Raw genomic sequence first — 55,287 nt, forward strand, 5'->3', positions numbered from 1 at the left:
TCGGCCGAAATGCGGGCGATCTGGTCGCCGGAGCAGAAGATCATCGCCGAACGCCGGCTCTGGCTGGCCGTGCTCGCCGCGCAGCGTGATCTCGGGGTCGAGTTCGGTGGCGACGACCCGGCCGCGGTGCTGGACGCGTACACGAAGGTGGTGGAGCAGGTCGACCTGGCGTCGATCGCGGAGCGGGAGAAGATCACCCGGCACGACGTCAAGGCGCGGATCGAGGAGTTCAGCGATCTTGCCGGCTACGAGCACATCCACAAGGGGATGACCAGCCGCGACCTGACCGAGAACGTCGAACAGTTGCAGCAGGTCGATTCGCTGCGGCTGGTCCGGGACCGGATCGTCGCCGTGCTGGTCCGGTTGAGCCGGCTCGCGGTCGAGTACGGCGAGCTGGCCATGGCCGGCCGGTCGCACAACGTCGCCGCCCAGATCACCACGCTGGGCAAGCGGTTCGCCACCGCCGCCGACGAGTTGATCATCGCCTACCGGCGGATCGAGGAGTTGATCAACCGCTATCCGCTGCGCGGGATCAAGGGCCCGGTCGGCACCGGCCAGGACATGCTCGACCTGCTCGGCGGAGATGCCGACAAGCTGGCCCAGCTGGAGCAGCGGGTGGCCGACCACCTGGGCTTCGCCTCGGTGTTGATCAGCACCGGCCAGGTCTATCCGCGGTCGCTGGACTACGAGGTGGTCACCGCGCTGGCCCAGGCCGCCGCGGCGCCGTCCAACGTCGCGACCAGCATCAGGCTGATGGCCGGGCACGAGCTGGTCACCGAGGGCTTCCGTCCCGGCCAGGTCGGCTCCAGCGCGATGCCGCACAAGATGAACACCCGCTCCTGCGAGCGGGTGAACGGGCTGTCGGTGATCATCCGCGGCTACGTTTCCATGATCGGCGAGCTGGCCGGTGATCAGTGGAACGAGGGCGACGTGTCCTGCTCGGTGGTCCGCCGGGTCGCCCTGCCCGACGCCTTCTTCGCCCTGGACGGCCTGTTCGAGACCTTCCTCACCGTGTTGGACGACTTCGGCGCCTACCCGGCGGTGATCGACGCCGAGCTGCGCCGCTACTTGCCGTACCTGACCACGACCAAGATCTTGATGGCTGCCGTGCAACGCGGCGTCGGCCGGGAGGTCGCCCATGAGGCGATCAAGGAACACGCCGTCGCCGTCGCCCTGGACCAGCGCCAGTCCGGCCGTCCCGACAACGACCTCTACGACCGGTTGGCCGCCGACCCCCGGCTCGGCCTGACCCGGGCCGACCTCGACGCCGTGGCTTCGAATCCCCTCGAGCTGGCCGGCATCGCCCCCCACCAGGTCCAAGCCCTGGCGGCGCAGATCGAGCGGATCGCCGGCAGCCACCCCACGGCCGCCGCGTACGCCCCCGGCCCGACCATCTGACCTGATCAGATCCGCGACGACACGTAACCAGCCGTAAAACGATCATCGCGGGCCACAGCTGCCTGCGCAGCTGTGACCCGCGACGGATCATGCTTCGTGATCAGCCGGTTCGCCCGCGCCGGCGACGGCCGGCCGTCAGGGCGGCACTACCCGCCGCCACCAGCAGACCTGCCGCACCGAGCAGCCCGATCATGCCGGCGTTGGCGCCGGTGTCGGGCAGCTTGTCGCCGTCGTTGGAATCCGCCGGCGGCTGAGTCGGCTCGCCGGCCGGAGTCTCCGAGTTGGAGGGTTCCTCGGTCGGCTCGCCCGACGGGGACTCGGACGGTTCGTCGGTCGGCTCGTCGGACGGAGTTTCCGAGGGAGTCGGCTTGTCCGACGGGGGTTCGGTCGGCTCGTCGGACGGGGTCTCCGAGGGAGTGGGTTCCTCGGTCGGCTCGTCCGTCGGGGGCTGGCTCGGCTCGTCGGTCGGCGGCTCGCTGGGCTCGTCGGTCGGCGGCTGGGTCGGCCCACAGTCCACGTCGTCGGCGACCACCTGGATGCCCTTGCTGACGAGGTCCTGCGGCGGGCTGCCCTTACTGGCGTGAATGAGGTCGAACGGCACCCGGCCGCACTCCTCCTTGCCGTCGTCGACGGAGTGCTTGTTCGCCAGCGACACGATGCCGGGACCCTCGACCCAGGCGCCGTCGACGTTCACCGGCGCGTACGGCTTCTCGGCGAGGTTCTCCTCGCCGAGGAAGGTCAGCGTGGTGAAGGCGGCATCGTTGTTGTGCGCGATCACGAACGCCGAGAGCTCGTCGGAATACTGCCAGTCGGCCGAGAAGGCGTTCGCCACCATGTAGCTGCGCGAGTTCTGCTGCGTGTGCGGCTGCCACGCCGAGCCGGTGAAGACCTCGGTGCCGGTGGCGAAGGTCGGATCGGCCGAACGCCACGCGAACTGGCCGGCGCCGTTGGGCAGCGTGCCCGCTCCGGTCGTGTCGGTGAAGATCAAATAGAACAGGCCGTCCTTGATGATCACACTCGGCTGACCGGCACCGTAGTCATTGCCCCGGTCGACCTGATGCGATGCGGTGATGATCGGGGTCGCGGTCATCCGCTCCCACGACAGCCCGTCGCTGCTGCGAGCCACGCCGATCGAGGTCTCGCCGTCGTTCACCGCGGCGCCGTAATACAGGTAGTAGGTGCCGTCGTCGGCCTTGACCACCGACGGGTCACACGTGTGCTGTCCGTCGAAGCTGCCGTCGCCGCGCCCCTCGAAGACGATGGTCGGGGCCCCGCCACCCGGACCGGTGAACGGCCCGGCCGCGCTGCTGGACTCGGCGTACAGGATGTCGTCGCCCGCGACGTCGCCGTCGGGGTCCTGAGCGCAGTACCACATGCGGTACACGCCGTTCTCGACGATGATCGTCGGCGCGTACTCGTACGCGGCGTCGCCGCCGGTCAGCGCGCCGCCGGGAGCCCGGTAGTTGTCGGTGGTCAACGTCTCTTCAGCTGAAGCGGTCGGCGCCAGTGCGACGGCCATTGCCACACCGCAGGCGAGCCAGCCGGCGATGCGCCCGGCTCGTCTACGGGTGGGCTGCTTTTCGCGATGCATCGATTGATTCCCCAAGGATCGGTTGTCTGGTCGGGCGGAAAGCACGCCTCCCGCCAGCAGGGGATGCTAACAGCACCAGGGGCACCGGCCCCGAGTTGTCAGAACTGAGTTGTGCCATAGGGCAACCCAGTTCTGACAACTCGGTGAGGTTGTCCACAACCGAGGGCGAGTGAGTTTGGTTGTCCACAGATTTTCTTGGTGGGCGTACGAATGGGTGAGCGGGTCGCAGAGTTTCTGGCATGTTCGCCAGAGTCTCCTCACCCGAGGTTGCTGATCTTGCGACCCGGCAGGTCGGAGTCGCCACCCGGCAGCAGCTCCGGGTGGCCGGTTGCAGCCAGACGCTGATCCGATCACAGGTCGCCGCGCATCGCTGGACCGAGTGGGGATCGCACGTCGTGATCTTGCACAACTTCCAGCCGAGTCGGCATCAGTTGATGTGGGCCGCCGTCCTCGACGCCGGTTGGCCGGCCGCTCTGGCCAGCCACACGTCCCTGGAGCTGGCCGGGTTCCGGCCCTTTGCGGTGGAGGCGATCCCGGTCCATCTGATCGTTCCGCGGGGAGCGAAGGTGCAGCCGAATCCGCACGTGGTGATCCACGAGTCGCGGCGGGTGCGGCCGGAGTTCCACGTGGTCGGTCAGGGCCCGCCGAGGACGCCGATCGCCCGGTCCGCGGTCGATGCCGCGTCCTGGCAACCGTGGCCGAGATTCGCCTGCACGTTGCTGGCGGCCGTGGCCCAACAACGATTGTGTACGGCCGACGATCTCGACCGGGCCCTGCGCCAGGTCGGCCGGGTCCGGCACAAGCGACACCTGCGCGACACCGTGCTCGAGATCAGCGCCGGCTCGGCGGCGATCAGCGAGATCGACCTGGTGAAGGCCTGTGCCCGGCACGGGATCGTCCGTCCGCATCAGCAGGTCCGGCGCAACGATGTGGACGGGAAGCCGCGTTACCTCGACGCGTCCTGGCGCCTCCCGGACGGCCGGACCGTTGTCCTCGAAGTCGACGGGCGGCACCACCTGGACATCGCCCAATGGCAGGACGACGTCCGCCGGGAGCGGGCGGTCGTCATCGGCGGAGCTCAGGTGCTCCGGGCCACCGCGATCGAACTCCGCACCGACCAAGAACGCGTCATCGCCGACCTCCGCGCCATCGGAGTGCCGAGTTGTCAGAACTGAGTTGTGTCATAGGGCTTCTCAGTTCTGACAAGTCGGCTGGGGGCGACACGCCGGGGGGCGGTGGGGACACTCCACTAGGCGTTGACCGGTGGGGTGGGCGTGCATAAAGTCCCGCGATTGTGCGTACCTTCTTCGAGCTCGCCCGGGCAGAGTTCAGGAGGTTCAGCAGTTACCGGCTGGCGGTGGTCGCGGGAGTGTTCACCAACTCGGTGTTCGGGTTCATCCGGGCCAGCGTGCTGCTCGGGGCGGTGGACAGCGCGGGCGGGAATCTCGCCGGTTACACGCGGGAGCAGGCGTCGAGCTATGTCTGGCTGGGTCAGGCGCTGCTCGCGTCGGTCGCGATCTGGGGCTGGACGGAGATCGCCGACCGGGTGAAGAACGGCGAGATCGCGGTCGATCTGGCGCGACCGGTGGATCTCTACTTCTCCTGGTGGGCCAGGGATCTGGGCCGGGCGGCGTTCACGCTGCCGGCCCGTGGGCTGCCGCCGTTCCTGGTCGGGGCGCTGCTGATGGGGGTGGTGCTGCCGACCGCACCGTCCTCCTACCTGCTCGGCGTGATCAGCCTGGTGCTGGCCGTGTCGATCAGCTTCACGCTGCGCTTCTTGATCAATCTGGCCGCCTTCTGGGTGATCGACATCCGCGGCCTGATCGGGATGTCGGTGGTGATCAGCAGCTTCTTCTGCGGCCTGTTCGTCCCGGTCCACCTGTTCCCGGACTGGCTGCGGACGATCGCGTACGCGACCCCGTTCCCCGCCCTGCTGCAGTACCCGATCGACGTCTTCTCCGCTCGGGCCACCGGGCTGGCGGCGCTGCAGGCGGTCGGGGTGCAGGCGGCCTGGCTGGTCGCGCTGGTCGCCGTGTCCCGCCTCGTGCTGCACCGGGCCTCGCAGAAACTGGTGGTGCAGGGTGGCTGAGCTGAGTCTGCTGATGTCCTACCGGACCGTGCTCGCATCGCGGATCCGCGCCCAGGCCTCGTACCGGCTGAGCTTCACGGTCGAGACCTTCAATTCGATCTTGATCGGGATCGTCGAGTTCGCCGAGATCTACGTCCTGCTGGCCAACGTGCCGCAGCTCGGCGGGCTGTCCCTGGCCCAGGCGGCCCTGGTGTTTGCCCTGGCCAACCTCGGATTCGCGATCGCCGACATGATCTTCGGGCAGCTCGACTCGATCCCGCAGTATCTCCGGATGGGGCGACTGGAGTCGTTCCTGACCCGGCCGATGCCGCTGATGGCCCAGATGATCACCGCCGACATCCAGCTGCGCCGGCTCGGCCGAGCCTTGGTCGGTCTGGTGATCTTGGTCATCGCCTGGTCCTTCCTCGGCCTGCCGATGACGCCGGGCACGCTCTGGTTGTTGATCTTGACGCCGATCACCGGAGCGGCGATCTACGGCGCCATGTTTGCGCTGGCCGGCGGGATCCAGTTCTTCGTCATCGACGGGGCCGAGTTCACCAACGCCTTCGTCTACGGGGGTGGCTACGCCGGCCAGATCCCGGGCAGCGTGCTGCTGCTGCCGATCCGGGTGCTGTTCACGTTCGTCATTCCGGCGACCGTGACCGCCTACCTGCCGGCGTTGTTGATCATGGGATTGCCCGGCCCGGCGCTGCTGCCCAGCTGGCTCGGCTGGTTCGCGCCGCTGTTCGCGATCTGGGCCTGGTGCCTGGCGGCGTTGACCTGGCGCGCGGGCGTACGAAGGTTCACCGGAGCAGGAGGGTAGGCACTATGGCCGAACCGATCATCGAGTTCACCGACCTGCGCCGGACGTTCGTGGTCCGGACCAAGGCCGGGCTGTTGCGCCGCGCCAAGCGTGAGGTGCACGCGGTCGACGGGATCAGCGTCACCATCGCGCCGGGCGAGGCGGTCGGCTACATCGGCGCCAACGGTGCCGGCAAGTCGACCACGATCAAGATGATCACCGGCATCCTGGTGCCTTCCTCCGGCGAGGTCCGGACCTGCGGCATGGAGCCGGTGGCCAACCGGCGCCGGCTGGCGCGCGAGATCGGGGTCGTGTTCGGCCAGCGCAGCCAACTCTGGTGGGATCTGCCGTTGCGGGAGTCGTTCCGGATCCTGGCCGCGATCCACCGGATCAAGCCCGCGGACGCGCAGCCGCGGATCGACGAACTGATCGCCGACCTGGCCCTGGACGAACTGCTGGACACCCCGGTCCGGCAACTGTCATTGGGCGAACGGATGCGGGGCGAGGTCGCCGCCGCGCTGGTGCACCGACCGCGGTTGCTGGTCCTGGACGAGCCGTCGATCGGCCTGGACATGATCAGCAAGGAGCGGCTGCGGAACTTCCTGTACGCCGAGCGGGAGCGGCAGGGCACCACGCTGCTGCTGACGACGCACGACATGGGCGACATCGAGCGGCTCTGCGATCGCGTGCTGGTGGTGGATCACGGCCGGCTGGCGTACGACGGAACGTTGGCCGGGCTGACCGAACGGGTGGCGTTGCAGCGGGTGCTGGTGGTTGACCTGCCGGCGGCGCACGAGCCGTTGCGGCTGGCCAGCGCGGAAAACGTGGGGGTCGAACTCGAGGGACAGCGGCAGCGGCTCGCGTTCTCCCCGGAACAGACCACGGCGGCGCGGGTGCTGGCCGAGGTGTCGGCCCAGGTCGACGTGGTCGACCTCACCCTGGAGGAGCCGGCGATCGAGGAGATCGTCCGGACGCTCTACCACGGCCAGGTGCGGTCCTGATCGGACCGCACCTCGTGTGGGTGGGCTCAGGCGAAGGCCAGGTCGGGCTCGCCGACCCGCAGCCAGGTCCAGATGGTGGTGCCGGTCGCGACGGCCAGCCGGCGGGCGGTCTGCAGGTTGATCGACCGGACGCCGGCCAGGATGTCCTGCAGCAACTCGAGCGTGATCCCCGATCGGGCGGCGAACCCGGCGACCCCCCAGCCGCGAGCCTGGATTTCCTGGGCCAGATAGTCGGCCGCGGTGGGTGGGGGAAGAACTGTCTCCTTCATTCCGTGTCTCCTTAGTCTGCTGGCCGTAACTCTGCACCTGAGGTCTGACAGAACCGGCCGTTATCGAGGCAACGTCTCGATGACCTGGCCGGGTTCCGGGTGGTGACCCGGTTCACAGTCGGGACGAGCCCTCCTCGGGGATCAACAGCCAACCGCCGATGTAGATCAGGATCTGCGGGCCGGGCAGCAGCATCGACAGCACGAAGATGATCCGGACGACGTTGGCGGAGATGCCGAACCGTCGACCGATCGCCGAGCACACGCCGGCGATCATCCGGTCGTTCCGGGGACGGGCGAGGGTGCTCATGGTGTCCTCCTGGGACTGAGTCGGTGAAGTTCTCTTGTGGTGAACCGTAGGACCCACTCTGCCCCATCAGAACGATCCGAAACCGTGTCTTGCAGGCATCCTCCGGGAGCCACTCAGGGACCCGATGGGTGACACCCCGAGAATCGGTGCGCGACCGTCGATCGTCCTCCGATTTGGACACGTACCAGGGGTTCTGGGCGGTACGCGGTCGAGCGCTGTAGGTTACTCCCAAGGCCCGGCGACTCACACGAACCCGTGGCCGATTTTGGGCGGCGTCGGGGGTCAGCTGCGCATGTACCTTCTCCGGATGAGGTAGGCGAACGTGGTACATCCGCGCCGTGGATTCGATGGCGACGCGGTTGACCCTGCGCAGACGACGGCACCGGTGCCGACGATGGAAACCGGTGCTGCGTCGCGGGGGCAGCCGCGCCGGGCTGGGGCCGCACGAGCGGCGCCCGGCTCTGATGCCGCGCCCGCCCCCACCGCTTACGGTCGCCACGACCCGTCCTTCCCCGACGATCAGCCCTCCGGGCGGCGGTCACAGCCCGCACCGACGCGTTCGGCCGTGACCCCCGAGTACGGCGACCCTGGCCGGATCGAACCACCGCGGTCCCGTCGCTCCGCCGACGGTCCGACCCGATCCTTCGAGACCCCGCCTCGATCCGCCGCCCCTTCCCACTCGGCGGCCCCTTCCCGATCAGCCGGCCCGACCAGGTCGTTCGATCCGCCGGCGCGCCCGGCCGAGTCGCCGAACCGCTGGGTGGAGGCGCCCGCGCGGCCGTCCCCGTCCTCGTCGCCGACCCGGTCCGCGGCGGAGCCCGATCGCACCGACCGGCCCGCGGCTCGACGGTCGCCGGCGCCGACCCGGTCAGCCGCCGAACCCACCCAGCCGGTACGACCTCCGTCCCGCTCGGCCGTCGACCCCACCCGGCCCGCCGCGTACGACAGTGGATCCTCGGCGTCCCGGGATTCCGACGGGACCCCCGGCCGGCGTTCGGCCGCCACCAACAGCTGGGGGCCGCCACCGATCTGGTCCGATCCCTCGTCCGCGCGGTCCGGATCCACCCCGGGACGCTCGGATCGCTCGCTCGGGCGAGCGGAACCGGCTCCTGACCACTCCGTCGCTCGATCGGACGACGGCCCGGCCCGGCCCGGTCGTGCCGCCCGGCCCGCCGAGCCGCGGCCGAGCCGCTCGGCCGAATCCGCCGGCCCGCCCTACCAGGGCCGCTCGGCCGAATCCGCCGGCCCGCCCTACCAGGGCCGCTCGGCCGAATCCGCCGGCCAGCTCTACTCGGGCCGCTCGACGGGCGGAGCGTCGGCCCGGTCGGCCGGCACCCCGGCCCGGTCCTACGACCCGCCGGCGCGCTCCGAGCCCTCTTACCCGCCAGCCGAGCCGTCGGCCCGTGACCTGGACCGGCCGTCCCGCGCGGCCCGGTCCCGGTCCTACGATCCGCCGGCGCCGGATCCGGGGCCCCGGTCGGCTCCGGCCGAGCCCACGTCGCGGATCGATCGCCCGGCTCCGGTGCCGGAGCCGCGATCCCGGGCCTATGAGGAATCGCCGCGGTCGGCCGAGCCGCCGGCTCGATCCGATGACTCCTGGTCCCGACTGGGTGGGTCGTCGCGATCGCGCTCGGCCGAGCCGCGATCGCGGGCCTACGAGTCACCGTCGCGTTCGGCCGGGTCGGCCCGGTCCGCGCGGTCGTACGAGACGCCGTCCCGGACCGCCGAACCGGTCCGTCCCACCGAGCCGTCCTGGTCGGACGAGGCTCCGTTCCGGTCCTCCGAGTCACCGTCGCGTTCGGCGGGATCGGCCCGGTCTGCGCGGTCGTACGAGACCCCGTCCCGGACCGCCGAGCCGTCCCGTTCGGACCAAGCTCAGTTCCGGTCCGCCGAGTCGTCGTCGCGGTCCATCGAGCCGCAGTCCTTCGAATCCCGCTCGTCCGAGCCGGGGGCGCGGGGCCAGGAGCCGTCCCGATCGGCCGAGCGACCCAGTCGGCCGGCCGAGCCGTCGTCGCGTTCGTACGACTCGCGATCCCTTGGCTCACCGTCCCGCCCGGCCGATCCGCCGCACCGGTCGCGCGAATCATCGAGCCGTTCGGCGAGCTCGTTCGACGACTCCACCCAGACCTTCGCCGCGCTGGACGACACGACCCGCACCTTCAGCGCGGCGTCCGGCACCTCGGTCGGTTCGCCCGGCGTCTTCGACGATTCGACCCGGACGTTCGCCGCGTACGACGAGCCGACCAGCACCTTCGACGCCGTGCCGCGGTCCGGCGAGTCACCGACCGGCCTGGCCGATCGGGGCCGCACCCGGCCGAACGAGCCGGCCACCCGGCCGGTCGACCACCGCACCCGCCGGGTCGAGCCAACGATGCACACGGCCCAGACCCCGCCCCGCCCCGAGTCGGTACGGGCTCGGGCCGCGACCGACCCGGCCCGCTCGGCAACCAGCGCCGGACCCGCCGCCCGACCGCGCACCGCGGCCCGCACCGGCACGACCGAAGGCCTGTTCCCGTCCGAGGACCGGATCCCCGCCGCCGACCTGCTCCCGTCCGAAGAGCTGTTCCGCTCGGCCCCGCGGTCGAGCGAGCCTCGGTCCGCCGACCGCGGTCGGTCCGAGTCCCGGCAGTCGGAGCCGGCTGAGCTGCCGCGTTCCGCCGATTCCGCGTCCCGCGCCGGCCGGCCGGCCCCGACGTTCGACCGGACCTTCGGCGCCCTGATCGCCGAGCCGGAGGCCGGTGCGGCCGAGCTGCCGGTCAGCCGCCCCGCGGTGGCCCGGTCGGCGGGCACCGCCCGGCCGCCCGCCTCGCGCCGGCCCGGTGACGAGGCGCCGGCCCGTCCCGATCGTCGGCCCACACCGCAGCGATCCGGCGCGAGGTCGGAGGCCTTGTTCCCGGCCGAGCCGGCGCTGCCATCGGAGTCGCTGTTCGACGCCGAGGCGATGTTCGCGCCGGAGTCCCGGGCGGCCGCCGCGCCGGAGCCGACGATCCGCACGCCGCGGCCGCCGCTCGATCCCCGGATCGGATCGGTCCGGTCCCACCCGGACGCGCGGCACCAGCCGGAGCCGGACCTCCCGGAAGAGCCCGAATACCAGCCTGAGCCGGAGGCCGAGTCGGAGCCGCGACCGGAGGCTCGGGTCTACAAGGATCCGCTGCACCGCCTCGAGTCCCGGTCCGCCGCTCCCGAAGCCCGTTCCAACCTCCGGACCCGGCCCGGCCAGTCCGCCGGCGGACGTACGCCCGGAGCCGGCAAGGCCGCCGAGGAGCCGGACCGGAAGCGGGACGGTTCGCTCCAGGTCGACGCCAACCTGCTGCCGACGATCGAGGTCGAGCCGATCAAGATCAACGGCCTGAGCAAGCAGTTCGACGACAACTGGGCCGTCCGCGACCTGAGTTTCACCGTGGCGCCGGGCCGGGTCACCGGTTTGCTCGGGCCGACTGGCGCGGGGAAGACGACCACGCTGCGGATGCTGGTCGGGCTGACCCGGCCGACCAGCGGCACGGCGACGTTCGGTGATCACGGCTATGCCGCGCTGCGGCACCCGCAGCGGATGGTCGGCACCGTCCTCGGCCGCAACTTCCATCCCCGGCACAGTGGCCGTGATCATCTCCGAGTCGCCGCGGCGACCGCCGGCGTGAGCGATGATCAGGTCGACGATCTGCTCTATCTGGTCGGCCTCTCCGACGCGGCCAACCGCCCCGCTGACTCGTACTCGCTCGGCATGCAACAGCGCCTCGCGATTGCCGGCGCGCTGCTCGGCGAGCCCGAGTATCTGATCTTGGACGAGCCCGCGATCGGCCTCGATCCGGACGGGATCCGCTGGCTGCGCGGCTTCCTGCGGTCGTTCGCCGCGACCGGCCGCGCGGTGCTGATCTCGTCCCATCTGCTGAACGACGCGCAGCGGATCGTCGACGACGTCGTGGTGATCCGGGACGGCCGGTTGATCAACCAGATCAACATGGCCGATCTGGCCGGCAGCCAGGGCACCACCCGGCTCCGGGTCGATGACGTCAGCGCCGCCCGGGCCGCGTTGGCCGATGTCGCCGAGACGCTCGTCTGCGGTGACGAGGAGGGCCGCTACCTGCGCGTCCTCAGCCAGGACGTGGCCGAGATCGGTTTCCGGCTGTACCGGTCCGATGTCATCGTCTACGAACTGGTCCGGGAGGAGCTCAACCTGGAGCAGCTGTTCTTCAGCGCTCTCGAAGGCGCTGCATGATCGGTGTTCTCCGGGCGGAACTGATCAAGGTTCGCGCCGACCGCCCGTCCCGGGTGCTGTTGATCCTCGGCTTCGTCCTGGGAATCGGTTCCGCGGTGCTCACCGGCGTGCTCGCGATCAGGCCCGAGCTGGCCGCCGGCCAACCGGCTACCGTGCTCGGCCGGGACGCGAGCGCGGTGATCGGGATCTACAACGGGGCCATCCCGATGACCCGGATCCTGGCGCTGGTCGCCGGTGCGTTGGCGATGAGCCGTGAATACAGTCACAAGACCCTGGCCCTGACCTATCTGTCCACACCCAACCGCTACAGCGTGATCGGCGCCAAGGCCGGTGCGCAGGCCCTGATCGGCCTGATCATCGGGCTGGTCAGCGTGCTGATCGGCTTCGTCGTCGCGACCGTGTTCATCATCGTCACGTCGGGCTCGTTCTTCCTCGACCAGGCCGGCACCTGGGGCGCGCTGCTGCTCGGCGTGCTGTCGATCGCGGTCTGGTCCCTGATCGGCTGCGCGGCCGGGGTGCTGATCCGCGACGTCGTGATCACGCTGGCGATCACCCTCGGCTTCTGCTTCCTGGTCGACCCGACCGTGGCCGTGATCTTCGCCGACCAGGGCTGGACCCTGGCGCAGAACCTGCTGCCCAGCGGCGCCACGGCCGCCATGGTGCAGAGTCACAGCGTGCTGATGCTGGCCAGCGCCAATCCGTTCCCGCCGGGGCTGGCCGCGCTGGTGCTGATCGGCTGGTGCCTGATTCCCGGCGTCATCGGCACCGCGCTCACGATCAGCCGCGATGTCGAGTGAGCGCTCGGCTGCCGATAGGATTCCCGCATGGCGCGCGTAGTGGTAGATGTGATGCCGAAGCCGGAAATCCTTGACCCGCAGGGCAAAGCCGTCACCGGCGCGCTCGGCCGGCTCGGTTTCTCCGGCATCTCGGTACGGCAGGGCAAGCGGTTCGAGCTCGAGATCGAGGGTGACGCGACCCCCGACCGGCTGGCCGAGGTGGAGCGAGCGGCCGAGACGCTGCTGGCCAACACCGTGATCGAGACCTTCGAGGTCCGGATCGACGCGGCACCCGAAGAGTCCGCCGCTCCGGCCGACAGCGACGGCGAGGCCGGCGCCTGATGCCACCCCGGATCGGCGTCGTCACCTTCCCCGGGTCGCTCGACGATCACGACGCGCTGCGCGCGATCGAGCTCAACGGCGGCCAGTCCGTGCCGCTCTGGCACGGCAGCGACTCCCTGACCGGCGTGGACGCGGTCATCCTGCCCGGCGGCTTCTCCTACGGCGACTACCTGCGCTGCGGCGCGATCGCCCGGTTCGCCCCGATCATGGCCGAGGTGATCCGGTCCGCGGAGGCCGGAATGCCGGTCCTCGGCATCTGCAACGGCTTCCAGATCCTCTGCGAGGCGCACCTGCTGCCCGGCGCGCTGGTCCGCAACGACGTGCGGACCTTCGTCTGCCGCGACCAGCGGCTCCGGGTCGAGTCCACCGACACCACCTGGACGTCGGACTTCCGGATCGGCCAGGAGATCACCATCGTGCTCAAGAACGGCGAGGGCGGGTACGTCGCCGACCAGCCGACCCTGGACATGCTGGAGTCGGAGGGCCGGGTCGTCTTCCGCTATCTGGACGGCAACCCGAACGGTTCCTACCGCGACATCGCCGGCATCTGCAACGAGCGCGGCAACGTCGTCGGCCTGATGCCGCACCCCGAGCACAACGTCGAGGAGTTGACCGGCCCGTCCACCGACGGCCGCGCCTTCTTCGGCAGCGTGCTCAACTTCCTCGCCGCCCGGGCCTGACCGGCCCCCCAATCCCAGAGATCGGTAGTTTCTTCCTGTGGCCGACACCGTCGAGAACGCGAGTAAGACCCCGGACCAGGCACTGCCCTGGGCCGACCTGGGCCTGAAGGCCGACGAGTACGAGCGGATCGTGGCGATCCTGGAGCGCCGGCCCACCGCGGCCGAGCTCGCCATGTATTCGGTGATGTGGTCCGAGCACTGCTCGTACAAGTCGTCCAAGGTGCATCTGCGCCGGTTCGGCGAGCTGACCCAGGAGACGCCGGTCGGCAAGATGCTGGCCGGGATCGGCGAGAACGCGGGCGTGATCGACGTCGGCCAGGGCTATGCGGTCACGTTCAAGATCGAATCGCACAACCATCCGAGCTACGTGGAGCCGTTCCAGGGGGCGGCCACCGGGGTCGGCGGCATCGTCCGCGACATCCTGGCCATGGGCGCGCGACCGGTCGGCGTGATGGACTCGCTCCGGTTCGGTCCGCTGGACGCGCCGGACACCGCCCGGGTGCTGCCCGGCGTGGTCGCCGGTGTCGGCCAGTACGGCAACTGCCTCGGCCTGCCCAACATCGGCGGCGAGGTCGGCTTCGACACCACCTACCTCGGCAACCCGCTGGTGAACGCGCTCTGCGTCGGCGTGCTGCGGCACGAGGACCTGCATCTGGCCAAGGCGACCGGCACCGGCAACAAGGTGATCTTGTACGGCGCGGCGACGGGGGGCGACGGGATCGGCGGGGTCAGCGTGCTGGCCAGCGAGACCTTCGACTCCGACGGCCCGGCCAAGCGGCCGAGTGTCCAGGTCGGCGACCCGTTCATGGAGAAGCTGCTGATCGAGTGCACGCTGGAGGTGTTCGCGGCCGAGATCGTCAGCGGCATCCAGGATCTCGGCGGCGCCGGGCTGTCCTGCGCGACCTCCGAGCTGGCCAGCGCCGGCGACGGCGGGATGCATGTTGATCTTGATCTGGTCCCGCTGCGCGACTCGACGCTCAGCCCGGAAGAGATCCTGATGAGCGAGTCGCAGGAACGGATGATGGCCGTCGTCGAGCCGGGCAACGTCGACAAGTTCCTGGAGATCTGCCAGAAGTGGGACGTCCAGGCCACGGTGATCGGCGAGGTGACCGACTCCGACCGGTTGGTGATCAACTGGCACGGCGAGACCATCGTCGACGTGCCGCCGCGGACCGTCGCGCACGAGGGTCCCGTGTACGAGCGGCCGCTGGCCCGGCCGGCCTGGCAGGACGAGGTGCAGGCCCGGACGGTTGATGATCTTGTCCGGCCGCAGACCGGCGCCGAGCTGGCCGACACCCTGCTCCGGCTGCTCGGCTCTGATCAACTCTGCGACCGGTCCTGGGTGACCGATCAGTACGACCGCTACGTCCGCGGCAACTCGGTGCTGGCCCAGCCGGACGATGCCGGCATGATCAGGATCGACGAGCAGACCGGCCTCGGGGTGGCCCTGGCCACCGACTGCAACGGCCGGTTCTGTTACCTGGATCCCTACCGTGGCGCGCAACTGGCGCTGGCCGAGGCGTACCGGAACGTCGCGGTGAGTGGCGCCAAGCCGGTCGCGGTGAGTGACTGCCTGAACTTCGGTTCGCCGGAGGAGCCGGCGGTGATGTGGCAGTTCTCCGAGGCGATCCGCGGCCTGGTCGACGCCTGCGCCGTCCTCGGCACCCCGGTCACCGGCGGCAACGTGAGCTTCTACAACCAGACCGGCGAGACCGCGATCCTGCCGACACCGGTGATCGGCGTGCTCGGCGTGATCGACGACGTGGCGCGGCGGACGCCGTCCGGCTTCCAGCAGGCCGGCGACATGATCTTCCTGCTCGGCCGGACCGCCGACGAGCTGGCCGGCTCGGCCTGGGCCGGGGTCGTTCATGATCATCTCGGCGGGCTGCCGCCGGCGCTGGATCTCGAGCACGAGCAGCGACTGGCCGAGTTGTTGATCAGTGGGGCGCGGAAGGGCATCCTGGCCAGTGCCCACGACCTGTCCGACGGCGGCCTCGGCCAGGCCATGGTCGAGGCCATGCTGCGCCGCGACCTCGGCGCCCAGATCGTGCTCCCTGCCGGCCTCGCTCCGTTCGTCTCCCTGTTCTCCGAGACGACCGGCCGGGTGCTGATCTCGGTCCGGCCGGAGACCCGGGCCGAGTTCCTCGGCCTATGCGCGACGCACGGGATCTCCCGGACCGAGCTGGGCGTGGTGACCGAGCAGCGGGACTTCGCCGTCTCCGGCCAGTTCACCCTGCCGCTGGACCGGATCCGGGAGACCTGGGCCGGCTCCATCCCGGCCGCCCTCGGCGTCAGCTGACGGGCTCAGAGCTATCCGACCAGGGCGAACGGCCACGGCCCGGGCCATCTGGGTGTGACGCGTGGCAGTGATCAGAGCCAGGGCGCGGGCGGCGGGGATTCAGCTCCCTCGAACAAGTACTGGTACGCGGCCTGGAGGTAGGCGTACAGGGCGTCCTCGTCGTCGAAGTCCAGATCGTTGATCAGCCCCCATCCGCGCAGCGTCAACGATCGCGTGTCGAGTAGCTCGCGGAAATGATCACGCAACGTCGCGTATGCCTCGTCGCCGCGCCAGGGGAGGTCCCGGCGAGTGTTTTCCATATCAACCGCCCCATCGGAGGATAGGGCGACGCTGAGGAGGGACTCGAGGTCACGATCCATGACTACCTCACGTGTTTCGGCTGCGATCGGTTCCGTGGCCTTCGTTCTTCAGCTCACCGATCGCCTCCGAGATGACTTCCGGGTCGGCCTTGTTGTCCTTGCTGCTGGACGCCTCGTGATCTTGCACGACTCCTTCGGACGGTCGGCCGGGCAGCCGGCGCGGATGCTCGGCTAGGTCCGGCTCAACGAGGTGGCTCTGCTCGGCGGCACTCGCTTCGAAGTCTTGATCACTCTTCGCAAACGGGTTGTCCTCCGGCCGGTCGGCGGCATCCGACGGGGGAGTCTTCCGCTCCGGATCTTCGTCCTCCGGCGGCCCGGTCCGGTCCACCGCCATCAGCGGGCCCTCCGATCGAGGAAGTGTCGGGCCGGCCAGTCGGTCACGAGAAGATCGTCGAGGAGCACCGCCAGTCGGGCCGACCAGAACGGGCTGTCCGCCTCGCATCCGACCGCCAGTTCCAGCCGGGAGGGCGTATCCGCACCATGAAGGATCAACCGGACATCGACAATATCCATGGCACTTGTGACGCACCATCGGTGCCATTCGCCCGATTCGCAGCCGGACTTGTTGTCGTTCACCCAGCCGTTGATCGCGGCATTCACGTGCTCGGCCAGCGGGTCAGGGCTCAACCGAGTGGCGAACGCGATCGCCCGCGACGCGACAGCGCGGTCGACGGCGTGCGAGATCGTACACTCGCGATGCCGTGGCCCGAACAGCGCGAGCCCGTCGAGCAGCTCGGACTTCAGGACCGGCATCGGTTCGCCGATCAGATGGGCGACAACGCTCAGCTCGGCCCAGACGACGAGCAGCGGCTCACGTTCCAATTCCCGCTCCGCATGACGGATCTGGCGTAGGGTGCACGGCTCGGCCCGACACGCCGCTCCGCAGGTCGCACTGCGCGGCGAGACCAGCGGCGCCGCCGAGGTCAGTGTCGCGGCCAGCGCGGCTGCATCCGCTGTGTTCTCCCGCACCAGGCCAGGCTAATGCGCGACCTCGGTGCCGGGGCCGCTCGACTGCTGCCGGCCGGGCTCAATTCGGGTCGGTCAGCGACGCCGGATCGATCCGACGAAGGCCGAGGATCCCGTCGAAGGCGCTGTCCGGCGACACGATGACATCGATGCCGTGGACCAGCGCCGTTGCGGCATGGACCGCATCTCGTCCCCGAATGGTGGGGACATGCTCGATCAGGTGCAGTGCGGCGTCGAGGATCGGGACATCGAAGGCCAGCACGGTGCACAGACTGGCAACATCTCGCCCATCGGCGGCCGCGGCGGAACGATCACCGGTCCGTCGCAGCCGGTGATGGACCAGTTCCTGGATCATCTCGACGCTGGCGAAGGCCATGAATCTGCCCGTCGCCGCCCAGCGAAGCACGCTCAGACAACGCTGCTTCCAGCTGCTGTCGTCACCGAGGGCGTAGGTCGGAACAGCACTGTCGATCAGGGCTCGACCTTCGATCACGGGAGATCCTTCAGATACTCGCGCTCGAAGCTCTCCTTCTCCTCGTCCCAGTCGATCGGGCCCTGGTTGGGATGGGCCTCGGCCCTGGCCAACAGTCGCGCCAACGCCTCCTCTTTGGAGCGCTGACCCCGCCGCAACCGCTCGTCGACCGCCTCGCGGACGACCGCCGCGACGCTCTGTTTGCTAGCCCGGGCCTCATCCTCGAGTGCTGCGTATTGGGCTGGATCGAACAGGATCTGGACCCGTCGCTGCAACGTAGCCATGCACATACTGTAGCATGCACATGTTCAGCCGGTCAGGAATCGAGAAGCGTGGGCGGCGGGTCCGGATCTAGCGTGATGATCATGAACTCCATCGATTCTGTGATCATCGAGACGCCCGATCCCGACGCCTCGAGCCGCTTCTTTTCCGCCGCCTTCGGCGTCGCCGGTCTGCTCCGGGTCCGGGAATCGGAGGCGGCGACCAGCGGCTTCCGCGGGTTCACGCTGTCCCTCGTCGTGGCCCAGCCCTCCACCGTCGACAGCCTGGTGGCCGCCGCCCTCGCCGCCGGCGCCACCGAGGTGAAACCGGTCAGCAAGTCGCTCTGGGGGTACGGCGGCGTCGTCCAGGCCCCCGACGGAACGATCTGCACGATCGCCAGCGGCTCGAAGAAGGACACCGGCCCGGCCACGTTGCAGATCGACGACTGGGTGCTCCAGTTGGGCGTCGACGACGTCGGTGCGAGCAAGCGGTTCTACGTCGACCGCGGTTTCACCGTGGCGAACGGCTTCGGCGGCACCTACGTCCAGTTCGACGGGGCCGAGGGGTCGGTCAAGCTCGCGCTCTACAAGCGGCGCGGCCTGGCCAAGACCACCGGTGTCTCCCCGGACGGCTCGGGATCGCACCGCCTCGCCGTCGTCAGCGACGCCGGCCCCTTCACCGACCCCGACGGCTACACCTGGGAATAGCCGGTTGGGTTCAGCGGCGGAGGGTGTCGAGGAAGTCGGCGATCCGCTCGATCGCCTCGGTCAGCACCTCGACATCGGGCAGGGTGACCAGCCGGAAGTGGTCCGGCTCGGGCCAGTTGAAGCCGCTGCCGTGGGTGACCAGCAGTTGCTTGGCCCGCAGCAGGTCGAGCACGAACTTCTCGTCGTCGTCGATGCCGAACAGCTCGGTGTCCAGCTTGGGGAAGCAATAGAGCGCGCCGCGCGGCTCGACGCAGCTGACCCCGTCGATCTCGTTCAGCAACCGCCAGGCGAGCTTGCTCTGCTCGTAGAACCGGCCGCCCGGCTCGATGAACTCGTTGATCGACTGGTAGCCGCCGAGCGCGGTCTGGATCGCGTGCTGGGCCGGCACGTTGGGGCACATCCGCATGTTGGCCAGCAGGGTCAGACCCTCGACGAAGTCGGCGGCCAGGTGCCGCGGCCCGGAGATCATCACCCAGCCGGCCCGGTAGCCGCAGACCCGATAGGCCTTGGACAGCCCGGAGAAGGTCAGACAGAGCACGTCGTCGGCGGCGAAGGCGGCGCTGTGGTGATGGACCGCGTCGTCGAAGACGATCTTCTCGTAGATCTCGTCGGAGAAGATCACCAGGTCGTGCCGCCGGGCGATGTCGACCAGGCCACGCACCGTCGCATCGGAGTAGACCGCACCGGTCGGGTTGTTCGGGTTGATGATCACGATCGCGTGCGTGTTGTCGGTGATCTTGGACTCGATGTCGGCCAGATCCGGATCCCAGCCGTTGTCCTCGTCGCTGCGATAGTGCACCGGGGTGCCGCCGGCCAGCGTCACCGCGCCGGTCCACAGCGGGTAGTCCGGCGCCGGGACCAGGATCTCGTTGCCGTCGTCGACGAACGCCTGCAGCACCATCGTGATCAACTCCGACACCCCGTTGCCGATGAAGACATCACCGACCTTGGTCTCGGTCAGCCCCCGGGACTGGTAGTACTGCGCGACCGCGGTCCGCGCCGAATAGAGGCCCCGGGAGTCGCCGTACCCCTGCGAGGTCGGCAGATGATGCATCATGTCGGCGACGATCGCCTCCGGCGCGTCGAACCCGAACAGGGCCAGGTTGCCGATGTTGAGCTTGAGGATCCGGTGCCCCTCGGCTTCGAGCCGCTCCGCCTCGGCCAGGATCGGGCCGCGGACGTCGTACCGGACCCCGCGCAGTTTGCGGCTCTGGATGATCGGGCGCATGACGCGATTCTCCCATTTCGTAGGGTGTCGGACATGACAGTACGTGCAGCGGTCGAACGGGTGATGCCCGGAGTCCTGGATGATCTCAAGCGGCTGGTCGCCGTCGAATCGGTCAGTGCCGACCCGGGCCGCGCGGACCAGGTCCAGCGCAGTGCCGAACTCGTGGCTGAGCTGGCCCGCGACGCCGGGGCGGCGTCGGTGCGGATCGCCACCGAGGCAAGCCAGCCGGCGGTGATCGCTTCCTGGCCGGCGCCGCCCGGAGCCCCGACGGTCTGCCTGTACGCGCACCACGACGTGCAGCCCGAGGGCGATCCGGCGCTGTGGGACTCGGCCCCGTTCGAGGCGACCGAGCGCGACGGCCGGTTGTACGGTCGCGGCACCGCCGACGACAAGGGCGGGCTGGCCGTGCACCTGGCCGCGCTGCGGGCCTTCGACGGGAAGCCGCCGGTGGGAGTGAAGCTGTTCATCGAGGGCGAAGAGGAGATCGGCTCGCGTGGCCTTCCGGCGCTGCTGCAGGCCCATCGCGACGATCTTGCCTCCGACATCTTCGTGATCGCCGACTCGGCCAACTGGGAAGTCGGGCAGCCGGCGTTCACCACCACCCTGCGCGGCCTGGCCGACTGCTACGTCGAGGTCCGTACCCTCGATCATGCGATCCATTCCGGCTCCTTCGGCGGCGTCGCGCCGGACGCGCTGACCGCCCTCTGCCGACTGGTTGCCACGCTGCATGATGATCAAGGAGACGTCATGGTGGCCGGTCTTGCGAGCAGCGAGGGCCCGGATCTGGAATATCCCGAAGATCGTTTCCGGTCCGAGTCCAGCATGCTCGACGGTGTACGTCAGCTGGGCACCGGATCGATCGTGCAGCGGCTGTGGACCAAGCCGGCGATATCGGTGATCGCGCTCGACGCCACCCCGGTCGCCAAGGCCTCCAACACCCTGCATGCGGTCGCCCGAGCCAAGATCAGCATGCGGCTCGCACCCGGCGACGACGCGCCCACCGCGCTCGAGGCGCTGACCAAGCACCTCGTCGCCAACGCCCCGTGGGGCGCCCAGGTGACAGTCACCGCGGGCGATGTCGGCCAGCCGTCGACGATCCCGTTCACCGGCCCGTACGCCGACGCCGCCCGGTCCGCGATGGCCGAGGCCTGGGGCGTCGAGCCGGTGCAGGTCGGCCAGGGCGGCTCGATCCCGATGGTGGCCGAGTTCGCCCAGGCGTTCGAGGGCGCGACGATCTTCGTCACCGCCGTGGGCGACCCCGACACCCGCGCCCACGGCGCCAACGAATCCCTGCACCTGGGCGACTTCCGCGCCGCCTGCCTCGCCGAAGCCCAGTTCCTGGCCAACCTGGCGACCCCCTGAACAAACCGCCGACCCGTCACATCCGCGGCCGTTTTTGCGGCGTGTCGAAGCGGATGTGACGGGTCGGCGGAGTCGGCCGAGGGTCAGCGGAGGGCGGGCCAGTCGGAGCGCTGCTGGTCCGCCGAGGCGGGAGCGGCCTCGGCGGGCGGCTGGTGGTCATCGACCATGGTGGTCTCGTCGAACGGGTCCTGACCGCCGAGGACCTTGTACACCTGGCCCATGTCGATGGTCCGGGTCCAGGTGCCGACGAGGAGGGTGGCGACCGAGTTGCCGGCGAAGTTGGTCAGGGCTCGGGCCTCGGACATGAAGCGGTCGATGCCGACGATCAGGCCGACGCCGTCGACCAGCTCCGGGCGGTGCGAGTTGAGCCCGCCGGCCAGGGTGGCCAGGCCGGCGCCGGTGACGCCGGCCGCGCCCTTGGAGGCGATCATCATGAACACCAGCAGCGAGATCTGTTCCGGCAGGCTGAGCGGGTCACCCATGGCCGAGGCGATGAACAGCGAGGCCATGGTCAGATAGATCGCCGTACCGTCGAGGTTGAAGGAGTAGCCGGTCGGCACCACGACGCCGACCGTCGACCGGTTCACGCCGAGGTGCTCCATCTTGGCGATCAACCGCGGCAGGGCCGACTCCGACGACGAGGTGGAGACGATCAGCAGGAACTCGCGGCCGAGATACTTCAGCACCCGGAAGATGTTCAGTCCGGTGAAGATCTTCAGCAGCAGCCCGAGCACCCCGAAGACGAACACGATGCAGGTGGCGTAGAAGCCGACCATGATCACGGCCATGCTCTTCAGGGCGTCCACGCCGGTGGCGCCGACCACGGCGGCGATTGCCCCGAAAGCGCCGATCGGGGCGGCCCACATGATCATCGCCAGCACCCGGAAGACCAGCTTCTGCAGGTGACCGATGCCGCGCAGGATCGGTTCGCCGGACTTGCCCATCGCCTGCAGCGCGAAGCCGACCAGCAGCGCTACCAACAGCGTCTGCAGCACGGTCTCCGTGGTCAGTGCGGAAAACAGGGTGTCCGGGATGATGTTGAGGATGAATTCGGTCGTCGACTCCTGACCGCCCTCGGCCTGCTGTTTGCCCTGGCCGGCGAGCTCGTCGGTCAGCCGCAGCCCTTCGCCGGGATGCAGCACGTTGCCGACCAGCAGCCCGATCGCCAGCGCCACGGTGGACATGCCGATGAAATAGATCAAGGCGATGCTGCCGACGCGGCCGACCTGTGCCGCGCTGCGGACCGAGCCGATGCCCAGCACCAGGGTGCAGAAGATCACCGGAGTGATCATCATCCGGATCAGGTCGACGAACCCGGTGCCGAGCGGCTTCAGGGCCTTGCCGACGTCCGGAGCGACCAGCCCGACGATGATGCCGAGCACCACGGCAAGGATCACGGCGAGATAGAGGAAGTGGGTACGGTCTCGCTTGCGGGGTGGCGGAGCGGTGGGGGTTTCGGCACCGGTGGACGACATGGTGACTCCTCGGGACGACGCTGTTCTCGAATCCGGACGCTCCAACGGTGGGGCAGCCTGAGCGGGACCGGCGGGTTTCGTACATAGAGTTCTTCCAACCCGAGTGCGATGGAGGACGGCGGTGGAGCGACACGGTGTGGCCCGGCGGCGCGGCCTGACCGTCGCCGGGCAGGTGATGGTGTTGCAGTTGCTGGCCGCCCTCGCCGTGATCGCGCTCGCGGCGGGTTTCGGGTACGTCGACGCCCGCGGCGACGTGGAACGGTCGGCGGGCGAACGGGCCCTGGCGATCGCGCGCAGCGTCGCCGACTCCCCGGAGATCGTCCGAGTGATCGGCACGGCCGACCCGTCGGCCCGGCTGCAGCCGTACGCGGAACGGGTCCGGCAGGACACCGAGACCGACTTCGTGGTGATCATGACGCCGGCCGGGATCCGTTACACCCATCCGAATCCGGACAACATCGGTGAACGGTTCATCGGCACCATCGAGCCGGCGCGGCAGGGCCGATCGCACGTCGAGCAATATGCCGGCACGCTCGGACCGTCGATGCGCGCCGTGGTCCCGGTGACCGACGACGGCACCGTGGTGGCGCTGGTCTCGGTCGGCATCACCATCGCCCGGTTGGATGCCGCGGTGTTGCGCACGCTGCCGGCGCTGGGGCTCGCGATCGGCCTCGCCCTGGTGATCGGGGTGATCGGCGCGGCGGCGATCGGCCGCCGGCTGCGACGGCAGACCCGCGGGCTCGGGCCGGCCGAGCTGAGCCGGATGTACGGGTACTACGACGCCGTGCTGCACTCGATCCGTGAGGGCCTGGTGTTGCTGGACGGGCGGGGCCGGGTGCAGCTGGTCAACGACGAGGCGATCAGGCTGTTCGGCCTGCCGCCGGACCCGACCGGTCGCTCGATCGAGACGCTCGGCCTGCCGGAGACCTTGACCCGGTCGTTGCGCGGCGACGATCCGGTCCGGGACGAGGTGCAGCTGGTGGCCGACCGGCTGCTGGTGCTCAACCGCCGGCCGACCACCATCGACGGGCGGGCGCTGGGCTTCGTGGTCACGGTTCGTGATCACACCGAGCTGCAGGCGATCGCCACCGAGCTGGACGCCGTCCGCGGGATGGCCGACTCGCTCCGGGCGCAGAGCCACGAGGCGGCCAACCGGCTGCACACGGTGGTCTCCCTGATCGAGATGGGCCGGGCCGACGAGGCGGTCGAGTTTGCCACCGCGGAGCTGGAGTTGGTGCAACGGCTGACCGACCGGGTGGTCGCAGCAGTCGACGACCCGGTCGTCGCCGCCCTGCTGCTGGGCAAGACCGAGCAGGCCTCGGAACGCGGCGTCGAGTTGGTGATCAACTCCGCCGACGTGGTCGGTGATCACCGGTTCCAGTCCCGGGATCTGATCACCATGATCGGCAACCTGATCGACAACGCGGTCGACGCCGCGGCCGGCCGGGTCGACGGGCTGCGCCAGGTCGCGGTGGAGATCGCGCTGCAGGACGATTCGCTGCGGATCGTCGTCGGCGACAGCGGGCCCGGGCTGAGCGCCGCGGCCCGGTTGCACGCCTTCGACCGCGGCTGGTCAAGCAAGTCGGGCGGCAGTCACGGCCGGGGGATCGGGCTGGCCCTGGTGGTGCAGACCGTGCGCCGCCTCGGCGGCCGGCTGGACGTGCAGCGCAGCGATCTCGGCGGCGCCGAGTTCGTGATCATGGTCGATCCGGCGGCGGGCCGGCGATGAGCTTCCGGGTGCTGGTGGTCGAGGACGAGCCCATCGCCGCCGAGGCCAACGCGGAATATCTGCGCCGGCTGGCCGGATTCGAGGTGGCGGCGGTGGCCCACTCCGGCCTGGAGGCGGTGCGGGCGCTGAACGAAGATCAGGAGGTCGACCTGATCCTGCTCGACATGAACCTGCCCGACACCCACGGGCTCGACCTGCTGCGCCGGGTCCGCGGCGCCGGCCGGGCCTGTGACGTGATCGCGGTGACCTCCGCCCGCGAGGTCGCCCTGATCCGGCAGGCGGTCGCCCAGGGTGTCGTCTCCTATCTGCTGAAGCCGTTCACCTTCGCCGGGTTCCGGACCAAGCTGGAGGCCTACGCCGCCTACCGGGAACAACTGGCCGGGGGTGCCGAGGTGGTGGATCAGTCGGCCGTCGACGCCATGATCGGCCGGCTGCGACCGGCGGCCGGCCTGGAGGAACTGCCGAAGGGACTCAGCCGGGACACCCTGACCCGGGTCGTCGGGCTGCTCCGCGACGCGCCGTCTTCGGCCTCCGAGCTGGCCCGGGCGATCGGCGTCTCCCGGGTCACCGCCCGGCGCTACCTGGAGCATCTGGCCGACGCCCGGTTGGCCGAGCGGGACGCACGCTACGGCGGGGCCGGCCGGCCCGAGGTCGAATACCGCTGGGTCAGCGGTCCAGGATCGCCTTGACCCGGTCCAGGAACGGCTCCGCGGCTTCCGGCCCGAGGCGATCACCCAGGCTGTAGCGGCGGAAGGCGAGCCGCTGCTCCCGGAGCTCGTCCGGGCCCAGGAGTTGATCAAGGACGGCGTCGAGCCCGGCCAGCTCCGGCTCGATCACGTACGCGGCCTGGGCCACCTTGAACTCGGTGCGGAACTCCTCGGCGCCGACCTTGGTCGACACCATCGCGAACGGCTTGCCCGAGGCCAGGAAGTCCGAGCCGACCGAGGAGACGTCGGTGATCAACGCGTCGGCCGCGTTCGAGCAGTCCGCCACGTCGAAGTCCCGTTCGGCCGCCGCCCCCCAGCGGTGCTCGCGTCCGGACTGACGTTGATCATCGGCCAGCAGCCGGTGCAGCTCGGCGATCCGTTCGGCGTCGCCGGGATCGCGGTAGCTCACCGGGTGCGGCCGGAAGATCACCGTCGCTTCCCGCTGCAGCAGGGCCCGGACGATGCCGGCGCCCCAGGGCAGCGAGGAGTAGTTGGTGCTCTCCCGTCCGCCGCGCCAGGTCGGGGCGTAGAACACGGTGCGCGGGCCGGCCGGCAGTAGGTCGTCGCGGACCATGATCTTCTCGATCTGCGGCCGGCCGACCAGGACGAACTTCTCCTCCGATACGTCGATCCCGTGGGCCGCGTACCGGTCGGCACCGAGCTGCCCGGCGACGAACAACAGGTCGTAGCTGGCGTGCCGCGGATGGAAGTTGGCCGGCTTGTCGGAGTCGCCATGGTTGAGCCAGACATGGGTCAGCTTCCGGAACCGCTGGAACGTCTGATTGGCCGGGCTGCCCTGGACGTAGAACGCGGCCCGCAGCGTCGGCACCACCATGGTGTCCAGGCTGCGGGAAACGTCGCTGGCCAGCGGGACCAGGATCGGCGCCGTGGTCAGTTCCTTGATCACGGCGATCGTCGCCGGCTCCCGGGTGATCACGACGAACGGGCGACCGATCCGCTCCAGGTACGGCAGCCACATCCCCAGCTGGTAGCCGGCGCCGGAGCTCGCCGCGTAGTAGACGGCGAACTCGGGCCGGAGCCGTTCCAGGGCCTGCGGGATGTCGCGTACGGCCCGCCGGCTGGCCACCCGCGACCGCACCGCGGCCAGCAGCACGACGGCGTTCAGCGGCACGGTGACCAGCACGACGATGATCAACCAGATCCAGCCGGGCAGGGCGAGGAGGGCCATCACCGCGCCGACCATGATCACTCCGAGCCCGGCCGGCGCCAGCACTCCGGGCGGCACGCGCGGACTAGCCGCGGCCGGCACCCCGGGCAGGTTGACGGCGTGCTGGAGCTTGCTGGTCAGGATCGACTTGATCATCGGCTCGCCCAGGGTGACCATGATCGCCACCCCGGCGGCGGTGAACGCCCAACCGGCATCGCCCGGCCGGCGAACGGCGGCGCCGGCGGCCACGGCGAGGAACAACAGCGACCGGACGCTGACGTAGTAGCCGATGAGTCGATCGCCGGCCGGCCGGACCAGCTCCCGGCGTCGCTGCCAGATCAGGGCCACCAGAGTGGCCACTCCGCAGGCCGCGCCGATCGTCCAGCTGACCGGGTCGCGACCGGCCAGCAGCAGGCACACGGCGGCCACGGCGCCCAGGTTGATCAGGCTCTTCCGGGTGTAGTCCGACAGGTGCCGACGCAGCATGCCGAGGCGGGCCCGGACGTCGATCATCCGGTCAGCGTAGTGCGTCGACTCGGCGAAGTCGGGGACATATAGAGCCCAGCTATGACCCCATCACCGGATCGATTCGCCGGATCACGATTCGCCGGCCGTCGTCCGTGTAGCGTTTCGCCCGACCAAGGAGGCGGGACCGAGGGATGGGGCATGATCTGCGGGCGGCTGCGACGCGCCTGATGGCGGTGCTGCGGCGCCGGAGCGAGACGCCGGACGTCACGCCACTGCCGGTGATCAGCACCTGGAACCTGCCCGGGGCCCCGGCGACCACGCCGACCGAGCCGCGAGCTGGCCGGGCGGCCCGGATCCGACTCGGCAAGGCGTTGCGGGCCCTCCGTCCTCGGTTCGCGATCGCTTATGCCGGCCACAACGGCGCGCAGTACCAGTGCCGGATGTGGGAGCCGTATCTGGCGGCGTCGGGCGAGCCGTACCTGATCGTCACCGACGACGCCCGGGCCGCCGACCTGATCCGCCGGATCAGCACCGCGCCGTTGATCTTGCTCGCCGAGCCCCGCCGGTCCGACCTCGAGCTGGTGCTGCCGAGGACGGTCCGGGCCGCCTTCTACGTCCAGAACAGCAAGCGGAACCGGCCCTTCCTGAAGCTGAAGCAGATCACTCACGTCTGGCTCAACCACGGCGACTCCGACAAACCGGCCAACTTCCGCAAGACCCACGCGGACTACGACCGGATCGTGACCTGTGGCGAGGCCGGCGTCGAGCGCTACGCGGCGCACGGCATCGTGATCGCGCGGGACCGGTTCGACATCCTCGGCCGGCCGCAGATCAGCGACATCGTCGATGGTCCGCGACCGGGCGGGATGCCGCCGACCGTGCTCTATGCCCCGACCTGGCGGGGGATCAGTCCGCGCAACGACTACACCTCGGTGCCGCTGGCGCCACAGCTGATCGCCGCGTTGCTCGAGCGCGAGCTGACGGTGATCTTCCGTGGCCATCCGTTCAGTGCCAAGCGATCCGAGGACCAGCGGTCGATCGCCGAGGCGCACCGGCTGCTGGCCGATGATCGAGAACGTAGCGGTCGCCAGCACGTCTGGGGTGCGGCCGCCGAGCGGGAGCGCTCGCTGGCCGACTGCGTGAACCTGGCCGACGCGATGATCGCCGACGTGACCGGCGCGGTCACCGATTTCCTCGCCTCGGGCCGGCCGTACGCGATGATGGCGATGTCCGAGCCGGACATCGAATCCTTCCGGGTCGCCTTCCCGATCAGCCGTTCCGCGTACGTGATCGAGCGGTCCCTGGCCAACCTTGACCTGGTCCTCGACGACCTGTTGATCACCGATCCGCTCGCCGACTACCGCGCCGAGCGGCGCCGCTACTACCTCGGCCCGCTGACCGGCCAGGAGTCGGCCGTGGCCGTCGCCGATTACGTCCGCCGGCTCGCCCGCGGCCGGCTGCCCGTCGGTTGATCAGCGCGGCTCACTCGATGGTGAGCTCGCCCATGGCGTCCCAGCCGTCGCCGTCGACCGACCGGCTGATGATCTTGGGCGTCGACGCCAACGCCTGCGGCAGGTCCTGCATCGCCCGCTTGAAGTGATCGCTGTTGACGTGCGGTCCGGCGCCGTCGTCGGTGAAGGCCTCCACCAGCACGAACTCATGCTCGTTGTCGACGCTGCGGGACCAGTCGAACCAGAGATTCCCGGGCTCGGCCCGCGTCGCCGCGGTGAAGCCGGCGACCAGCTCCAGCCAGCGGTCGGACCACTCTGGCTTGGTGGTGAATTTGACGACGATGAAATGCATCAGAGCCTCCGGGGGTACGACGAGCCGACGGCGTCATGATCCCACCGAATCGACCGGCGGTCAGGCCCCGGACAGGTTCTTCCGCCATCTGATTGCAATATGCAAGCAGTTGGATTAGGGTTCAAGGCATGGGAACGAACGGATCGGTACGGAACTGGCTCGGGCTGGTGGTGCTCGGGCTGCCCACGGTGCTGCTGTCGCTGGACATGAGCGTGCTCTATCTGGCGCTGCCGCGGCTCAGTGCGGATCTCGGCGCGAGTCAGACCGAGCAGCTCTGGGTCACCGACATCTACGGCTTCGTCATCGCCGGGTTGTTGATCACCATGGGCAACGTCGGCGACCGGATCGGCCGCCGCCGGCTGCTGCTGATCGGCGCGGTGGTCTTCGGCATCGCGTCGCTGGTGGCGGCGTTCGCTCCGACGATCGAGGTGTTGATCGCGGCCCGGGCCCTGCTCGGCGTGGCCGGCGCGACGGTCGCCCCGTCGACCCTGGCGTTGATCAGCAACATCTTCACCGATGACCGGCAGCGGGCGATCGCGATCGGGGCCTGGATGTGCTGTTTCATGGGCGGCAACGCCGTCGGCCCGTTGGTCGGCGGGCTGCTGCTGGAGCACTTCTGGTGGGGCTCGGTGTTCCTGATCGCGGTGCCGGTGATGATCATCCTGCTGGTCGCCGGACCGTTCCTGCTGCCGGAGTATCGGGCACCCGAGGCGAGCCGGCTGGACGTCCCGAGCGTGCTGCTCTCGCTGGCCGCGATCCTTCCGTTCGTCTACGGGGTCAAGGAATTCGCCCGCGGCGGGCCGGTCTGGATCGGGCTGGCCGCGGTGATCATCGGCGTCGGCTCCGCGGTGATCTTCGTCCGGCGGCAGCGTCGGCTGACCGCGCCCCTGCTCCAGCTGAGACTGTTCGCCGACGCCACGTTCCGGACCGTGATCGTGACGATGATCGTCACGGCGGCACTGATGGGCGGCACGTTCCTGCTGGTCTCGCTCTATCTCCAGTCGGTGGCCGGGCTGACGCCGCTGCAGGCCGGCGTGTGGCTGCTGCCGCAGATGGTCGCCATGATCATCGGCACCCTGGCCGCACCGGTGTTGCTGCGCTGGGTCCGCCGCGGGGTGCTGATCTGCGCCGGGATCGGGATCACCATGATCGGTTTCGCGGTGCTGATCGCGACCACGGCGACCGGCGGCCCGCTGGTGCCGGTGATCGGCTTCACCATCGCCTGCGCCGGCATCGGCGGCGCGACCGCACTGGTGACCGACATCGTGGTCGGCTCGGCCCCGGCCGACCAGGCCGGCTCGGCCTCAGCCATCTCGGAGACCGGCGGCGAGCTGGGCATCGGCCTCGGCATCGCCCTGCTGGGCAGCATCGGCACCCTGGTCTACCGGGCCGGGCTCGGCGCCGGCGCCCCGGCCGACGCGACCTCCGGCATCTCCCGCGCCCTGGCCCTTGCTGCCGAACTGCCCGCCGGCCAGGCCGAAGCCCTGATCGCGACGGCCCGAGCGGCGTTCACCCAGGGCCTGGTCGTCGTCGCCATGGTCGGCACCGTCGCGCTCGCCGCGGTGCTGGTCGCCTGCTGGCTCCGGATCGGCCGCCGCTCCGCCGTACCGGCCGAGGCCTCGGAGCTCCAGCCGACCTCATGATCCTGGGCGACGGGGACGCGGGCTTGTTCCGTTCCCTGAGCCTGTCGAAGGGCGGGCCCGATTCACCTTGGCCCTTCGACAAGCTCAGGGAACGGAACAAGCGATTGCCCGTGCCCGGCTTTGGTCGAACGGAACAGGCCCGCCGGCCCCGATGTCGAAATGCGGTCGGACCAGCCGGTCAAGCTACGATGAGGCCGTGGCGAGTGCTGATCACCGACCGGCCCACCCCTGCGACAGTTCGACCTCTGCTGAAGACGGCGACACCCCCAAGACCGACGACAGTCCGCGTGACGCGTGTGGCGTGTTCGGCGTCTGGGCGCCCGGTGAGGAAGTCGCCAAACTGAGCTATTTCGGGCTCTATGCGTTGCAGCACCGCGGCCAGGAATCGGCCGGGATCGCGGTCAGCAACGGCTCCCAGATCATGGTGTTCAAGGACATGGGCCTGGTGTCCCAGGTCTTCGACGAACGCTCGCTCGAATCCCTCCGCGGCCATGTCGCGGTCGGCCACACGCGCTATTCGACGACCGGGGCCAGTGTCTGGGCCAACGCCCAGCCGACGTTCCGGCCGACGGCGACCGGCGGCATCGCGCTGGGCCACAACGGCAACCTGACCAACACCGTCGAGCTGGCCGACTGGCTGGCCGAGCGGGACCGCTCCGGCGGCTCGCTGGTGCCCGGCGCGCTGTCCGGCGAGACCGCCAACGACACGTCCCTGGTCACGGCGCTGATCGCCACGTACCCCGATCTCAACACCGAGGACGCCGCGGCCGAGGTGCTGCCCCGGCTGCGCGGCGCGTACTGCCTGGTCTTCATGGACGAGGAGGCCCTGTACGCGGCCCGCGACCCGCAGGGCATCCATCCGTTGGTGCTCGGCCGGCTCGAGTCGGGCTGGGTGATCGCCAGCGAGACGGCGGCGCTGGACATCGTCGGCGCGACGTTCATCCGCGAGGTCGAGCCGGGCGAGTTGATCACCGTCGACGCCGGGGGACTGCGGTCCCGCCGGTTCGCCGAGCCGGAGCCGAAGGGCTGCCTGTTCGAGCACATCTATCTGGCCCGGCCGGACACCACCATCTCCGGCCGCCGGGTGCACTCGACCCGGGTCGAGATCGGTCGGATCCTGGCCCGGCAGCACCCGATGGACGCCGACCTGGTGATCCCGGTGCCGGAGTCCGGCACCCCGGCCGCGATCGGGTACGCCGAGCAGTCCGGCATCCCGTACGGCGTCGGCCTGGTCAAGAACTCCTACGTCGGCCGGACCTTCATCCAGCCCAGCCAGACCATCCGCCAGCTCGGCATCCGGCTCAAGCTCAACCCCCTCCGCGACGTGATCGAGGGCAAGCGGCTGGTGGTGGTCGACGACACGATCGTCCGCGGCAACACCCAGCGCGCCCTGGTCCGGATGCTGCGCGAGGCCGGTGCCGCCGAGGTGCACGTCCGGATCTCCTCGCCGCCGGTGAAGTGGCCCTGTTTCTACGGGATCGACTTCGCCACCCGGGCCGAGCTGATCGCCAACGGCCTGAGCACCGACGAGATCTGCCGCTCGATCGGCGCCGACACGCTCGGCTACGTCAGCCTGGACGGTCTGATCGAGGCGACGACGGTGCCCAAGAACGACCTCTGCCGGGCCTGCTTCGACGGCGTCTATCCGGTCGAGCTGCCGATGTCGGAGCGGCTGGGCAAGCAACTCCTCGACGTGGAACGCCGCACCGACCTCGACGGCGTCCCCACCCTCACCGCCGGCCTCGGCGCCGCCGACGCCCTCACCCGCCCCTAGGGATTTGCCGAGTTGTACCGGCTGGGCGGTATCTGACAACCTGCGCCGACGGAGCAAACTGGAAGGTAACCGCAGCACCATGAGTAACGAGCAGCAGTCGGCGTATGCGGCGGCGGGGGTCGACATCGAGGCCGCGGACCGGTCGATCGACCTGATCAAGGAATGGGTCGGCAAGACCAAGCGGTCGGAGGTGATCGGCGGCATCGGCGGGTTCGCCGGGCTGTTCGACGCGTCGGCGCTGAAGCTGTACGACCACCCGGTGCTGGCCACCTCGACCGACGGCGTCGGCACCAAGGTGGCGATCGCGCAGGCGATGGACACCCACCACACGATCGGCTTCGACCTCGTCGGCATGGTCGTCGACGATCTGGTCGCCTGCGGCGCCGAGCCGCTGTTCATGACCGACTACATCGCCTGCGGCAAGGTCGTCCCGGAGCGGATCGAGGCGATCGTCCGCGGCATCGCCGAAGCCTGTCTGGCCGCGGGCTGCGCCCTGATCGGCGGCGAGATCGCCGAGCATCCCGGCCTGCTCGAACCGCACGCGTACGACGTCGCCGGCGCCTCGACCGGCGTGGTCGAACGCTCGAAGATCCTCGGCCCGGAGCGGGTCCGGCCGGGCGACGCCGTGATCGCGATGGCCTCCTCCGGCCTGCACTCCAACGGCTATTCACTGGCCCGCAAGGTGCTGCTGGCCGACGCCGGCTGGGCCCTGGACCGGGATGTGCCGGAGCTCGGCCGGACCCTGGGCGAGGAGCTGCTGGAGCCGACCAAGGTCTACACGCTGGATTGCCTGGCCCTGCTCGACGCGGTCGAGGTGCACACCTTCGCCCACGTCACCGGCGGCGGCCTGGCCGCCAACCTGGCCCGGGTGATCCCGGAGTCGGTCCGGGTCGTGATCGACCGGTCCAGCTGGGCCCCGAAACCGGTCTTCGAGCTGATCCGCGAGGTCGGCGGGCTGTCGCTCGCAGACGTGGAATCGACGCTCAACCAGGGTGTCGGGATGATTGCCGTGGTGCCGGCCGATGCGGCCGACGCCGCCCGGGCCGTACTGGCCGAACGGGGCGTCGAAGCCTGGATCTGCGGCGTGGCCGAGGCGGCGGACGAGGGCACCGCCGGGCCGCGGGTCTCACTGAGTGGAAATCACCGCCGAGGGTAAGCGATGTCCCGGTCCGGATTTCGCCACCAGCGCGCCGGACCTCAGGTTTGCAGAGTGGGGAGCATTGGGTAGCCTGTGTGTCACGACATGACCACTTGAGCCCGCGGCTGAGTCCGCCGGCAGACACAAGCGAGGGGGTCGACCCGATATGGGGCGCGGCCGTGCAAAGGCGAAGCAGACCAAGGTTGCCCGCGAACTGAAATATCGTCCGATGGACATGGATATTTCTTCGTTGGAGCAGGAGCTTCAGAGTGACTCGGGGGGCCAGCACGTACCCCCGGCCTACGAGGACCTGGCGTCGGAATACGACCAGGACTCCGGCCCCGGCTCGGACGAATACCTCCGCAAGTCCGGGTGACGACCGGGGCGACCGGTCTACGCTGAAGTCATGAGTCACGACCCTCAGCCTGGTCCGGGCGGCCCCAATCCACCCGGTGTCGGCCCGAACCCACCGCTGTCCCAGGGTGACGAACGGCTCTGGGCAACGGTGGCCCACGTGTCGATCCCCTTCCTGGGGTTCATCGGCTCGCTGATCGTGTGGGCGGTGTTCAAGGATCGCAGCGGCTGGCTCCGTGAGTCGGCGACCGAGGCACTGAACTTCTCGATCCTCTACACCATCGCCCAGTTCATTGCGGTGGTGCTGATGGTCGTCGTGATCGGAATGCTGCTGCTGCCGCTGATCGGGATCGCCGGGCTGATCCTGTGCATCCTCGCGGCCATCGCGGCCAACCGGGGTGAGCCGTACCGCTATCCGGTCAACCTGCGCCTGGTGAAGTGACTGTCCGAGCACCGATGACCGACTGGCGTCCCGACGTCCTGGACGGTTATCAGCAGTTCGACCTGCCGTTGCCCGACGCCGAGTCGGCGGTAGGGGAGGATCCGGACACCGAACTGGTCGCGACGCTGGTCCGGCGGCTGCGGCCGGGTGCGCGGACCAGGACCGCTGTGCTCTACGTGCACGGCTGGAACGACTACTTCTTCCAGGTCCATCTGGCCGACGAACTCCTTGATCACGGCTATGACTTCTACGCCCTGGAGCTGCGCCGCTACGGCCGCAGCCTGCGCCCGGGCCAACTGGCCGGCTTCGTGTCCGACCTTGATCACTACGACGCGGAGCTGGACGCGGCCGCCGACATGATCCTCGCCGATCATGATCAACTGGTGCTGATGGGCCACTCCACCGGCGGGCTGGTCGCGACCCTTTGGGCCGACCGGCACCAGGACCGGGTGGCCGCGCTGGTGCTCAACTCGCCCTGGCTCGACCTGCAGGGGTCCTGGGTGGTCCGTGCCCTCGGCTCGCCGGTGATCGACGCCCTCGGCGAGCGGCGGCCGACGGCCATCCTGCCGATGCCCGATCGCGGCTACTACGCCCGCACCCTGCACGCGGGGCTGGGCGGGGAATGGGACTACGACCAGACCTGGAAGCAGTCGCCGGGCCCGGCCGTGCGGGTCGGCTGGCTGCGGGCGATCCTGCGCGGCCACCAGCGGATCGCGGCCGGGTTGTCGCTGCAGCAGCCGATCCTGGTGATGGCCGCCGGGCGCAGCGACGTCGCGGTGCGCTGGAAGGAGACCTTCCTGCGCTCCGACATCGTGCTCGACGTCGACCAGATCGTCGCGCGGGCGCCGAAGCTCGGCCGGCAGGTCACCGTCCTCCGCTTCGAGGATGCGATCCACGATCTGGTGCTGTCCGCGGAGCCGGTCCGGGCCTGCGTGATGGCCGACCTGCGCCGCTGGCTGCGGGCGTACGGTCCGGCCTGCGACTGAGCCTTCGCCGCCCCGGGGTTTGCGGGGTGGCCCGGAGGGGCACTGGTTGAATGTGCCTATGACCGAGATGCCTCATGTCGTGGTGCTGGGGGCAGGGTTCGCCGGGATTGCGGCGACGGCCGAGTTGGCCCGGTCGGGGTTCCGGGTCACCCTGGTCGACCATCACCCGTACAACACGTTCCAGCCGCTGCTCTATCAGGTCGCGACCGGCGGGCTGAATCCCGGCGATGTGACCTATTCGCTGCGCTACTTCGCCGCCCGGCGCCGTGGGGTGCGGTTCCGGCGAGCCATGGTGACCGGGATCGATCATGATCGGCGCGAGGTGATCTGTGCCGACGACCTGTGCATCCCGTACGACTATCTGATCATCGCGACCGGCGTCACCACCAACCATTTCGGCATCCCGGGCGCGGCCGAATACTCGATGTCGATGTACACCCGGGCCGACGCGCTGCGGGTCCGGGACACGATCTTCGGCGGCCTGGAGACCATTGCCAGCCACTCCGAACCGGGGGCCGGGAAGTTCACCGTGGTGGTGGTCGGCGGCGGTGCGACCGGAGTGGAGATGGCCGGGTCGCTGGCCGAGCTGCGGGACAACGCGGTCCGGACGGTCTATCCCGAGCTCGACCCGGCTCGGGTCAACGTCGTGCTGGTCGAGATGGGCGACGCGGTGCTGCCGCCGTTCGACGAGTCGCTGCGCCGCTACGCGCTGCGCGAGTTGATCAAGCGCGGCGTGGACGTACGGCTGAAGACCACGATCACCCAGGTGCACGCCGACAAGGTGGACTTCGCCGACGACACCTCGATGCCGGTCGACCTGGTGATCTGGGCGGCCGGGGTGGCCGGCGACTCGGCGTTGAAGGAGTGGGGGCTGCCGCTGGGCAAGGGCGGTCGGATCGAGGTCGAGCCGGATCTCCGGGTGATCGACCGCGATCGGGTGCTGGCGGTCGGCGACATCGCCTTGATCGTCAAGAACCCGCAGGCCCAGCTCGCCCAGCCGGCGATCCAGATGGGCAAGCACGCCGCCCGTCAGGTCGCCCGCCTGCACGCGCACGCGCTGCCGGAACCCTTTGCGTACCGGGACAAGGGCACCATGGCCACCATCGGCCGGGCGGACGCGGTGATGGAGCTGCCGATCGGGATCAAGGGCCGCGGCCTGATCGCCTGGCTGCTCTGGATCGCGGTGCACATCGTCACCCTGCTGGGCAACCGGAACCGGGTCCAGACCATGATCAACTTGATTTCCCGGTACGGCGGCCCGAAGCGATCCGGCGCCATCGTCGGCGACGTGCTGGACACGCCGGCCCGGAAGAAGGCGATCGAGGAGTCGTGACCCGGCCGGCGTCCGGGGCGTCCCTGATTGGATCTGACCGGGTGCCGGATTAGGCTGCGCGCATGGCGCCGCTGGACGACGATGACGACCGCGTCCTCGATCATTTGATCAATGGCGGATTCCTGTCCGCCGACGAGATCAAGAGCACCTTCCTGGACGAGTTCCTGGATGGCGCGGTGACCGAGGCCGATCGGGCGGAGATCGGCGCCGAGGTCGATCGCCGGGTTGCCGCCGCGGAGGAACTGCAGCGGAAATGGACCGGCGCGACGACCTACGACCGGCTCGAGCGGGCCTTCGCCCGGCTGAACCGGAGCGACCAGGTGGTCGCGATGCACAACGCCGGCTTCACCCGGGAGGCCGCGATGGAATTGGTCGCGGCGGAGTGCAAGGAGCGCGGCGGCTCCCGGGCCGGGATCCTCGGTGGCGTCTACTACACCGAGCAGGATCTCGAGACCGCCCTGGACACCCGGGTGCTGCGGCTCGGCTACTTCGCCATCGGCCCGGACGCCGCCGCCTGTGACGCCGGGATCGCCAAGATGATGCCCAAGGTGCTCAGCCGGCTGATCGCCGAAGACCTGCCGGCCGCCTGGAACGGCGATCAGACGAGCAAGATCGACATCACCCCGCTCGACTGGACCAAACGCCTCCCCACCATCGAAGCCACCCCCACCCCCCGCCCCAACCTCCTGTCCCGCCTCTTCGGCTCCACCACCCCCACCCCCTCCTAACCCCCGCCGACCCGTCACTTCCGCGGCCACTTCGGCCGCGTGCAATGGGCGGTCGCTGGGTTCGTTCCCTGAGCTTGTCGAAGGGCAGGCCGGGGTTGCCCTCGCCTGGGGCTTCGGCCGTACGGCCGAAAAAGACGCGCCAAGGACGGGCGGGATTTGCGGTCGGCCGGGGGTCGCGGCCGAGGACCGGTTATGCGCTGGGCTTCGACTGCACTCCGCGAGTGGACGCTTTGGCCGCGGATCTGCGTCTGGAAGCTGGCCGAACTGTCCACTCGCCGCACGTCGACGGGTGAGGTCGGTGAACACGATCCTGCTGAACCCGGCCGAGGACCCAAACCGGCGCGTGAGAGGCGAGCTTCGCGGCCGAGGTGTCGTTCCGGATGGGGCTTCAGCCGCGGCAGTAGCGGGGCAGGGTTCGGCGTCGGTGGCGTAGCGGCAACCGGCTTCCGGTCCGGCAGCCATCGAGTGTGACCTTTTCCACCCTGGTTCGCAGATTTCAGGTGGATAAGGTCACTCTCGACGCAAGGCCTGGCCGAACCGGGCCCCTTCTGACGCCAAGAAGGTCCCCGAAGACCCAATCGGAGACCGCCGATGATCTTGGGCCTGTGGTGTTGTGTCCCTGTCCGAAGCTGGTGCGCCCGATCGGTGGATCCAGGCTCCGGGAACGAACGGCCTCAGGACGCCCGGTCGGCCAGCAGACCGTCCAGCAGGGACTGCGCGGTGGTCAACTGATCGATGTCGGCGGACATCCGGGCCCGCTCCACCAGCAGCCGGTCCCGGCAGCCGTCGAGCATCCGGGCCTCGTCGACCATGCAGGCCAGGATCTGGGCGATCAATTCGGTGCCGAGTCCCGCGGCGAGCAGCAGGCGGATCCGCTGCACGGTAGCGAGATCGGACTCGCCGAAGTGCCGGTAACCCGACGGCGAGCGGTCCGGGCGTAGCAGCGCCTTCTCCTCGTAGTAGCGCAGCGCCCGGATGCTCACCCCGGACCGTCGCGACAGCTCACCGATGCGCATGATCCACCTCCCTCCCGCACCTCCACCGACTTGACTCTCACGTCGACGTGAGGCTTTAGCTTACCCGGGTGACTCTCCTCGTCCTCCTGCTCTGCGTCTTCAGCATCACCACCGGTGAGTTCGTGATCTCCGGCATCCTGCCCGCCGTCGCCGCCGATCTCGGCGTCACCCCGGGTGCGGCCGGGCTGCTGGTGTCGGCGTACGCGATCGGCATGATCATCGGCGGGCCGGTGCTCACCGCGCTCACCGCCGCGCTGCCGCGCAAGCCGCTGCTGCTGGCCCTGCTCGCCGTGGCGGTGATCGGTAACCTCGGCTCGGCGCTGGCGCCCGATTACGAGATCCTGCTGGCCGCCAGGTTGATCACCGCCCTGGTCACCTCGACCTTCTTCGCCCATGCCGTGGTGGTCGCGGTGCGCTCGGGGTCGCCGGAGCGGGCGGCGTCGACGGTGGCCCGACTCGCGTTCGGGATGAGCCTGGCCATGATCATCGGCGCACCGCTCGGCACCATGATCGGCCAGACCTGGGGCTGGCGGTGGACCTTCGGCGCCATCGCGCTCGGCTGTCTGCTCGGATTGATCTTGGTGGCCGCGATGATCAACGCGCCGGCCGAGCCCCGCTCGTCCGCCCGGTCCGAGCTGCGAGCCCTCGGTGCCCGGCCGGTGCTCGCCGCGCTGTTGATCACCGCTGTCGGCAACATCGGCGCGCTGGCCGTCTTCACCTATCTTGCGCCGCTGCTGACCGGCGTCGCCGGGCTGGCCGCCGGTCAGGTCCCGCTGCTCCTGCTCGGGTACGGCCTCGGCGGCACGGTCGGCAATCTCCTCGGCGGCCGGCTGGCCGATCGAGCCCCGCGGCCCGCGGTGCCGGTGCTGCTGGCCGGTCTGGCCGGACTGCTGGTCATCGCCTGGGCGGTGGCCGACCGCCTGCTGCCGGCCGGGATCGCCGTCGTCGGGATCGGCCTGCTGGCGTTCGCGGTCATCCCCGGCCTGCAGGCCCGGGTCCTCTCCGCCGCGGCCGCCGCCCCGACCCTGGCCATGGCCGTGAACGCGTCGGGCTACCAGGTCGCCGCCGCCGTCGCGGGCTGGCTCGGCGGGATGATCGTCGACTCCGCCGCCGGCCCCCGGCCGCTCTATCTGGTCGCCGCCGCCGTCACCGCGATCGGCGTCCTCCTCGCCGCAGTGCTCCGCTCCCACCCGGCCCCGCGCCCGAATGAGCTAGAGGTAGCGGAGGGCTAGGGCGGCGGCTTCGGAGCCGTAGGAGGGTCCGTGGGAGACCGCGTGGACCAGGAGCGGGTGCAGCTGGTGCAGGCCGATCAGGGCTCGCCAGCCGGACGGGAGGGCGGCGGCTTCGGCGTAGGCGGCCAGGATGGTCTCCAGGTGCGGGGCTCCGAACAGGGACAGCATCGCCAGGTCGGTCAGGCCGTGGCCGCCGTGGGCGGCCGGGTCGATCAGCACCAGACCGCGAGCGGTGCCGATCAGGTTGCCCGACCACAGGTCGCCGTGGATCCGCGCCGGCGGTCGGTCGTCGTCGAAGTCGCCGGCCGCGATCCGCTCGGCGACGCGTTCGATCGGCACCAGTTGCTGCCGTGTCAGGTGGCCGAGGTCGCGGGCGGCGCGGGCGTACGGAAGCATCCGCTGTTCGGCGTAGAACCGGCCCCAGCGCGCCTCCGGCCGCAGCGTCAGCCGCTGCCGGCCGATGTAGCCGTCGCCGTCCCAGCCGCTGGGCGGTTCGCCGAACGCGGCGGCGCCGGCGGCGTGGGTGCGGGCCAGGGCCGTACCGAAATCGGCGGCGGCCGCCGAGGTCGGCGGCACGGGGAGGAGTCGAGCGACGGTGATCGAGGCGCGGTCGGCCTCCAGCACTTCGACGACAGGGGCGGCGGCCGCGGCAGCGAGCCAGCGAAGTCCCGCGGCCTCGACAGCGAAGAAGTCGGCTGGCGCCTCAGGCCAGTGCTTCCGGAAGTGGGGGGCCAAGATCATCCTAGGGACGCGGGCCTGGCGGGCCAGGAACGCGGGACTCAGCGGGCTAGGAACGCGGGGTCTGCGGGGCTCGGCCCCGCAACGAAACAACGACGAGACCCCGGGAAGGTGGCAACAGCCACCGAACAGGCTTGACGTCTCGGAGTGGCCAGGGCCGGGTTCGAACCGGCGACCTTTCACTTTTCAGGCGAACGCTGCTACCAACTGAGCTACCTGGCCGTGGCCGGCGCCAAGCCGGCCGCCTAACCTTCGGCGGTGCTGCCGATCTCGACAGCACCACCGTTGCGACCCCGACGGGACTCGAACCCGCGACCTTCGCCGTGACAGGGCGACGCGCTAACCAACTGCGCTACGGGGCCTTGGTGAGGTGCACCGCTACAACCTCGGTGCCCGCGAAACTATAGCGCACGCTTGGCCGGGAGTAGAAATCATTCCGGGGCGATCAGATCAGTGGGCCGCGGAGCATCGTGTCGCCGGAGTGCTCGGGCTTCCCGTCGATCAACTGATAGCTCACCTCGACCGTCTGATAGTCGGTGAGATCGAGGCCTGGCGGCAGCGGGAAGCGACGTTCCTCGCCGATCATCGCGCCGAGCGGGTAGTACCGCTTGCCGTCCTTGGTGACCAGCCAGACCTGGCGGTAGCCGTCCCGCGCCGGCGGGGTCGAGACGCGCGCGATCAGGTACCGCTCGCCCTGCGGTGTGACCTCCACCGTGGCGTTGCCGGTCGCGGTCGGCCAGTCGGCCGTCGGCTTCATCGTGGCGCTGGCGATCACGGTCGGCTGCGGCTGCCACCAACGACCCCAGCCGAGCCCGATGCCGAGGCCGACGGCGACGCCGAGCAGGGCGGTGAGCAGTGGCACCAACCACGGCAGCCGGCGGCGCCGGACCGGGGGCGGGGGCGTGCCGAGGTCGCGGTCGAGATGATCGGGCGCCTCGAGTTCGCGGACCGGCGGATCGGCCGGCCGCGTCCGTTGGGCGTCGTCCTCGGTCGGTGTAGTCAACGTCGCGCTGTCTCCTCGGTTGGCGCGGTCCGGTCGAGGTGAGGGCTCGTCGGCGGACCCCGAGCCGCTGCAGTGCCCGATGGTAGGCATCCCGCCGGGCGGCTCGCCACCGGGATACGCCGCCACCGAGCCCGTCGATGGCGGAACTGAGATTGTACGGCGACGAGCCGACACCGTCCCGGGCGCCGAACCACTCCGATCGGACGGGTGCCGGGATTAGACCAATCCTGGTCAGTGATCGCGCAAGCCCAAGAATGCAAGGGGTCTGCGTCGGGATCGGCGACGGTGGTCTAGACGAAACCGGTCGACCACTGGTCACCGCCGCGGTCGATCAGGTTCGCTGGCCTGGTGAGCCGCCCCGTTGAACCCGGACCGTCGGATCCCGGCCTGCTGGCGAGCGCGGCCACGACGGTGATCACCCCGAGTCGGCCCGGCCCGCTGGCGGGCTATGCGGCGCGGGCCGGGGCGCTGAGCACCGGCACCCATGACGACCTCGAAGCCGGGGCGGTGTGGCTCCGCGGCGCCGGTGGGGATCCGGGCCTGCTCTGGCTCATGCTGGACGTGATCGGGGTGACCCCGGTGCTGCGGGACGCCTGCCGGCGCCTGGTGGCCGCGGCGTTCGATCGACCGCCGGAGTTGATCATCACCGCGTCGCACACCCATGCCGCGCCGTCCGGCTGGGTCGGATCGATCCACCCCGGGCATCCGGCCGAGGTGGATCCGGCCGCCCTGGACGGGCTGACCGGCCGGCTGTCGGCTCTGTTGCGGGCCATCCATGATCAGCCGGCGGATGCGGTCCGGCCGGTCTTCGCCGAGCGGCCCGTGCGCGGCGTCGGCAGCAACCGGCTGCGGCCCGACGGACCGTACGACGACAGCGCCGGGATCCTCGTCCTGCAACGGATCCTCGACGGCAGTCCGGCCGCGGTGATCATCGATCACGGCTGTCACCCCACCGTGCTGCCGGCCGGCAACCTCGAGCACTCGGCCGACTGGCCCGGCGCCGCGCGGCGTTCGATCGCCGCCGAGTTGCCCGGCCACCCACCGGTGCTGTTCCTGCAGGGCGTGGCCGGCGACGTCAGCACCAGATTCGTGCGCGCCGACCAGTCGTTCGCCGAGGCGGACCGGATCGGTGGCCGCTTGGCCGAGATCGTGCTCGGCGAGCCCGGGCCGGCGGAGCCGCTCATCGGCACCCCGCGGATCGCCCGTCGCACGCTGTCGGTGCCGGCCCGGTCGATCCCCGATCATGATCGGGCCCGGGCCGCGGTGGCCGAGGCCGAGGCAGCCCTGACCCGGCTGTCCACCGAAGTTGATCATGGAGCACTACGGATCGCGCAGACCCGGCTGGACGGGGCCCGGGTGCTGGCCGAGCTGGCCGCCGCCGAGCTGCCCGCGCGGTGGGCGTTGCCGATCACGGCGGTCGCACTGGCCGACGTCGCCTGGATCACGCTGCCGGTGGAGCCGTTCACCTCCCTCGGATTGCGGATCAAGCGGGCCAGTCCGTACCGGCACACCAGGGTGATCGGCTACACCGACGGCTACCTGGGGTATCTGGCCGACCCGGAGGCGATCGCCGAGGGCAGCTACGAGGCGCTGAGCAGCCTCTTCGACGAGGCCGGCGCCGAGGCCGTCGTGACCGGCGCGTCCGATCTGTTGATCAACCTGCACCGAGAAGGACACCGATGAGCTATCGCTATCCCGAGCTGGCCAAGGCCGCCATCGATCGGCTGCTCGATGATCAACTGGAACCGATCGACGCCGCCGCCGATCTGATCACGGCGGCGCTGACGGCCGGTGGGGTGCTCCAGGCCTTCGGCACCGGGCACGCCCGGCTCGTCGTCCATGAGATGGCCGGCCGGGCCGGAGGGCTGATGCCGATCAACCTGATCCGGGTGCAGGACCTGGTCTTCTTCGGTGATCGGGAGCCGAGCAGCCTCCTCGACCCCACCCTGGAACGCGATCCCGGCCTGGCCGCCGACATCCTGGCCCTGGCCGCGCCGAGGCCGGGGGACCCGTTCCTGATCGCGTCCAACTCCGGCATCAACGGATCCGTCGTCGAGCTGGCCCGGCTGGTCCGCGAGGCCGGGCATCCGGTGATCGCCGTTTGCTCGGTGGCTCACGGCAGCGTGGTGCCGAGCCGGCATCCGAGCGGACTGAAGCTGCTCGATCTGGCCGACGTGGTGATCAACACCGGCGCGCCGGCCGGCGACGCGGCGCTCGAGCTGCCGGACGGGACCCGGATCGGCGCGCTGTCCAACCTGGTCGGCGTGGTGATCGTGCAGTTGCTCACCGAGGGGATCGCCCGCCGGATGCTGGCCGCCGGCATCACGCCGCCGGTCTATCGCTCGATGAACCTGCCCGATGGTGATCAGGCCAACGCCGCCCGGCTGGCCTCCTACGGGACGCGGATCCGTCCGATCGAGCCCTGAATCCGGGCCGTCAACGGTCGAGGCTGGGCAGCCGGTCGAGCAGCCGGAAGATCACGGCGATGACCGCGGCCGCGAGCAGGATGATCACGATGTTGCGCAGGGCGATCGGGAAGCCCAACTGCGTGACGTTGAGGAACGGGTACGGATACCAGCCGCTGATCGCCCCGTGGATCAGGGTGTACGCGATCCAGGCGGCGGGCCAGGCGAAGGCCGCGGCCACGGTGATCCAGCCGATCCTCGGCCGCGGCCCGACCAGGAGCCAGCAGGCGAGGAACAGCCACGGGCTGACGTAGTGCAGCAGCACGGTGGCGAGGAGCGCCGTGCCCTCGAAGTGGGCCAGTGGCGCCAGGATGGTGGCGTACACGATGCCGGTGATCACGATGCCCAACAGCGCGTCCAGCCGGACGGTGCGCCAGAACGCACCGTCCCGGCCGGGCCGCAGCGCCAGCAAGATCGACACGACCAGCACCAGGATGTTGCTCTGGATCGTGAAGTAGCTGAAGAACCGGAGCAGCCGCGTGCCGAGCGGGACGGCCGCGGCACCGCTCCCGGAGTTGACGTCTTCGCCGCCGGCGAAGAGCAGCGCCAGTTGGATCACCAGGCCGGCCGCGGCGACCGCCGCGATGGCGACATGCAGCCACCGCGCCACGTCCCGCCGTTCGCCGACCGCCGCCGGTGCCTGCGTCGAGGTCGTCATCCCCTCATCCTGGCGGCTCCACGTGGTCGAGAGCCGGAACGACGCGACGATACAGCGAAGGCTGTAGCGTGATCGCCGAGCCCGAGGGCCGGCAGGTGCGGTACGAGGTCTCCGATCCTCACGTCGTTCGAGCGCTCGGTGACCTGGTCCGCGTCGTGCTCGCCCGTCGACGAGTCGGCCGAGTGCCTCGACCCCGTCTGTCCGGTGCCCGGCTGTGGTGAACGCCGCTGATGGCGTCGACCCTCATCACCACCTGAGCATCGTGATCATGCCGCCGGACCGTCCCTCAGGTGAGTTCCCACAGTCGCCGGTAGTAGCGAAGGCGGAGCGGATCGGCCGGCACCCCGTACGCCTCCAGGTAGAGCTCCTCCCAGCCGGGCCCGTAGTTCCACTCGGTGCTCCAGGTCCCGATGGCAAGATCAGCCCACCGATCGGCGACGCCGAGGTCGCCGAAGTCGACGTGACCCGCGTAGCGCCCGTCCGCGTCGATCAAGGTGTTGGGCGAACAGGCGTCGCCGTGGCAGACCACCAGGCGGTCGACCGGCGGGGCGTCGGCCAACAGCTGGTCCGCGGCCGGTCCGGAGAGTCCGCGGCGGCCGATCCGGGCGCCGACCGACCAATCGAACGGGCAGTCCGCCACCGGAAGCGCATCGTGCAACGCGCGGAGGGCGGCGCCGCCCACCCGGACGGCCGTCGCGGGATCGGCCTTCCAGCGGTCCGAGATGGCGGTCTCACCCGGCAGGGCGGTGGTGACCAGCCACGATCCGTCGGGGTCTTCGCCCGCGGCGAGCACCTGCGGCACCCGCGCGAAGCGATGGGCCCAGCGCAGCCGTTCCGCCTCGGCGGCCAGATCCAGCTGCGATCCGGCGGGAGCCCATTTCGCGAACCGGTCCGGCCCGGAACCGATCCGAAATGCCACGCCGCCGGAACCGTTCACCCACACAGCCGCGACGGGCTCACCCGCGCTCAGGCGGCGGATCGCCGGCGGGACGGGCTCATCCGGCCCGGCGAAACCGCTGTCGTTCGTCGAGTGCACCGGGCCACGATCCCACGTGTCCCCGCGGTGCGTTTCGGCCAGTTCGGCCAGTTCGGCCAGTTCGGCCCGGCGGGCCTGACGCGCCGTCGACTACCCGGCACGCCAGACCACCCGCACGGGGCCGGCGGTCACGACAGCTGGTGGTTCAACCAGCGTGACCTCGGCACGGCCGGCCTCCCAGGCGGTCGGTGTGCCTGACCGACCTGTACCCAATTCCGTGGCCCTTCATCGGATTCGGTCAGGCCGGCTCGGGGCCGGCGACGGCCTCGGCGGCGGCCAGGGTCTGCCGGCCGAGGGGCTGGACCTCGATCTCGGTGCAATGCAATCCGCTCGCCACCCGCTCGATGACGCCCCACTCCCAGATGGCCGTGGCGTCGAGGCCCGACCGCGCGCCGAGCCGCCGGGCCCGCTCCCGCGGGTCGCCCTGGAGCAGTTCGACGGGATCGCCCCGCATCACCGTCCCGAGGTCGCACTCGGGCTCGGCCAGCAGACCGTCCGGATCGACGAGCTTGAACTCCGGGCCCGCCTGGAGGGCGTTGAGCTGATGCACGTCGCCGTGCACCAGCACGGCCCGCTCGTCGTCGTGAGCGGCCGCGCGCCGGTGGGCACAGGCGAGCGCGTAGTCGATCGCCCGCTCCGAGCAGGGACGGTCGAGTCTCTGCCACGACTCGGTGACGAAGGTGGCCAGGTGCCGAGCTCGGTCGGCACCGGTCGGGAGCCCGCTGTCCGGCGCCGGGCGCCACAACTTCGCCGCCGTGTCGACCAGGATCTCGTGCCGTTGCGCGGTAGGGAGGCCCAGCTCGTACAGGGGTGGACCCAGCCGCTCGAGCAGGAGCGCGCCCAGGTCGGGGTCGTCGCGGAGCAGGGCCACGCATCCCCGGCCGTCGGCCAGCCGCAGCGCCGTGATCTCGTGCCGGGCCCGGCCCCCGCTCAGCGGCAGCAGGACCTTCAGCACGGCCGGCTGCCCGGCGCCGGTCGTCACCTCCGCGACGTACGCCTCGGTGGCCCCCGCGAGCGGGCGACCGAGGGTGAGGTCCCACTGCTGCTCGAGGTGGTTCACGAGCTCTGGCAGGTCGGCAAGCCAGCGTTCGGCGCCGGCGGCGACCGCGTGATTTCGGAGGGCCTCCGGGACTCTGATCAACTCGCGCCTGCGCTCTCGCCGTGTCCCGGGCAGCCGAAGCGTCCGGGAGTGAAGCGGCCCCGACTCGGTGTTATTCCTAGTCGGGGCCGTTTCCGTGTGGCATCCCCAACGGGATTCGAACCCGCGTTGCCGCCTTGAAAGGGCGGTGTCCTAGGCCTCTAGACGATGGGGACTCGGACCGGAAAACTGTAGCCGGAATCCGCGCTTCTGCCCAAACCGTATCCGGCGGCCGGGGTTCTGTTACACGGTTGGCACTCGCCCTCTCTTGTCTGCTAACCCCGTGATCGTTGATCATGAAATGAAAGCCCTGGCTTTCAGGGTCCTCGTCGGGAGGGGATCATCATGGACGATCAACGATCCGGCTCGATTGAGATCGCACCGCTGCAGTCGCAGGGATCCCTGTACGGATTCATCGTTTCCGGGCGCTGGCCGGCGGACATGGTCGAATGGTCCAAGATCCTGATCTTGGCGGTGCAGCTCGCCGCGGTGCCGGGTCTGGTGCCGACGACGACGGTCTACCGGGTCCGGGAGGACAAGCCCGACATGACCCCGGCCGCGGTCGGACTGGTGGTGGCCGAGGGCTCACTGATCGGCGACGACGCGCTGCAGCCGGGCCAGTTCGCCCGGGACGAGCAGCCGCCGGGCCTGTTCGTGCTGCATCCACCGGGGCAGACCATCACCTCGGTCCGCGATCACGAGGTCGCGTCCGGCTGCGTGTTCCTGCCCGGCTTGCCGTACCTGGGGCTCGATCACCGGGCGGCATGGGTGGAGGCCGACATCGAGGGTACGGTGACGCACCTGGTCAGCCGCGGCGATCTCGACCCCAACACCGACGCCGACACCGCCGCCCTGGCGATGCTTCTCGCCGCCTGAGCCCCTCCATTTTGCCGAGTTGTCAGAACTGAGTTGTGTCCTGGCACAACTCAGTTCTGACAACTCGGCTGGGGTGGGGGTTCAGAGGCGGGTGAGGGCGGCGTCGACGGTTTGGGCGAGCAGGGTGGCGATGGTCATCGGGCCGACGCCACCGGGCACCGGCGTGATCCAGCTCGCCCGCTCGGCCGCCGCCGCGTACTCGACATCGCCGACGTTGCCCGGGTTGTAGCCCGCGTCCACGACCACGGCGCCGGGCTTGACCCAGTCACCGCGGATCAGCTCCGGCCGGCCCACCGCGGCGACGATCAGGTCGGCGGTCCGGACCACCTCGGCCAGGTCCCGGGTCCGGGAGTGGCAGTAGGTGACGGTCGCGTTGCGCTCCAGCAGCAGCATGCCGACCGGCTTGCCCAGGATCGGGCTGCGGCCGACGACGACCGCGTGCTGGCCCTCGAGCGGCAGTTGGTACGCGTCCAGCAGCCGGATGATCCCGCCGGGAGTGCAGGACTGGAAGCCGGTCCGGCCGAGGCCCATCGCCGCGAAGGAGGTCATGGTGACGCCGTCGACGTCCTTGTCGGCCCGGATCGCCTCGAACACCGCCGGCTCGTCGACCTGGCTCGGCACCGGGTGCTGCACCAGGATGCCGTCGACCGTGTCGTCCGCCGAGAGCTCCTCGACCCGGGCGACCACCTCGGCGGTGGTGCTGGTGTCCGGCAGCTCGATCCGGCGCGACTCGAGGCCGTACTTGGCGGCCCGGTTGGCCTTCATCTTCACGTACGTCTTCGACGCCGGGTCCTCACCGACCAGGACGGTCACCAGGGACGGCTTGCGGCCGAGCCGTTCGGTGATCTTGGCCGCGCGGTCCGCGGTCTCCTCGAGCAGGGCTTGTGCGGTGGCGGTTCCGTCCAGGATGCGTGCGGTCACGTGCCTCATTATGGCCCTCGGCCCGCACCCGGCCGACCGGCCCCGAACAGAACCCGACCCGCAGCTCGGTGTGAACTGCGGGCCGGATCGTCCGTGGGCAAGCGGGTGCTGCCGGGTTACAGGATCTCGTACTTGACCGGAACCACCCCGGCGTTGAGTCCGCCGATCTCACGCATGGCCGCCTTCGACAGGTCGAGGCAGCGGCCCTCGATGTACGGACCCCGGTCGAGCACCGGGACCGTGACGGTCTTGCCGTTGACCAGGTTGGTCACCTTGACCTTCGTGCCGAACGGCAGCGACTTGTGCGCCGTGCTCAGCTGCTCCGGGTCGAACCAGCCGCCGGTCGCCGTCTCCTGCGGCTCGTCGTAGAACGAGGCCTTGCAGGTGCCGGTCTGGCCCGACTCCGAGCTCGACTTCTTCTTCTTGTTCTTGCTCGGCTTGTCGACCTGGCCCGACCCACCGGCCGCCGGGTGACCGGAGGAGTAGGTGGTGACGTGGACGTGGTTGTAGTGGTTGGCCGAGTCGTCGCCGCGGTCGGCCATCCACCGCCAGCCCTCGCCGTTGCGCTCGATGTTCCAGATCCGTTGCTGCCAGATCAGGTAGTTGATCCCCAGCGACTTGTGGTTCTTCTTCAGCCAGGCGGCGATGTCGTCACCGAGCGCCTTGCCGGAAGAGCTGCTGTAGTTGGGCACCATGATGTCGATCGCGCGGCCGTCCCGGTGCTCGGCGTTCCAGGATCCGGGGCGCACCCCGTAGAACGTCTTGACCTGCGGGAAGTGCTCCAAGATCGCGCGGTGCACCTTGACCGTGTTGTTCTGCAGGCCCTTCTCGTCGGCGTAGTCGCCGGAGTCCATCGACGGCCCGCCGCCACCCGATGAGCCGCCGCCGGAGCTGTCGGCCTTCGGCTTCGTCTTGGACAGATACTTGGCGGTGACCCAGCGGACCGCGTTGTCGTACACGATCTGGGCCCGGCCGCTCTTGATCACGCCGGTGATCTTGAGCTTGGTGCCCTTGCCGACGTCACCGAGATCCTTGAAGTTGTCGGAGCTGGTGGACCTGATCATCAACTCCGTGGTCGCGTACCGGGTGCCGGTGATCTTGGGCAGCTTCGGCACCGACGGCGCGTTCACCTGAGTGTTGGACAGGTATTTGGCGGTGACCCAGCGGACGGCGTTGCCGTACACGATCTGGGCCCGGCCGTTCTTGGTCGCGCCGGTGACCTTGAGCTTGGCGCCCTTCTTGACCTCGGTGATGATCCCGAAGTCGGCGTCCGCGGTGGTCCTGATCAACAGGTCCGTGGTCGCGGTCCGGGTCCCGGTCGTCTTGGGCAGGCCGTTGGAGCTGGCCAGATACTGCGTGCTGACCCAGCCCTTGCTGTCGCCGACGGTCACCTCGGCGAAGCCGCGGGACACCTTGCCGGTGAGCGTGACCTTGAATCCGTCCGACAGGGTGGTGATCTTGTCGTAGGAGAGGCCAGGGCCCTTGCGGACGTTGAGATCGGTGGTGGTGATCTTGACGCTGCCGGTGTTGATGTCACTCGGCGCCGCCAAGTCCTTGTCCTTGGTCAGGTATTTGCTGGAGATGTAGGCGATGTCGCCGTTGAACCTGACCTTGGTCCAGCCGCTGCTGGAGCTGAGGGCGGTGATGGTGCCGCCCCGGTAGAGACCGCCGATGATCGACTTCGCGGTGCTCGGGCCGGACCGGATGTTGACCCCTTCGGTGGCGGTGGCCTGCCAGCCGGCCTCGGCCGGTTGCATCCCCATCAGGGCCACCACCACGCCCGCAGTCAGGGCGAGGGCCGACACGGTCTTGGCCGCGCGGATGGTGATACTCACGGACTCTTCCTCCTCAACACGGCCTTCCCGGACCGATTGAACGGATTCCCTCAGGACGCAATCACCGCCGTCCCCCAAGTCACGCCAGTAACTACAACCCCAAGCTGCGCAGGACTTTAATCTCGTAACATCAGCCACGGCAAGGGGTTGAGTAGGGGTTGAGGGTTGGAAGCAAGGCGACACGCCGCGTGCGGGGCAGAAATAACAGCCGTGTCATTCCGCTTTGACCAGCGGTGGGACCGGTTTCGGCCCAGATCGGTACGATCGGCGGCACGGGGTCCGAACCCTCAGGGAGAACTCGAACCGGTACGGCGAATTCTCAGCGGCCCTCGATGGGCGGCTCAGGTTTGCGCGAAGGGCAGAGGTGGCGGAGTGGCGATCGAGCTGTCGGTGGAACGCTTCGAGGAGCTGGTGTCAGCGGCCTTGGACGAGGTCCCGCCCGAGCTGGCCGCCCTGATCGACAACTGCGTGATCCTGGTCGAGGACTCGCCGCCGCCGGGCGAGAACCTGCTCGGACTCTATGACGGCATCCCGCTGACCGAGCGCGGCACCGATTACGCCGGCGTCCTGCCCGACCGGATCTTCATCTACCGGCTGCCCACCCTCGCCATCTGCGACACCGTCGAAGACGTGGTCGAGGAGGTGCACATCACCGTGGTGCACGAGATCGCCCACCACTTCGGCATCGACGACGCCCGCCTGCACGACCTCGGCTACGCCTGACTCGTGATCGCGGGCTCAGCTCGTTGCGCGGTCGAGGCGGCGGAGGGCGTCGAGGGCGTGCCGGACGGTGTCGAGGTCGTCCGACTCGAGGTTGCGGGCCAGTCGCTTGATCGTGGCGGGGTCGAGGCCGTGCCGTTCGGCGGCGGCCAGGTTGGCCGGGGTGGTCAGGTCGAAGGACAGCACCGTCGTGGCCTCGTGGCGCAGGGCCTGGCTCCGGGTCACCGGCTTCTTGGCCGCGGTGACCTGGCGCTCCAGCGAGGTCGGGTCGAACACCGACCCGGTCAGTGCCGGTCCGATCAGGGCCGCGTAGCCGACGTTGCCGGCGCGGTTGGGATGGTACGACTCCTCGACCGGATTGCTCAGGCCGTTGATCCACTCCGGGTCGTCGCACACCGCGTGCCCGTCGAAGGCCGACCGCGGATCGACGAAGGTGAAGCCGTGGTTGCCGGCCTTGGCCGCGATGAGGGCGTCGAGGTCGTCGACGCCGGCGTTGAGCGCGGCTTCCTCCTCCGGGCTGAAGAAGGTCGCGGCGTTGCAGTCCTCGCCGTTGAAGATCCACGGATAGCCGCCGATCGCGACCGTCGCGTCGGGCGCGGCGGCGCCGATGGTGCCGAACAGCGAGTCGTAGCGGCCGGGCAGGACGTTGGCGATCACGGCGTTGCCCTTCGCGATCTCCCCTTCGCAGTCGCTCAGCCAGCCGGGCAGCGCGCATTCGGTGAGGACGTCGGCGAAGCCGGCGTCGTTGCCGCCGATGGTCATCGACACGTGCGTGGTGCTGCTGCTCAGCGCCTGGACCTGGTTGCCGGCGACATCGGCCGTGACCGCTCCGCTGCAGGCCTGGTAGTCCAGCGTCAGGCCGTACGCGTCGCCGATCAGGGCCGGATAGCCGTACGGGGAGCGATAGCAGTCATCCTGCTTGTCCCGGGTGCCGACCCCGGCCGAGTAGGAGTCGCCGAGGGCGACGTAGTGGGTGGCGGCCGCCCGTGCCGGCGTCGCGCCGAGCGTCGTGAGCAGGGCGAGCAGGACTGTCGTGGTGGCGGTGACGATCAAACCCCGCCGCAGTGTCGAGGACATCACCCGATCGATCCTCGCAGGTTTTTCGCCCGTACGGAAGGGATGACGGTAATCCTTGACGTGACGGCTAGGCGACCAGGACGTAGCCGATCGCGCCGAGGGCGATGATCATGACCAGGGTGGTGAGGGCGGCTGCGGTGCGGCCGTCGGTGCCCAGCCGGGGTGCGGCCCAGGTGGCGTTGTTGATCTTGTACCGGCTGGCGGACAGTCGGCCGAGGGTGATGGCGGCGATGATCGCCACGGCAGCGACGGCGATCGCGGTGGCAGGGGAGTGGCCGAAGATCAATCGCGAGATGATCAAGGCGCAGGCCAGGCCGGACAGGGTGGTGCGCTGCCAGGCCAGCGTGGTCCGCTCGTTCTGCAGTCCGGGGTCGGCGGGCATGATCGACTACTGCAGGACGACCACGACCGCCACCACCGCGACAGCGGCGATGCCGACCGCGACCACCGTGAACAGCGGCGACGACGGCAGCGGGTGCTGCTGCCGGAGGGCGCGCTCGTTGCGGACCCACCGGGTCAGCCCGCCGACGCCGCAGGCGACGCCACAGACGATCAGTGCGATGGCCGCCGCCCGCACCTCGAGGCTGACCGGGCCGCTGAGCCCGGCGATCGCCATCACGCCGACGCCGCCGGCGAGGAAGCCGAGCGCGGTCCGGATCCAGGCCAGGAAGGTGCGCTCGTTGGCCAGCGTGAACCGCGGATCGGGCTCAGTACCGACGCCGTAGACGTAGCGCGGCCAGCGGCGGTCGGGCTCACCGGGTGGCTGTGCGGTCACGACTGTGATCGTAGCCGTGACGCCACGATCAGTGATCGGCGGCCGCAATCACCGAACTGCGACGGGATTCGGCCACCCAGCGGTCGCAGCGGCCGAGATGATCATCGGGCAGATAGCCGGCCTGCAGGTCGCCGGCGGAAGCCGCGACGGCCTCGGTCGCGGTGATCGCGGCGGCTCGGGCATCGTCGTCGGCGATCAGGGCGAGCACGTTCAGCATGTTTCTGATCCGGTTGACCTCGAGCGTCTTGCGTACGTCCTCGGCAAACTCGGGCGCCATGATCACCAGCGACTGCCGGGCGGCGATCATCCGTTCCAGCACGCTGAGCAGCTCCCGGACCGAACGGATCGGGTCGGCACAGACCAGCACTCGCGGCCGGTCCAGCACACTCCAGCCACTGGTCTTGTCGGTGATGAAGAAGTCGGACGCCCGCCGGGCGGTGATGATCGTGGGCGAGGAATCCTTGAGCTGGGTGGAGATCTCGGTCCGATCCTCGGCGGACAGCTCGGTGCTGGTCGCGTCCTCCGGTGGCCGGTGGGCCTCGAGGTCGGTCAGGTAGCGCGGCGGCTCGGCGTCGGGGGCGAACCGCGGGATGTCCCGCTTCGGCGGCGACTTGATCGCGGCCAGCGCGCGTTCGCGGCGCTTGCGGTCCGCGATGGACCCGTACCCGATCACGACGACGCCGATCACGAAGATCACCACCAGCGCGATCACCCAGGGCTCCATGGCCACAGCCTGCCACGCCGCCGCGTCGGACCGCCCGATCACGGACTGGGCTGCCGGGATTCGTCCGTGTTCGCTGGTTTACAGTCAGCCCATGGTGGAGACGGCGCGGGTCGGGTCGGTGCTGGTCGGAGCCGGGCATTACCAGCCCGAGCGGGTGATGACGAACGACGAGATGGCGACGATCGTCGAGACCTCGGACGAGTGGATCCGGCAACGGACCGGGATCGTGACCCGCCGGATCGCGGCCGACGACGAGACCGTGGTCGACCTGGCAGAGGCCGCGGCGCGGGACGCGCTGACCTCGACCGGGGTGCCGATCGCCGAGATCGATCTCGTCATCGTGGCGTCCTGCACCTCTGATCAACGCTCGCCGAACACGGCCGGCCGGGTCGCGGAGCGGCTCGGCCTGCACGGTCCGGCCATCATCGACGTCAACGTCGCCTGCTCCGGTTATGTGCACGCGCTGGCGGTCGCCGATCAGGCGATCCGGGCCGGGGCGGCGACGACGGCGCTGGTGATCGGCGCCGAGAAGCTGTCCGCGGTCACCGACTGGACCGATCGGACGACCTGCGTCCTGGTCGCGGACGCCGGGGGTGCCTTCATCCTGCGGCGCAGTGATCAGCCGACGGTCAGCGATGTCACCTGGGGCTCGGTGCCCGAGCTGGCCGGTGCGGTGCGGATCGAGCCTCCGGTCAACAAGTTCGCCCAGGAGGGCAAGTCGGTGTTCAAGTGGGCCATCTCCGAGGCCGAAGGCCTGGCTCGCAAGAGCGTCGAGCGCGCCGGCTACGAGCTGTCCGACATCGGCATCTTCGTCAGCCACCAGGCAAATCTGCGGATCATCGAGCCGCTGGCCCGGCAGCTCGGCCTGACCTCGGCCATCGTCGCCACCGACATCACCGCGTCCGGCAACACCTCGGCGGCGAGCATCCCGATGGCGTACTCCAAGCTCGCTCGGGCGGGGGAGTTGCCGGCCGACACTCCGGCGCTGCTGTTCGGGTTCGGCGGTGGGTTCGCGTACGCGGGCATGGTGGTCCGGACGCCGAAATGATCATGTCGCGGTCTTGAGCTCAACCCGGCTTGAGGTTGCACACTCGCTGCATGCGACATGTAGAGGTGACTGAGTTCGGTGGGCCCGAGGTCCTGGTGATCAAGGAATCCGCGGACCGGCAGCCCGGCCCCGGTGAGGTGCTGCTGGACGTGGCCGTGTCCGGCATCCAATCCCTGGACGGCTATCTGCGGCGCGGTGCGTGGCCGGAGTTTCTGGCTTCGCCGCCGCCGTACGTGCCCGGACTGGAGGCGGCCGGAGTGGTGGCCGCCGTCGGCGACGGGGTGGACCCGAGCTGGCTCGGTCGCCGGGTGGCGGCCAGCCTGCCCGGCGGCGGCTACGCGAGCCGGGTGATCGCCACGCTGGACGAGATCTTTCCCGTCTCGGACGACCTGGCGCTGGAGCAGTCGATGGCTCTGCTGAACGACGGGAGCACCGCGTACGCGCTGCTGGAGCACACCCCGGTGCAGCGGGGTGAAACGGCGCTGGTGCTGCCGGCTGCCGGCGGCCTGGGCACCGTGTTGGTGCAGTTGCTGGCCCACGCGGGGGCGCGGGTGATCGGCGCCGCTCGGGGTGCCGGGAAGCTCGCCCTGGTGCGGGAACTCGGCGCCGATCAGGTGGTCGACTACAGCGAGCCGGACTGGCTCGACCGGGTCGGCCCGGTGGACGTGGCCTTCGACGGGGTCAGCGGCGAGCTCGGTCGCGCGGCGTTCGACCTGGTCCGGCGTGGCGGCCGCTACAGCAGTTACGGCAACGCCAGCGCAGCCGAGACCTTCGTCGGTCCGGATGACGCGGCCGGGCGGGAGGTCCGGCACCTCGGCATGGACCAGCTGGGTGACTTCCAGGCCGAGCGGGCCCGCCGGTTCGCCGCGGTGCAGCAGTTGGCCCTGACCGGCGAACTGCGACCGGTGATCGGCCGGACCTATCCGTTGGACGAGGTCCGGGAAGCCCACCGGGCGGTCGAGGCGCGGGAGTTGCAGGGCAAGATCGTGCTCACGCTTCGCTGATCCGCCGGGCCAGGTGCAGTGTCAGGTCGGCGGTGAATTCGATCACCTCGGGCATCGCCGACCGCACCTCGTCGAAGGTCTGCCGGCGTTCAGCCGGATCCATGATCAGGAACCGGGACTGGGTGCCGATGTGGCCGATGAAATCCTCCAGGGAGAGCCGCAGCGGACG

Annotated in this window: 56 protein-coding genes and 3 tRNA genes (2 of these 59 cut by a window edge); 30 read left to right on the top strand and 29 right to left on the bottom strand. The window is 69.9% G+C overall.

Going from position 1 to position 55,287, the window contains the following annotated elements:
• A protein-coding gene (gene purB, locus FNH24_RS28885; RefSeq protein WP_217428621.1) for an adenylosuccinate lyase crosses the window boundary here: on the top strand, positions 1-1,398 show its 3' portion. Its footprint begins 36 nt before the window's first position; 1,398 of the gene's 1,434 nt are visible here — the last part of the coding sequence; its start codon lies beyond the left edge, outside the window; it ends in the stop codon at positions 1,396-1,398.
• Positions 1,399-1,498: 100 nt separating this feature from the next.
• Here purB and FNH24_RS28890 read toward each other — a convergent pair whose 3' ends face one another.
• Positions 1,499-2,917 (bottom strand): LPXTG cell wall anchor domain-containing protein, encoded by a 1,419-nt coding sequence (locus FNH24_RS28890; RefSeq protein ID WP_161606366.1) that lies wholly within the window; start codon positions 2,915-2,917, stop codon positions 1,499-1,501.
• Between the two features lie 311 nt (positions 2,918-3,228).
• On the opposite strand from FNH24_RS28890, the gene FNH24_RS28895 reads away from it, so the two are divergent.
• The 4 genes from FNH24_RS28895 to FNH24_RS28910 all read left to right on the top strand — a co-directional run bounded on the left by FNH24_RS28895 (position 3,229) and on the right by FNH24_RS28910 (position 6,860).
• Positions 3,229-4,164: a PDDEXK family nuclease gene (locus FNH24_RS28895; protein ID WP_152365666.1), complete on the top strand. Its 936-nt coding sequence runs from the start codon at positions 3,229-3,231 to the stop codon at positions 4,162-4,164.
• Positions 4,165-4,283: 119 nt separating this feature from the next.
• A complete protein-coding gene (locus tag FNH24_RS28900; protein WP_152365667.1) occupies positions 4,284-5,078 on the top strand; it encodes an ABC transporter permease in 795 nt (264 codons plus the stop codon).
• Positions 5,071-5,880, top strand: a complete 810-nt coding sequence (locus FNH24_RS28905; protein ID WP_246187113.1) for an ABC transporter permease — start codon at positions 5,071-5,073, stop codon at positions 5,878-5,880. Before FNH24_RS28900 ends, FNH24_RS28905 begins: the two co-directional genes overlap by 8 nt.
• Before the next feature lie 5 nt (positions 5,881-5,885).
• Complete coding sequence (locus FNH24_RS28910; RefSeq protein ID WP_152365668.1) at positions 5,886-6,860, top strand: ABC transporter ATP-binding protein; 975 nt, start codon at positions 5,886-5,888, stop codon at positions 6,858-6,860.
• Positions 6,861-6,886: 26 nt separating this feature from the next.
• Here the strand turns inward: FNH24_RS28910 and FNH24_RS28915 are convergent, their stop codons facing one another.
• The 3 genes from FNH24_RS28915 to FNH24_RS31640 all read right to left on the bottom strand — a co-directional run bounded on the left by FNH24_RS28915 (position 6,887) and on the right by FNH24_RS31640 (position 8,501).
• On the bottom strand, positions 6,887-7,129 hold the full coding sequence (locus FNH24_RS28915) for a helix-turn-helix transcriptional regulator (RefSeq protein ID WP_152365669.1): 243 nt from the start codon (positions 7,127-7,129) through the stop codon (positions 6,887-6,889).
• Positions 7,130-7,241: 112 nt separating this feature from the next.
• Entirely contained in the window at positions 7,242-7,436 is a 195-nt protein-coding gene (locus tag FNH24_RS28920) for a PspC domain-containing protein (RefSeq protein WP_152365670.1), read from the bottom strand.
• A 519-nt stretch (positions 7,437-7,955) separates the two neighbouring features.
• Positions 7,956-8,501, bottom strand: a complete 546-nt coding sequence (locus FNH24_RS31640) for a hypothetical protein (RefSeq protein ID WP_161606367.1) — start codon at positions 8,499-8,501, stop codon at positions 7,956-7,958.
• A gap of 457 nt (positions 8,502-8,958) precedes the next feature.
• On the opposite strand from FNH24_RS31640, the gene FNH24_RS28925 reads away from it, so the two are divergent.
• The 5 genes from FNH24_RS28925 to purL are packed head-to-tail and all read left to right on the top strand — an operon-like array spanning position 8,959 to position 15,749.
• Entirely contained in the window at positions 8,959-11,652 is a 2,694-nt protein-coding gene (locus FNH24_RS28925; RefSeq protein ID WP_161606368.1) for an ATP-binding cassette domain-containing protein, read from the top strand.
• Positions 11,649-12,449, top strand: a complete 801-nt coding sequence (locus tag FNH24_RS28930; RefSeq protein ID WP_152365672.1) for an ABC-2 transporter permease — start codon at positions 11,649-11,651, stop codon at positions 12,447-12,449. The genes FNH24_RS28925 and FNH24_RS28930 overlap by 4 nt, the downstream gene beginning before the upstream one ends.
• Before the next feature lie 27 nt (positions 12,450-12,476).
• The gene (gene purS / locus FNH24_RS28935) at positions 12,477-12,770 is read left to right on the top strand and encodes a phosphoribosylformylglycinamidine synthase subunit PurS (protein WP_152365673.1); all 294 of its coding nucleotides are present in this window, start codon (positions 12,477-12,479) and stop codon (positions 12,768-12,770) included.
• Positions 12,770-13,450, top strand: coding sequence for a phosphoribosylformylglycinamidine synthase subunit PurQ (purQ, locus tag FNH24_RS28940; RefSeq protein ID WP_152365674.1), 681 nt, complete (start codon positions 12,770-12,772; stop codon positions 13,448-13,450). Before purS ends, purQ begins: the two co-directional genes overlap by 1 nt.
• A 37-nt stretch (positions 13,451-13,487) precedes the next feature.
• Entirely contained in the window at positions 13,488-15,749 is a 2,262-nt protein-coding gene (gene purL, locus FNH24_RS28945) for a phosphoribosylformylglycinamidine synthase subunit PurL (protein ID WP_152365675.1), read from the top strand.
• Between the two features lie 71 nt (positions 15,750-15,820).
• Here the strand turns inward: purL and FNH24_RS28950 are convergent, their stop codons facing one another.
• The 5 genes from FNH24_RS28950 to FNH24_RS28970 all read right to left on the bottom strand — a co-directional run bounded on the left by FNH24_RS28950 (position 15,821) and on the right by FNH24_RS28970 (position 17,830).
• The gene (locus FNH24_RS28950) at positions 15,821-16,048 is read right to left on the bottom strand and encodes a hypothetical protein (protein ID WP_152365676.1); all 228 of its coding nucleotides are present in this window, start codon (positions 16,046-16,048) and stop codon (positions 15,821-15,823) included.
• 67 nt (positions 16,049-16,115) lie between these two features.
• Positions 16,116-16,442 (bottom strand): hypothetical protein, encoded by a 327-nt coding sequence (locus tag FNH24_RS28955; RefSeq protein WP_152365677.1) that lies wholly within the window; start codon positions 16,440-16,442, stop codon positions 16,116-16,118.
• Positions 16,442-17,077, bottom strand: coding sequence for a hypothetical protein (locus FNH24_RS28960; RefSeq protein ID WP_152365678.1), 636 nt, complete (start codon positions 17,075-17,077; stop codon positions 16,442-16,444). The genes FNH24_RS28955 and FNH24_RS28960 overlap by 1 nt, the downstream gene beginning before the upstream one ends.
• A gap of 58 nt (positions 17,078-17,135) precedes the next feature.
• Positions 17,136-17,567 carry a type II toxin-antitoxin system VapC family toxin gene (locus tag FNH24_RS28965; protein ID WP_161606369.1) on the bottom strand — a complete coding sequence of 144 codons (432 nt, stop codon included), beginning with the start codon at positions 17,565-17,567 and terminating at the stop codon, positions 17,136-17,138.
• Entirely contained in the window at positions 17,564-17,830 is a 267-nt protein-coding gene (locus FNH24_RS28970) for a hypothetical protein (protein ID WP_152365680.1), read from the bottom strand. Before FNH24_RS28970 ends, FNH24_RS28965 begins: the two co-directional genes overlap by 4 nt.
• A gap of 81 nt (positions 17,831-17,911) precedes the next feature.
• Here FNH24_RS28970 and FNH24_RS28975 point away from each other — a divergent pair, with 81 nt between their 5' ends.
• Positions 17,912-18,514, top strand: coding sequence for a VOC family protein (locus tag FNH24_RS28975; protein ID WP_152365681.1), 603 nt, complete (start codon positions 17,912-17,914; stop codon positions 18,512-18,514).
• A 10-nt stretch (positions 18,515-18,524) separates the two neighbouring features.
• Here FNH24_RS28975 and FNH24_RS28980 read toward each other — a convergent pair whose 3' ends face one another.
• Complete coding sequence (locus tag FNH24_RS28980; RefSeq protein ID WP_152365682.1) at positions 18,525-19,742, bottom strand: pyridoxal phosphate-dependent aminotransferase; 1,218 nt, start codon at positions 19,740-19,742, stop codon at positions 18,525-18,527.
• Positions 19,743-19,775: 33 nt separating this feature from the next.
• Here FNH24_RS28980 and FNH24_RS28985 point away from each other — a divergent pair, with 33 nt between their 5' ends.
• A complete protein-coding gene (locus tag FNH24_RS28985; protein ID WP_152365683.1) occupies positions 19,776-21,104 on the top strand; it encodes a dipeptidase in 1,329 nt (442 codons plus the stop codon).
• 83 nt (positions 21,105-21,187) lie between these two features.
• On the opposite strand, the gene FNH24_RS28990 is transcribed toward FNH24_RS28985, so the two are convergent.
• Positions 21,188-22,579: a cation:dicarboxylate symporter family transporter gene (locus tag FNH24_RS28990; RefSeq protein ID WP_152365684.1), complete on the bottom strand. Its 1,392-nt coding sequence runs from the start codon at positions 22,577-22,579 to the stop codon at positions 21,188-21,190.
• 121 nt (positions 22,580-22,700) lie between these two features.
• Here FNH24_RS28990 and FNH24_RS28995 point away from each other — a divergent pair, with 121 nt between their 5' ends.
• Positions 22,701-24,308, top strand: coding sequence for an ATP-binding protein (locus FNH24_RS28995; protein WP_217428592.1), 1,608 nt, complete (start codon positions 22,701-22,703; stop codon positions 24,306-24,308).
• Positions 24,305-24,997, top strand: a complete 693-nt coding sequence (locus FNH24_RS29000) for a response regulator (RefSeq protein WP_152365685.1) — start codon at positions 24,305-24,307, stop codon at positions 24,995-24,997. Before FNH24_RS28995 ends, FNH24_RS29000 begins: the two co-directional genes overlap by 4 nt.
• Here the strand turns inward: FNH24_RS29000 and FNH24_RS29005 are convergent.
• The gene (locus tag FNH24_RS29005; protein WP_152365686.1) at positions 24,975-26,696 is read right to left on the bottom strand and encodes a CDP-glycerol glycerophosphotransferase family protein; all 1,722 of its coding nucleotides are present in this window, start codon (positions 26,694-26,696) and stop codon (positions 24,975-24,977) included. The two genes, FNH24_RS29000 and FNH24_RS29005, sit on opposite strands and share 23 nt — an antisense overlap.
• A 146-nt stretch (positions 26,697-26,842) precedes the next feature.
• On the opposite strand from FNH24_RS29005, the gene FNH24_RS29010 reads away from it, so the two are divergent.
• A complete protein-coding gene (locus tag FNH24_RS29010) occupies positions 26,843-28,123 on the top strand; it encodes a CDP-glycerol glycerophosphotransferase family protein (RefSeq protein ID WP_152365687.1) in 1,281 nt (426 codons plus the stop codon).
• Between the two features lie 10 nt (positions 28,124-28,133).
• Here the strand turns inward: FNH24_RS29010 and FNH24_RS29015 are convergent, their stop codons facing one another.
• The gene (locus FNH24_RS29015) at positions 28,134-28,454 is read right to left on the bottom strand and encodes a putative quinol monooxygenase (RefSeq protein WP_152365688.1); all 321 of its coding nucleotides are present in this window, start codon (positions 28,452-28,454) and stop codon (positions 28,134-28,136) included.
• Positions 28,455-28,582: 128 nt separating this feature from the next.
• Here FNH24_RS29015 and FNH24_RS29020 point away from each other — a divergent pair, with 128 nt between their 5' ends.
• The 8 genes from FNH24_RS29020 (at position 28,583) to FNH24_RS29055 (ending at position 36,852) form a co-directional block, all read left to right on the top strand.
• The gene (locus tag FNH24_RS29020; protein ID WP_152365689.1) at positions 28,583-30,097 is read left to right on the top strand and encodes an MFS transporter; all 1,515 of its coding nucleotides are present in this window, start codon (positions 28,583-28,585) and stop codon (positions 30,095-30,097) included.
• Positions 30,098-30,398: 301 nt separating this feature from the next.
• Positions 30,399-31,871 (top strand): amidophosphoribosyltransferase, encoded by a 1,473-nt coding sequence (gene purF / locus FNH24_RS29025; protein WP_425486918.1) that lies wholly within the window; start codon positions 30,399-30,401, stop codon positions 31,869-31,871.
• Positions 31,872-31,950: 79 nt separating this feature from the next.
• On the top strand, positions 31,951-33,027 hold the full coding sequence (gene purM, locus FNH24_RS29030) for a phosphoribosylformylglycinamidine cyclo-ligase (protein WP_152365691.1): 1,077 nt from the start codon (positions 31,951-31,953) through the stop codon (positions 33,025-33,027).
• A gap of 148 nt (positions 33,028-33,175) precedes the next feature.
• On the top strand, positions 33,176-33,385 hold the full coding sequence (locus FNH24_RS29035; protein ID WP_152365692.1) for a DUF3073 domain-containing protein: 210 nt from the start codon (positions 33,176-33,178) through the stop codon (positions 33,383-33,385).
• A 30-nt stretch (positions 33,386-33,415) separates the two neighbouring features.
• Positions 33,416-33,805: a DUF4870 domain-containing protein gene (locus FNH24_RS29040; RefSeq protein ID WP_152365693.1), complete on the top strand. Its 390-nt coding sequence runs from the start codon at positions 33,416-33,418 to the stop codon at positions 33,803-33,805.
• Between the two features lie 14 nt (positions 33,806-33,819).
• Positions 33,820-34,791, top strand: coding sequence for an alpha/beta hydrolase (locus FNH24_RS29045; RefSeq protein ID WP_152365694.1), 972 nt, complete (start codon positions 33,820-33,822; stop codon positions 34,789-34,791).
• A gap of 58 nt (positions 34,792-34,849) precedes the next feature.
• Positions 34,850-36,124 (top strand): NAD(P)/FAD-dependent oxidoreductase, encoded by a 1,275-nt coding sequence (locus FNH24_RS29050; protein ID WP_152365695.1) that lies wholly within the window; start codon positions 34,850-34,852, stop codon positions 36,122-36,124.
• A gap of 62 nt (positions 36,125-36,186) precedes the next feature.
• Positions 36,187-36,852 carry a DUF6891 domain-containing protein gene (locus tag FNH24_RS29055; RefSeq protein WP_152365696.1) on the top strand — a complete coding sequence of 222 codons (666 nt, stop codon included), beginning with the start codon at positions 36,187-36,189 and terminating at the stop codon, positions 36,850-36,852.
• Between the two features lie 674 nt (positions 36,853-37,526).
• On the opposite strand, the gene FNH24_RS29060 is transcribed toward FNH24_RS29055, so the two are convergent.
• Positions 37,527-37,868 (bottom strand): MerR family transcriptional regulator, encoded by a 342-nt coding sequence (locus FNH24_RS29060; protein ID WP_152365697.1) that lies wholly within the window; start codon positions 37,866-37,868, stop codon positions 37,527-37,529.
• A 68-nt stretch (positions 37,869-37,936) separates the two neighbouring features.
• On the opposite strand from FNH24_RS29060, the gene FNH24_RS29065 reads away from it, so the two are divergent.
• Positions 37,937-39,100, top strand: coding sequence for an MFS transporter (locus tag FNH24_RS29065; RefSeq protein ID WP_152365698.1), 1,164 nt, complete (start codon positions 37,937-37,939; stop codon positions 39,098-39,100).
• On the opposite strand, the gene FNH24_RS29070 is transcribed toward FNH24_RS29065, so the two are convergent.
• The 4 genes from FNH24_RS29070 to FNH24_RS29085 all read right to left on the bottom strand — a co-directional run bounded on the left by FNH24_RS29070 (position 39,080) and on the right by FNH24_RS29085 (position 40,841).
• Complete coding sequence (locus FNH24_RS29070) at positions 39,080-39,841, bottom strand: fructosamine kinase family protein (protein WP_152365699.1); 762 nt, start codon at positions 39,839-39,841, stop codon at positions 39,080-39,082. The two genes, FNH24_RS29065 and FNH24_RS29070, sit on opposite strands and share 21 nt — an antisense overlap.
• A 145-nt stretch (positions 39,842-39,986) precedes the next feature.
• A tRNA-Phe gene (locus FNH24_RS29075) sits at positions 39,987-40,060 on the bottom strand.
• A gap of 66 nt (positions 40,061-40,126) precedes the next feature.
• A tRNA-Asp gene (locus FNH24_RS29080) sits at positions 40,127-40,200 on the bottom strand.
• Positions 40,201-40,283: 83 nt separating this feature from the next.
• Positions 40,284-40,841 carry an anti-sigma factor domain-containing protein gene (locus FNH24_RS29085; RefSeq protein ID WP_161606370.1) on the bottom strand — a complete coding sequence of 186 codons (558 nt, stop codon included), beginning with the start codon at positions 40,839-40,841 and terminating at the stop codon, positions 40,284-40,286.
• A 348-nt stretch (positions 40,842-41,189) separates the two neighbouring features.
• Between FNH24_RS29085 and FNH24_RS29090 the strand changes: the two genes are divergently transcribed.
• Together FNH24_RS29090 and FNH24_RS29095 are read left to right on the top strand one after the other, a co-directional pair.
• Positions 41,190-42,524: a hypothetical protein gene (locus FNH24_RS29090; protein ID WP_152365701.1), complete on the top strand. Its 1,335-nt coding sequence runs from the start codon at positions 41,190-41,192 to the stop codon at positions 42,522-42,524.
• Positions 42,521-43,267, top strand: coding sequence for a sugar isomerase domain-containing protein (locus FNH24_RS29095; protein ID WP_152365702.1), 747 nt, complete (start codon positions 42,521-42,523; stop codon positions 43,265-43,267). The genes FNH24_RS29090 and FNH24_RS29095 overlap by 4 nt, the downstream gene beginning before the upstream one ends.
• A 10-nt stretch (positions 43,268-43,277) precedes the next feature.
• On the opposite strand, the gene FNH24_RS29100 is transcribed toward FNH24_RS29095, so the two are convergent.
• The 4 genes from FNH24_RS29100 to FNH24_RS29115 form a co-directional block, all read right to left on the bottom strand.
• Positions 43,278-43,964 (bottom strand): Pr6Pr family membrane protein, encoded by a 687-nt coding sequence (locus FNH24_RS29100; protein ID WP_170304537.1) that lies wholly within the window; start codon positions 43,962-43,964, stop codon positions 43,278-43,280.
• Between the two features lie 286 nt (positions 43,965-44,250).
• The gene (locus FNH24_RS29105) at positions 44,251-44,883 is read right to left on the bottom strand and encodes an aminoglycoside 3'-phosphotransferase (protein WP_217428593.1); all 633 of its coding nucleotides are present in this window, start codon (positions 44,881-44,883) and stop codon (positions 44,251-44,253) included.
• 355 nt (positions 44,884-45,238) lie between these two features.
• Positions 45,239-46,141: an aminoglycoside phosphotransferase family protein gene (locus FNH24_RS29110; RefSeq protein WP_152365704.1), complete on the bottom strand. Its 903-nt coding sequence runs from the start codon at positions 46,139-46,141 to the stop codon at positions 45,239-45,241.
• Positions 46,142-46,238: 97 nt separating this feature from the next.
• Positions 46,239-46,314: transfer RNA gene (locus FNH24_RS29115), tRNA-Glu, on the bottom strand.
• A 169-nt stretch (positions 46,315-46,483) separates the two neighbouring features.
• Between FNH24_RS29115 and FNH24_RS29120 the strand changes: the two genes are divergently transcribed.
• Positions 46,484-47,014, top strand: a complete 531-nt coding sequence (locus FNH24_RS29120) for a peptidase (protein WP_152365705.1) — start codon at positions 46,484-46,486, stop codon at positions 47,012-47,014.
• An 81-nt stretch (positions 47,015-47,095) separates the two neighbouring features.
• On the opposite strand, the gene FNH24_RS29125 is transcribed toward FNH24_RS29120, so the two are convergent.
• Positions 47,096-47,935 carry a bifunctional 5,10-methylenetetrahydrofolate dehydrogenase/5,10-methenyltetrahydrofolate cyclohydrolase gene (locus FNH24_RS29125; protein WP_246187115.1) on the bottom strand — a complete coding sequence of 280 codons (840 nt, stop codon included), beginning with the start codon at positions 47,933-47,935 and terminating at the stop codon, positions 47,096-47,098.
• 116 nt (positions 47,936-48,051) lie between these two features.
• Complete coding sequence (locus FNH24_RS29130) at positions 48,052-49,770, bottom strand: septal ring lytic transglycosylase RlpA family protein (RefSeq protein WP_152365707.1); 1,719 nt, start codon at positions 49,768-49,770, stop codon at positions 48,052-48,054.
• 372 nt (positions 49,771-50,142) lie between these two features.
• Between FNH24_RS29130 and FNH24_RS29135 the strand changes: the two genes are divergently transcribed.
• A complete protein-coding gene (locus FNH24_RS29135) occupies positions 50,143-50,493 on the top strand; it encodes a metallopeptidase family protein (RefSeq protein ID WP_152365708.1) in 351 nt (116 codons plus the stop codon).
• A 15-nt stretch (positions 50,494-50,508) separates the two neighbouring features.
• Here FNH24_RS29135 and FNH24_RS29140 read toward each other — a convergent pair whose 3' ends face one another.
• The 4 genes from FNH24_RS29140 to FNH24_RS29155 form a co-directional block, all read right to left on the bottom strand.
• Complete coding sequence (locus tag FNH24_RS29140) at positions 50,509-51,567, bottom strand: SGNH/GDSL hydrolase family protein (RefSeq protein WP_152365709.1); 1,059 nt, start codon at positions 51,565-51,567, stop codon at positions 50,509-50,511.
• Positions 51,568-51,634: 67 nt separating this feature from the next.
• Complete coding sequence (locus tag FNH24_RS29145; RefSeq protein ID WP_152365710.1) at positions 51,635-51,949, bottom strand: DUF202 domain-containing protein; 315 nt, start codon at positions 51,947-51,949, stop codon at positions 51,635-51,637.
• A 6-nt stretch (positions 51,950-51,955) separates the two neighbouring features.
• The gene (locus FNH24_RS29150) at positions 51,956-52,342 is read right to left on the bottom strand and encodes a YidH family protein (protein ID WP_152365711.1); all 387 of its coding nucleotides are present in this window, start codon (positions 52,340-52,342) and stop codon (positions 51,956-51,958) included.
• A gap of 28 nt (positions 52,343-52,370) precedes the next feature.
• Positions 52,371-53,066, bottom strand: coding sequence for a hypothetical protein (locus FNH24_RS29155; RefSeq protein WP_152365712.1), 696 nt, complete (start codon positions 53,064-53,066; stop codon positions 52,371-52,373).
• A 91-nt stretch (positions 53,067-53,157) separates the two neighbouring features.
• Between FNH24_RS29155 and FNH24_RS29160 the strand changes: the two genes are divergently transcribed.
• Both FNH24_RS29160 and FNH24_RS29165 read left to right on the top strand, forming a co-directional pair.
• Complete coding sequence (locus tag FNH24_RS29160) at positions 53,158-54,114, top strand: beta-ketoacyl-ACP synthase 3 (protein ID WP_152365713.1); 957 nt, start codon at positions 53,158-53,160, stop codon at positions 54,112-54,114.
• Positions 54,115-54,164: 50 nt separating this feature from the next.
• A complete protein-coding gene (locus tag FNH24_RS29165; protein WP_152365714.1) occupies positions 54,165-55,118 on the top strand; it encodes a zinc-binding dehydrogenase in 954 nt (317 codons plus the stop codon).
• Here the strand turns inward: FNH24_RS29165 and FNH24_RS29170 are convergent.
• Positions 55,105-55,287, bottom strand: partial view of a class I SAM-dependent methyltransferase gene (locus FNH24_RS29170; RefSeq protein ID WP_161606371.1) — the 3' portion only. 591 nt of this gene lie beyond the right edge of the window; only the last 183 of its 774 coding nucleotides appear in the window; its start codon lies off the right edge, out of view; it ends in the stop codon at positions 55,105-55,107. The genes FNH24_RS29165 and FNH24_RS29170 overlap by 14 nt on opposite strands.

It is taken from the genome of Microlunatus speluncae, from assembly GCF_009299835.1.
Taxonomy (GTDB): Bacteria; Actinomycetota; Actinomycetes; order Propionibacteriales; family Propionibacteriaceae; genus Microlunatus; species Microlunatus speluncae.

Excerpts from the sequence above, each read along its gene's own strand:
- purM (WP_152365691.1), top strand. The coding sequence starts at position 31,951 with ATGAGTAACGAGCAGCAGTCGGCGTATGCGGCGGCGGGGGTCGACATC.
- FNH24_RS29140 (WP_152365709.1), bottom strand. The coding sequence starts at position 51,567 with ATGTCCTCGACACTGCGGCGGGGTTTGATCGTCACCGCCACCACGACA.
- FNH24_RS29050 (WP_152365695.1), top strand. The coding sequence starts at position 34,850 with ATGACCGAGATGCCTCATGTCGTGGTGCTGGGGGCAGGGTTCGCCGGG.
- FNH24_RS29165 (WP_152365714.1), top strand. The coding sequence starts at position 54,165 with ATGCGACATGTAGAGGTGACTGAGTTCGGTGGGCCCGAGGTCCTGGTG.
- FNH24_RS29095 (WP_152365702.1), top strand. The coding sequence starts at position 42,521 with ATGAGCTATCGCTATCCCGAGCTGGCCAAGGCCGCCATCGATCGGCTG.
- FNH24_RS29100 (WP_170304537.1), bottom strand. The coding sequence starts at position 43,964 with ATGACGACCTCGACGCAGGCACCGGCGGCGGTCGGCGAACGGCGGGAC.
- FNH24_RS29010 (WP_152365687.1), top strand. The coding sequence starts at position 26,843 with ATGGGGCATGATCTGCGGGCGGCTGCGACGCGCCTGATGGCGGTGCTG.
- purS (WP_152365673.1), top strand. The coding sequence starts at position 12,477 with ATGGCGCGCGTAGTGGTAGATGTGATGCCGAAGCCGGAAATCCTTGAC.
- FNH24_RS29055 (WP_152365696.1), top strand. The coding sequence starts at position 36,187 with ATGGCGCCGCTGGACGACGATGACGACCGCGTCCTCGATCATTTGATC.
- FNH24_RS29060 (WP_152365697.1), bottom strand. The coding sequence starts at position 37,868 with ATGCGCATCGGTGAGCTGTCGCGACGGTCCGGGGTGAGCATCCGGGCG.
- FNH24_RS28910 (WP_152365668.1), top strand. The coding sequence starts at position 5,886 with ATGGCCGAACCGATCATCGAGTTCACCGACCTGCGCCGGACGTTCGTG.
- FNH24_RS29035 (WP_152365692.1), top strand. The coding sequence starts at position 33,176 with ATGGGGCGCGGCCGTGCAAAGGCGAAGCAGACCAAGGTTGCCCGCGAA.
- FNH24_RS29160 (WP_152365713.1), top strand. The coding sequence starts at position 53,158 with ATGGTGGAGACGGCGCGGGTCGGGTCGGTGCTGGTCGGAGCCGGGCAT.
- FNH24_RS28895 (WP_152365666.1), top strand. The coding sequence starts at position 3,229 with ATGTTCGCCAGAGTCTCCTCACCCGAGGTTGCTGATCTTGCGACCCGG.
- FNH24_RS28950 (WP_152365676.1), bottom strand. The coding sequence starts at position 16,048 with ATGGAAAACACTCGCCGGGACCTCCCCTGGCGCGGCGACGAGGCATAC.
- FNH24_RS28975 (WP_152365681.1), top strand. The coding sequence starts at position 17,912 with ATGAACTCCATCGATTCTGTGATCATCGAGACGCCCGATCCCGACGCC.
- FNH24_RS28990 (WP_152365684.1), bottom strand. The coding sequence starts at position 22,579 with ATGTCGTCCACCGGTGCCGAAACCCCCACCGCTCCGCCACCCCGCAAG.
- FNH24_RS29155 (WP_152365712.1), bottom strand. The coding sequence starts at position 53,066 with ATGGAGCCCTGGGTGATCGCGCTGGTGGTGATCTTCGTGATCGGCGTC.
- FNH24_RS29045 (WP_152365694.1), top strand. The coding sequence starts at position 33,820 with ATGACCGACTGGCGTCCCGACGTCCTGGACGGTTATCAGCAGTTCGAC.
- FNH24_RS29040 (WP_152365693.1), top strand. The coding sequence starts at position 33,416 with ATGAGTCACGACCCTCAGCCTGGTCCGGGCGGCCCCAATCCACCCGGT.
- FNH24_RS28970 (WP_152365680.1), bottom strand. The coding sequence starts at position 17,830 with ATGGCTACGTTGCAGCGACGGGTCCAGATCCTGTTCGATCCAGCCCAA.
- FNH24_RS29070 (WP_152365699.1), bottom strand. The coding sequence starts at position 39,841 with ATGATCTTGGCCCCCCACTTCCGGAAGCACTGGCCTGAGGCGCCAGCC.
- FNH24_RS28915 (WP_152365669.1), bottom strand. The coding sequence starts at position 7,129 with ATGAAGGAGACAGTTCTTCCCCCACCCACCGCGGCCGACTATCTGGCC.
- FNH24_RS28930 (WP_152365672.1), top strand. The coding sequence starts at position 11,649 with ATGATCGGTGTTCTCCGGGCGGAACTGATCAAGGTTCGCGCCGACCGC.
- FNH24_RS29020 (WP_152365689.1), top strand. The coding sequence starts at position 28,583 with ATGGGAACGAACGGATCGGTACGGAACTGGCTCGGGCTGGTGGTGCTC.
- purQ (WP_152365674.1), top strand. The coding sequence starts at position 12,770 with ATGCCACCCCGGATCGGCGTCGTCACCTTCCCCGGGTCGCTCGACGAT.
- FNH24_RS29120 (WP_152365705.1), top strand. The coding sequence starts at position 46,484 with ATGGACGATCAACGATCCGGCTCGATTGAGATCGCACCGCTGCAGTCG.
- FNH24_RS28955 (WP_152365677.1), bottom strand. The coding sequence starts at position 16,442 with ATGGCGGTGGACCGGACCGGGCCGCCGGAGGACGAAGATCCGGAGCGG.
- FNH24_RS29015 (WP_152365688.1), bottom strand. The coding sequence starts at position 28,454 with ATGCATTTCATCGTCGTCAAATTCACCACCAAGCCAGAGTGGTCCGAC.
- FNH24_RS28980 (WP_152365682.1), bottom strand. The coding sequence starts at position 19,742 with ATGCGCCCGATCATCCAGAGCCGCAAACTGCGCGGGGTCCGGTACGAC.
- FNH24_RS29145 (WP_152365710.1), bottom strand. The coding sequence starts at position 51,949 with ATGCCCGCCGACCCCGGACTGCAGAACGAGCGGACCACGCTGGCCTGG.
- FNH24_RS28890 (WP_161606366.1), bottom strand. The coding sequence starts at position 2,917 with ATGGCCGTCGCACTGGCGCCGACCGCTTCAGCTGAAGAGACGTTGACC.
- FNH24_RS29000 (WP_152365685.1), top strand. The coding sequence starts at position 24,305 with ATGAGCTTCCGGGTGCTGGTGGTCGAGGACGAGCCCATCGCCGCCGAG.
- FNH24_RS28985 (WP_152365683.1), top strand. The coding sequence starts at position 19,776 with ATGACAGTACGTGCAGCGGTCGAACGGGTGATGCCCGGAGTCCTGGAT.
- FNH24_RS28920 (WP_152365670.1), bottom strand. The coding sequence starts at position 7,436 with ATGAGCACCCTCGCCCGTCCCCGGAACGACCGGATGATCGCCGGCGTG.
- FNH24_RS29005 (WP_152365686.1), bottom strand. The coding sequence starts at position 26,696 with ATGATCGACGTCCGGGCCCGCCTCGGCATGCTGCGTCGGCACCTGTCG.